We start from the raw sequence: 57671 nt of genomic DNA on the forward strand, positions 1-57671 counted from the left end.
TCCACGACGGCCGTCCGGTGGTGCGACACCATGCTGTAGGTGTATTTCGTGCAGGCCGTCGTCGTGCCCGGCGGGCAGACGTGGGCGAGCAGACCGTAGCCGTAGCCATAGGTCCACGCGGGCGCTCCCTGGGCGGGATCGGTGGCGACCGAGGTCACCACCCCGCTGGTCCAGGTGAAGTAGAGGCCGCGGCCGCTGAGCTTGTTCACGACCTTGGCGAGGGTGCCGTCGCCGTTGTAGGTGAGGAACTCGCCGTGCAGGTCGTCGTCGTAGATCGCGGTCAACCGGCCGTTGTTCGGGTCGAACACGTACGCGCCGCCGGACTTGTCGCGGAGGAACCACGCCAGATCGGTCTTGACCAGGCTCACCGACCGGCCCTCGGGCGGCGCGTACGTGCCGTCGGGGTTGCGGCCGAAGCGCGCCTGCCGCCCGTCGGGGTAGGTGACGACGACGTTGCCCGTCCAGTCCGCGTCGGTGACGATCCTCATGTCGTAGGCGGTGGTCCAGCCCACGCCGAACATCCCCGCGCGGGAGTTCAGGCTGCTGTACGAGCGGGTGATCGCCAGCGCGGGACCGGCGGTGGTGAGGCTGGCGTCCGTGGTGGTGGCCGCGTACTGGCCGGTCAGCGGGTCGACGCCCTTGACGGCGGCCGTGCCCGCGCTGTCGGAGACGTGTGAGGAGACCAGGGGCTGCGGCACGACCGTGCTGAACGTGCTCCACCCGGTCGCCGGGCTGGAGGTCTTGCCGTCGGTGACCAGGGCCTGCCACACGTACTGCTCGCCCCACTTGAGCTTGCCCTGCGGCACCGTCCAGTTCGCGCTCTGCTCACCGGTGTTGGAGTCGCCCTTGACCAGGCCGGTCGCGGGGCACGTGTTGGGGTCGGAGAGCAGGCAGACGTTGAAGATGAAGTTCAGCGAGCCGCCGGGCCACTCGTCCTCGTCATGGCCGGTGACCGTGAACTCCGGCGTCAGCGTGGACTCCACGTACCCGCTGCCCGGCCACATCGAGTCGATCTGGGGCGGCACGTTGACCACGGTCAGGCTGACGCACCAGACGGGTACGCCCCAGTCGGAGAAGAACTGCCCGTTCGTCACCATGTCCCAGCAGATCTGGTACGAGCCCGGGTTGAGCGAGTCGATCGTGGCGCTGACCTTCGCCGAGCCGTTGTTGGCGATCGTGGCGGGCAGGCTCGCGGCCGCGGTGGAGCTGCCCACGAAGGTGCCGCCGGTGGTGTACACCTTGTAGCCCAGCTTGACCGTACTGGGGGACCAGGAGTTCATCCCGTTGTTGATCACCGTGACGGGGAGCTTGCCGAAGCTGTTGGCCGTCACCGGCGGGTCGATCGTGGCATCGGAGCCGATCACGTACAGCGCCCGCCAAGGGCTGTAATCCACCTGCAGGTACGGCGGGTTGGCCGAGTTGGCGCTGGCGAACTCCTTGAAGCTGTCGGCGGTCAGCGCCAGGCCGTTGTTACCCGCGCCGTTGGCCCAGTCCGACAGGGCGGACAGGCCCGCGCTGTTGATCCCGATCCACGCCCAGCCGGCGCCGCCACAGGTGACGCCGCCGGTGAAGCTGGCCGAGCCCCAGGTGTCGCCGAGCGTCACGCCGGGATAGGAGGCGATCGTGCCGACGTTCCAGCTACTGGTGATCGCCTTCACCGTGACCGGGTTGGCCGAGCAGGAGTTCGACAGGGTGTTGTAGAGGAAGAGCGCGGCGCCGGTCACATAGGCGTGGGGGATCTGGGAGGCGAGGTTGAAGTTGATGTAGGTGTTGTTGCGCTTGGTGCCGTCCTGCGAGCCGACCAGGAGCTGGTCGCTGCCGGAGTGGTTGGCGCCGGAGTGGTTGTCGACGTAGGTGTCGGAGGCGGCGCCGCTGGTCGTGCGTACGTAGGAGGAAGGGTCGATGACCACGGGGAACACGCGCTTGTTGGCCCGCAGCCACTTCTGGTCGGCGCTGACCCGCAGGACGTTGCCGATGAGGGTGTAGCTGACCGCGTCGGAGCGGGCGCCCGCGGCGTCGCGCATGAACCCGGCGGGGACGGTGACGCGGACGGCGCCTCGCTCGTCGACGAACTCCACGCCCTGCGGCGAGCTTCGCGCCGTCAGACCCTTGGCCTGGAAGGGGAAGTCCCAGGGGCCCGTCGCGGCCTGGCCGGAGGTCAGGACGAGCGACTCCTTGATCCCGTTCCAGGTGGCCTCGACCTCGATGTCGGTCCCCGGCAGCACCTCACTGTATTTCGCGATATTTCCGGAAATACTGGCTTTGGTGCTTTTTGCCGCTTGGAGGGCGAAGGACAGGCTGTGGCCCTCGTCCAAGGTGAGCGATTGGAGCCTGGGGTCGGCGGCGTTGTCGGCCACCTCGACTCCGACGTCGTTGGCCGCCTGCCGCCAGCGGCCGGCCGCGCCGGTCAGGTTGAGGTCGATGTCCGCCCACTCACCGGTGGCCGTCTGGTAACGCACCGGCCTGGAGTACGTGCGCACGGTGTAGGTCTGATCGGGGTTCTGGAAGACCTTCGACGTCGCGTCGCCCAGCCTGGGCACCACCTGGCTCTGCTTGGCGTCGAACCCGTGGACCTCGCTGTTGCCCGGCTTGCCGGTCGCCGCGCTCACCTGCTGCGGTCTGTTCGACAGCCGGGAGACAGGTTTGGGCGTCTTCGGGGCCTCCTGGGGCACGGTCCCCTTGGGCGGCTTGGCGGCGGCCCGCTTGGTCGGCTCGGTCCGCGCCTGGGTCGCGTCCGCCGCCACCTGGTGGGCGCGGTTCGCCGCCGACCCGAGCCGTTGCTCGGGGAGCGTGGGCTCCTTGGGAGCCGCAGTGGCTCCGTGAGCTGCGACGCTGATGACAAGGGTGCTCACTGTCAGTGCAGCGCAAAGACGGGTAGCCCAACGGTTCCTCATGCAGACCTCCGGCGGCGACCGTAATCGCCACCTGTCCGTCCCACATCTGTACGGGGGACGTGGATCTAGGTCGTCCGAACCTTCCCGGTTAGGTATGAGATCCACTACAAGTCCGGTACTCTCGCCTCGTGCTGCACGGGCGCATCGCGGAGCAGGCCAGGATCATGCGACTTCTCGCTGGTGAGAGCGGCGCTCTGATGGTGCGCGGGGAAGCCGGGGCGGGCAAGAGCGCGTTGCTGGCCTTCGCGGCCGAGATCGCGAGTGATCAAATCGTACTCCGCGCCTCCGGTACGCCTGAGGAGTCCCACCTCCCGTACGGCGGCCTGCACATGCTGCTGGCGACCACCCGCCCGCGCTGGAAACACCTGCCCGCCCAGCAGCGCGACGTCCTCGACCACCTGGGCCAGGTGCCCGGCATTCACGCGGCCGGCGAACCGTACCTGCCTGCCTGGAACCTCCTGCGTCACCTGGCGGGGAGGGGGCCCGTGCTCTGCCTGATCGACGACGCGCACTGGCTGGACCGGGAGAGCCTGGCGGTCCTGTCCTTCTGCGTCCGCCGCCTCGCCGCCGCGCGCGTGGTGATCCTGTTGGCCGCCGAGGGCGAGCTGCCCGCGCTGCGCGGAATCGACGAGCTGGACCTGCCCGGTGTCGACCGGCAGGCGGCGCTGGACATCGTCGCCGAGCGCCGGCCGGGCATCGTCCCGCAGGTGCGTGAGCGGATCGTCGGTGATGCCCGCGGCAACCCGCTGGCCCTGTGCGAGCTGGCCGCGGGGATCAGCCCCGCGCAGGTCGAGGGCGGGCTGTCACCGCTGGGCCTCTACACCGGCTGGCCCGGACGTTCGCGGCGGGCCGATCAGTTGTACGGCGAGCGCTTACGCGCCCTGCCCGAGCGGACTCGTTTCCTCCTCCTGCTGGCCGCCACCGACCCGGCGGCCTCCCTGCCCGAGCTGCTCGCCGCTACCAGGGCGGTTCCGGCCGCTCACTCCGAGCTTTTCACCGCCGCCGGAGCGACCCCGGCTGATCTGGCGCCCGCCGAGACCGCCGAGCTGGTCGAGGTGCGGCAGGCCGGGCTCACCCCTCGCCACCTGCTGATCCTGGTCGCCGCCTACCAGTCCGCGCCGGTCTCGGCCCGCATCGCCGCGCACCAAGCCCTGGCCGAGGTGTCGCCCGAGCGGCGGGTCTGGCATCTCGCCGCCGCCGTACTGGGGCCGGACGAGGAGATCGCGCGCGAGCTGGCGGCCATCGGGACGTCGTCGGCGCTGGAGCGCGCAGCCGAGCTGACCACCGACCCCCGGCCACGCGCCCGGCGCTATGCCGCCGCCGCGGTCGCCGCGTGCGACGCCGGCCAGCAACGCCGCGCGGCGGACCTGGCGACCCGCGCGACCGAGCTGAGCGCCGAACCATCGACGCTGGCCTCGGCCGCCCGCGTGCTGGCCACCGTGGAGTGCGAGATCGGCTCGCCGACCAAGGCCGCGCGGATGCTGCTCGACTCGGCGGCCAGGATCGGCGACGACGACCACGCCATGGCCATCGTGATGATCGCCGACGCGATCCGGCTGTTCGGCTACAGCGGCGACGAGGGGCTCGCCGCCCAGATCGCCGCCGCCGTCTGGGCGGCGCCGGCGGCTTCGCGAGCCCCTTCGCGGGTCGCGCGGTCAGGCGCCCAGCCCACCTGGTCCACTCCGCTGGCCCGGTCGCTGCCCACGCTGGCGAAGATCATGGCCGGTGACCCGTTCAGCGGCTTCGCCGCCATCGGCGAGCTGGTCGAGCACACGCCCGCCCTGGCCACCCAGCAAGCCATCACCGCCACCTCTTTGGGGCTGATGGCCGCCGACGCCGGCTCGGCGCTGCGGCTGACCAACACGCTGGTGACCGACTGCCGCCACCAGGACCTGATGGGGCTTTTGCCGTACGCCCTGCAACTCCAGGCCCAGGCCCTCCTGCTGAGCGGCCGCAAGGCCGAAGCGCTCAGACAGGCCACCGAGGGGCTGAAGCTCGCCCGTGACCTCGGCCAGACCCACCGAGTCGGGCACCTGAGCGGCCTGGTCGCGCTGATCGCCGCGTTGAGCGGCGATGAGAAGCGCTGCCGGGCCTACGCCGAGTCGAGCCTGGCCTACTGTGCCGACCACGACGCGCCGGCCAGCGCGGCGCTGGCCACCTGGGCGCTCGGCCTGATGGAGCTGGGACGGGGCCGGGCGGGCGCCGCCGTGGAGCACCTGGCGCGCGTGGTCGCCGGCCCCGCGCACCACCCGGTGGTCGCGGTTCACTGCGCGGCCGACCTGGTCGACGCGGCCGTCCAGGCCGACCTGCCCGGCGCCGCCGCCGAGCCGCTGGCCCTGCTGGAGCGGTGGGCGGGCGACACGCGCCAGCGCTGGGTGGGCGCGGTGGCGCTGCGCTGCCGGGCGCTGGTCGCGCCGGACGGCGAGGCGGAGCCGCTCTTCACCGGCGCGCTCGACCTGCACGGCCCGTCCCCGGCCTCCTTCCAGCGGGCCAGGACCGAGCTCGCCTACGGGCAGTGGCTCCGCCGTATCAGGCGCAGGTCCGAAGCCCGTTCTCATCTGCGGGCCGCGTGTGCCGCGTTCGAGTCGCTGGGCAGCACCCCCTGGGCCGAGCGCGCCGCGGCCGAGCTGAGCGCGACAGGGGAGGCGAGCCCGGCCGAGCCGCTGCCGGAAGCACTGCGCGGGCTGACGCCGCAGGAGCGGCACGTCGTGTCCCTCGCCGCACAGGGGTCGTCCAACCGGGACATCGCCGCCCAGCTCTTCCTCAGCCCGCGGACCGTCGGCTATCACCTCTACCGTGCCTTCCCCAAGCTGGGCATCACCTCCCGGACCGAGCTGGCGGACTTGCTACGGCAAGCCGGCACCGGTTTCGGGACGATCACACCGGCCGCCGATATGACCGGCCACCCCCGTCCGGGATGACGAAGCGTTTCGTCATCTCTTGCCCTCCGTGAGAAAGGCGGTCTCGTGACGCAGCTTGTCGTCGAAGGCCATGGCGTATCTGTGACCCTCGATCCGGGGCGTTCCTACCGGTTGGGCCGCGATCCGGGGTCGGATGTCGTCGTCGACGCCGATCACGTCTCGCGTACGCATGCCGTGCTGCGGTTCGAGGGCGGTCAGTGGATCCTGGAGGACTCGGGCAGCAGCAACGGTACGTACGTGAGTGGCCACCGCGTCCAGCGGGTCGTCGTCGGTCCGGGAACCAGGATCGGCCTCGGCCACCCGGCGGATGGCGGACTCATCGGCTTCCGCGCCGCCCCCGCACCCGAAGGCGGCGCCCCCGAGATCCAGCCGACGCCCACGGTCCGCTTCCCGCGCACCGGACAGTGGCGTGCGCCGGCCGCCGTCAGGAACCTCGGCGGCGCGCAGGTCGTGCGCATCGGCCGGACGCCGGACAACGACATGGTCGTCACCGATCTGCGGGTGTCCCGGCGACATGCCGAACTCCGGATCACCGGCGATGGCCACGAGATCGTCGACGTGGGCAGCCGCATGGGCACGTACGTCAACGGCCGGCGCGTGCAGCGGGCCCGCATCTCCCCGGACGATCTCATCGGCATCGGGCCGTCGACGTTCCAGCTCGTGGGCGACACGCTCATGGAGTACGCCGACACGGGCGAGGTCTGCCTCCAGGCGCACGACCTCACCGTCACCGTGGGGGGCGGCAAGGTGCTCCTGGACCATGTGTCGTTTCCGGTCGGCGAGAAGTGCCTGCTGGCGATCGTCGGCCCCAGCGGTTCGGGCAAGTCCACCCTGCTGCGCGCACTCACCGGGTTGCGCCCCGCCGACCAGGGCGTCGTCACGTACGACGGACGCGATCTCTACCGCGACTACGCCGAACTACGCTCGCGGGTCGGCCTCGTGCCGCAGGACGACATCCTGCACAGCCAGCTCACCGTGCGCCGCGCCCTCATCTACGCCGCGGAGCTGCGCTTCCCCGACGACACCCGGCAGCACGAGCGGAAGGCGCGGGTCGACGAGGTGCTCCAGCAGCTCGGGCTGGAGAACCGCAGGGGCAACCGCATCTCCTCGCTGTCCGGCGGCCAGCGCAAGCGCGTCAGTGTCGCCCTGGAGTTGCTGACCAAGCCGTCTCTGCTGTTCCTCGACGAGCCGACCTCCGGCCTGGACCCGGGGCTGGACAAGTCGGTGATGCAGATGCTGCGGGGGCTGGCCGACGACGGCCGTACCGTCGCCGTCGTCACGCACAGCGTCGCCAATCTGGACATCTGTGACCGGCTCCTGGTGATGGCGCCGGGCGGGAAGATCGCCTACTTCGGCCCGCCTGACGAGGCGCTGCCGTTCCTCGGGTTCACCGACTGGGCGGACGTGTTCCTGGCGTTCGACGACCCGGCCAGGGACTGGGCCGGCGAGTACGCGCGATCTCCGCTGCACCAGAAGTACATCGCGGCCGACCTGATCGCGCCGGTCTCGACGAGGCGCCCCGTACAGCGGGAGATCCCGCCGAAACAGCAGAGCTGGCCCGAGCAGCTCAGTACGCTGGTGCGCCGCTACTGCCGGGGCATCGTGGCGGACCGGTTGTTCCTCGGCATCACCATCGCCCTGCCGATCGTGATGGGCCTGCTGGCTCGGGTCGTCCCGACCGGCGACTTGATGGGACGCCCGAACAGTAACGGCAACGCGGCGAACCTGCTGCTGATCCTGTGCATCGGCGGCTGCCTGACCGGTGCCGCGAACTCGGTGCGCGAACTGGTCAAGGAACGCGCCATCTATCAGCGAGAACGGGCGGTCGGGCTGTCCAGATCGGCCTATCTCTGCTCCAAGCTGCTCGTGCTCGGCCTGATCACCGTGGCGCAGGGCGTCGTGCTGACCTACGTGGCGATGCTGAATGTCAAAACGTACGACAAGGGGGTGTTCACCGCGCCGATGACCGAGCTCTCGCTCGCCGTCGCGCTGCTGTCGTTCACCGCGATGACCGTGGGCCTGCTCATCTCCGCGCTGGCCAAGACCAGCGAGACGACCATGCCGCTGCTCGTGCTCGTCACACTGATCCAGCTCGTCTTCTGCGGGGCGCTGGTGCACCTGGACGGCAAGCCGGTGATGGAGCAGATCTCCTGGCTCGTACCGGCTCGCTGGGCGCTGGCCGCGTTGGCCGGCACGCTCGACGTGGGCCAGCTCATCCCGCACATCCAGGATCCGCCGGACCCCTTGTGGAGCCAGGACTTCGGCACCTGGTTCCTGGACATGAGCGTCCTGGCCGTCCTCGCGGTGGTCTGCGCTTTCCTGGTGGCCCGCATGCTGCGCCGCCATGAGCCGGCGGTGATGCGCGGCAAGTGACCGAGACGGGTTTCTGGACAACCGTGCTCACCGATGGTTGACGTGACGGTTGAGATCGACTAAACCTTCCGCGAAGGAGGGTGTCATGATCCGTAGAGCATGGTTACCAGTGGCGGTGGCGGCGAGCTGCGTGGTGGCGTTCGCGCCACCCGCGTCCGCGGAGCCGGACGAGCCCACGACGGCCGCGGCCCCCACCACGGACGGGGCCCGGCCGCCGAAGGTGACCAAGGGCCCGTGCCAGTACACCGAGACGCCCGACGACCCGGCCGTGCGCGAGGTGCCACTGCCGCCTGACCCGCGCCGCACCCCTGCCCGGCCCGTCTCCGCCGTGCTGAAGACGAACCACGGAGAAATCGGGCTCACCCTCGACCCGGCCAAGGCGCCGTGCACGGTGCAGAGCTTCGTCCACCTGATCCGGCACCGGTTCTACGACGTGACCTCGTGCCATCGGCTGACCGCCTATGACCGGTTGAAGGTGCTGCAGTGCGGCGACCCCAGCTTCACCGGCGAGGGCGGGCCGGGATATCGGTACAAGGACGAGCTGCCTGTCGACCTGCCGCCGTGGCCGGGGGATACGACCGGGCTGCGGAAGACATACGCGCGAGGCGTGCTGGCCATGGCCAACGCGGGGCCGAACACGAACGGGAGCCAGTTCTTCCTCGTGTATGGGGATTCGGGGCTGCGGCCGGACTACACCATCTTCGGCACCGTGGACGCCGCCGGGCTGGCCGTGCTGGACCGGATCGCGGCGGGAGGAATCCAGCCGACGCCCGGGGATCCGGCGCCGCCGGTGGACGGCAAACCGGTGCTGCCGGTGAACATCGAGCGGGCCCGCGTCTGCCGATAGGCCCCGCTTGGGCGGCCGGTCGCCAACGCGGCGCATGGCCCACCCCGCCGAGATCCTGCGCACTCCGGTGAATCAGGGCAGAGCCTCCCAGTCCCCGAACGGACTGTCGGCTCCCGGCGCCGATTGCTTGCGGGCATGAACGACGCCATCGGTCCCGATGGCGAACATCACGGCAGCCCCACTCGAATCAAGAGTGGCCGCCGGATAATCGACAATGGTTCCACCGAGGTCGGCCCACGCGCCATAACCGCTGCCGTTCGCGATCAACTGCTTGGTCATGCTGACCCCGGTCCCGGCGTTGCGCTCGAACATCAGGATCCGCGCGTCCGGACCAGCCGGTGTGGTGACGAGAGCGGGCTCACCGACCCCCGCGTGTCCCCCGATCACAGCAGGCGTAGTGCTCCAGGCGCCACCGGCGACGAGCTGGTAGCTGACGACCATGTCAGCGGTGCCGGCGCGGCGGTAGGCCACGTGGAGACGCCCGTCCTGGGACAGGGCGATCGAGGGCGGGCTGGCCGGGGTCATCGACGGGACGGTGGTAGAGAGAGTGAAACTGCCATTGGGCGTGGACTGATACCAGCGCAGCAGTCGAGTCCTGGAACTGGCGAACACCTCAATGAGACCCAGCGGCGTGGTAACGGCGGTAAGGCCGTCCTGTACGTCCGTGCCGCCCCGGTTCTGCCACCCGCCCCAGCCGCCGTTGGCCGCGGTCTGGACGCGGCTGCTGACCCCGCCATTGCCGTTCTTGACGAACATCTGCATCCGGCCGTTGGCGTTGGAGGCGACCACGGGCAGGCCGATCTGTTCTTGGATTTCCCAGTCCGTGTGGGGATTGCCAAGGTCGGTCCAGCTCCCTGTCCAGCCGCCATTGGCCGCGGTCTGGGACATGGTGACGATGTGGTGGTCGGTCATTCGCCTGGCGAAGATCGCCAACCGGCCGTCGGCCTGCTTGCCCACGCTGATCGCGGGCGCCAAGGCGCCGCCCGCGCCGGCCAGCACGTGCGGGCCGTCCCACGCTCCCAGCAGGGTCTGCCCGTAGGTGTTCACCACACCGTTGCGCACTACGAAGATCTGGGGTCGGCCATCAGCGTTCCGGCCTGCCCAATGGGTTCCCCTGGCCCAGCGGTAGTACATCCGGGTAGGCCACACGTTCGGGTCGAACGCGTGGTCGTATTGGATGTAGTGATCGATGATCGCGCTCTTGCGGGCGCTGATCGCGGTCGTCAGGTTCATCGGCGCGTCGGCGATGTTGTAGTCGCGGTAGTTCACCAGCAGAATCGGCAAGCCTGACGCCTCGGCCGCGTCCCCGGCCAACCGTCCCGCGGCCACGTGGTCGCCGTGGCCCGGGTCGTAGCGGTTGTCGACGATGGGGTCTTGGGCGCGCAGCACGTTGGGCTCGTAGTGGTTCATCAACCCCGCCAGGACGGCGATCACGTCAGCGCGCTCGTACGTGTACGACTCGCTCACCAGGCCGCCCTCGGGGATGATCGTGTGATCGACGAAGTCGTCCACCCAGTTGAACCAGCCGATCTCGTTGTCCCGCATGTTCATGAACACGAGCTGGATCTGCGGATGGGCCGTGAGCGTGTACCGCTCGACCTGCCGATCCGCGATCGTCCAGGCCACCCCGGTCCACTCCTCCTGGGCGGCCGGATCCACATCCGGCACCCCCGTCATCCTGGCGTAGGCGTCCAGCATGCCGCGCTGCCGATTACGGGCCCGCTGCTCGTCGGTATCACCGTCTCCGGTGACCTGCCCCGCGGTGATGAAGACCGTGACGTTCGCCGCCCCCGACTGGATCGAGTCGTCGATATCGGGGTTCATGAACAAGATGTCGTCGTCCTCGTGCGCCACGATCTGCATGAACGCACCGGGTGCAATGGTGGGCGTGGCGACGGCCACTCCACCCATCGGCACCAACACGACAAGCGCTGCGAGCGCGGCTAACAGCCGCACCCATAACGACGTAGTCCTGCCTCCGCGCATGTGCTTCCCCCCACGCAGGCCGTACCGAACAAAAGATTTTCAAGGGCCCAAGGTCGAATAGTGAATAGTCTTCAACCCGAGATCAAGGGGAAGCGTGATAACAACTGCGTAACACGCTTGAAAAGGAAGATCATTCTTCTGGGGGGATGGCTCTGACGTGGGAAGATGTGCTGGCGTTGTCACGGCTCTGTCGCTCCGGCCGTCTTCAACGTGAACGAACGGGTGTGCCTTGCGCATGACGGCGGGCTCGCTTTTGTGATGGGATGAATGGCGAGGATAAAATAACAATAAATTCCATGGGGAAATCGATTTCTCGAAGAATTTGCCCGCCATCGCGCTCGTCGCCTGCTTGGCCCGGTGATTCCGTTCCGCTGTTGATTTGAATTTGACTGCCGGTCAGGAATTCGACGACATCTCAGAGGGCCGATGCTCTGCCGGGTCCGATGGGGGAGTCGGACCGGTGTCCGGTCCATCCGATTGCCGGCGGGAGAACTCCTCCTCGGGGCTCAGGGGTGCCCGCCGATGACGACCACGATCCAGCCGAGCCGCAGGCCGGGGTCGATGCCGTCAGTGTCGCCGCGTCACGTCATTTTCGACCGCAGCAAGGCAGTTGGGGTTGCTCGACGCCAGAATCTGGAAATCCCGCGGAGAACTTGTTCGTAGCCGTGCAAAAGGTTGTACGTCTTCTTCGCGGTGGAGGCCGGCACCCGGTTCGTGCACGTGCTTGGCGTGACCGCCCGCCCTGATGGCGTCGGGGTTGCCCAGCGAACCCGTAACCCTCTCGCCGATCTGAAGGGCCAGGGTCGGCGCGTTCCGGTTGCTTATTCGGGGGCACGTGCGAGCGGGACGGCGACGGGACGCCCTGTCATTCGCCGCCCAGATCGAGCAGGACCTTCGACGCCACGGCACGATCGCCGGCCAGGTCGAAGGCTTCGACCGCCTGGGCCAGCGGGAGAGTGTGGCTGATGACCGGCTGGACGTCCAAGCCCGAGGCCAGCAGCGACAGCGCGTCGTCGAATTCGTGGTCGAAGCGGAAGGCGCCCCGCATGGTGATCTCCCGGGTGACCACCACGTTGCCGGGGAACCCGGTCTCGCCGGGTGGGAGCAGGCCGAGGAGGACGACCGTGCCGCCGCGGCGTACCCGCTGGAGGCAGGTGCCGAGGCCCGCCCCGGAGCCGGACGCTTCGATGGCGACGTCGACGTCGTCCGGCCACGCCGGGTCGTCGGGGCGGTCGGCCCGGACGGTGGCCGTGGCGCCGACTCTCCTGGCGATGTCCAGGGGAGCGTCCAGCAGATCGCTGACGATCACCTCGGCGGCTCCCGCGTGCCGCAACGCGGCGACCACCAGGGCACCGATGGGACCGGCGCCCGTGACCAGCACCCGCTTCCCGGCCACCTCCCCGGCGCGGCGGACCGCGTGCAGAGCGACGGACAGCGGCTCGGCCAGTACGGCCCCGCGCGGGTCGAGCCCGGCCGGCAGCGCTCGTACCTGATCGGCGGGGACGACCAGCCGCTGGGCGAAACCACCCTGAACGTGGGGCATCCGTGCGGCGCTGCCGAGATAGCGGGCCTGACCGCACACGTTCCGCCGGCCGCCCGCGCACTCCGGGCACGCGCCGCACGGGGTGGCCGGGTGGATCGCCACCGGTGCGCCGGCGGCAGGGCCGTCCGTACCGGGGCCGAGCGCGTGGACCCGGCCGACGACCTCGTGGCCGAGCACCAGGGGCTCGCGGACCTGGAAGTCACCGACCGAGCCGCGATGGTAGTAGTGCAGGTCCGAGCCGCAGATGCCGCCGAGGGTCACGGCCACGAGCACCTCCCCGGCGCGAGGAAGGCCGGGATCCCACTCCTCGACCCGGAGATCGCCCGCCTTGTGGACAACGCAGGCACGCATATGTGCTCCCTCAGAGAACGGACAGCATTCCGCCGTCGACGTACAACACTTGCCCGCTGACGAAGTCGGACGCGGGTGACGCCAGGAAGATCAAGGCGCCGATCAGGTCGGAGACCCGGCCCCACCGGCCGGCCGGGGTGCGCCCCCGCACCCACGCGCTGAACTCTTCGTCCGCGACGAGCGCCTCGGTGAGCTCGGTCGCGAAATATCCCGGTCCCAGGCCGTTGACCTGGATGCCTGATGGGCCGAGGTCCGCGCACATGCCCTTGGTCAGCAGCTTCAGCCCGCCCTTGGTGGCCGCGTAGGGGGCGATGCCGGGCCGTACCGTCTCGCTCTGCACCGAGCAGATGTTGATGATCTTGCCGCGGTGGCGCGGGACCATCCGGCGAGCGACTTCCCGGCCCACGAAAAAGGCGCTGGTGAGGTTGGTGCCGACCAGCCGGTGCCAGTCCTCGTCGGTGAAGTCCACCAGCGGCGCGCGGTGTTGCGTCCCGGTGTTGTTGACCAGGATGTCGATCGGTCCTACCTCGTCCTCGATCGCGGCGACATGGGCGGCCACGGCCGCGGAGTCGGTCACGTCGAAGGCTCGGGCGAAGACCTTGCCGTCAGCCGCCGGGCCGAGTCCGGCCAGTTCGGCGCGGGTCCGCGCGAGGACCGCCTCGTCACGGCCGTTGAGCACCACCGTGCAACCGGCTTCCAGCAGCCCTCGGGCCAGCGCACGGCCGATGCCCCGGCTGGATCCGGTGATCAGCGCGATGCTCCCTTCGATGTCGAACAGGGGGCTGCTAGCCATGCTGGTACCGCTTTCGTATTCCCCTGATGCCTCTTGGTTCTGGCGGCGAACGCTAGTCAGAGCTCAGGGGGTTTGACCAATACCAAGTGTGTGTGACGTCATCGGCCACCCGAATTCTTGCCGAATTCGAGGATCAGCTCGTGAAAGAGATCGTGCACCGCGAGGGCGGGCTCCGACAGCGGTTGGTGGTGGGACGTGCACAGCGAGAGCTTGACCTCGATCGTGGGGTTGACGATCCGCCGCACCACCAGATTCCGTACGTCGAGGATGGCCTGCGCCGCCGACCAGGGCAGCACCGTGGCACCGAGACCGGCGCTGATGGCACTGACCAGGGTCAGGACCGACTCGATCTCGCCGACGACCTTCGGCTCGAGTGAGGCATGGCGGAAGGCGGCGTCCACGACCTGGCGGATGGTGTGAATGCGGCTCGGCAGCAGCAGGCCCACGTCGGCCAGCTCCGCGATGGAGACCTCGTCTCCCTCTGATGCCAGCCCGGTTCCCGGGGCGGCGACCAGGTAGAGGTCCTCGGTGCGCATCGGCTCGAACTGGACGCCGCGAATGGGGCCGGCGTCGTAGATGAACGCCATGTCCATGCGGCCCGTCATGATCGCTTCGCTGATGACGCCGCCGAAGTTCTCGTTGATGTGCAGCAGGATGTCGGGGTAGCGCTCGCGCACCGCCCGCAGCAGCGGCAGGGCCAGTGCCGCGCCCGTACTGTACGGCGCCAGGCCGACCGAGACGCCTCCGGCGGGCGCCCGGCCGGAGACGTCGATCGCCGCCTGCGCGTGCTCGAGCTGGCGCAGGATGAGCTGGGCGTGCCGGTAGAGGGCGCGCCCGGCCTCGGTCGGCGCCACCCCGCGCTTGCTCCTGATCAGCAGTTGCTGCTTGAACTGGCTCTCCAGCATGGAGATCTGCTGGCTCAGCGCGGGCTGCGCGATATGCAGGATGTCGGCGGCGCGCGTGATGCTCCCGGCGTCGACGACCTTGACGAACGAGTAGAGACGCCTGGTGTCCATCGGCTACCTCCAGCCTTGCCAGGGGCTCATCGTACGGGCCGGACATGGGGCCGGAGCAGGTACGCGGTCATAGCGGGGACCTATCACGTCACACGCAATGTGTATTTGATGTGCCCATCTCCCCGCATTACGGTCACCAAAACGGCAATTCGGGCCTGACCGGCAACCCCCGGCGGGATCGTAACAGCCCAGCTCAATTGCGCGCTTCGCGCTTCTTCTGACCTCTTGAGCGGAGGACGACATGGCACACACGGTCGATCTGGTGGCCGATCTCGGTGAGGGGTTCGGCGCCTACACCATGGGTGACGACGAGGCGCTGCTGGATGTCCTCACCTCGGCCAACGTCGCGTGCGGCTTCCACGCGGGCGACCCGCGGATCATGGACGCCACCGTACGCCACTGCGTCGAGCGCGGGGTCGCCGTCGGCGCGCACCCCAGCTTCCCCGACCTGGTCGGGTTCGGCCGCCGCGCGATGGATCTGGCACCGGACGAGGTCCGTACCGATGTGCTCTACCAGGTGGGAGCCCTGCAGGCGTTCGCCACCGCGCATGGCACCCGGGTACGCCACGTGGCACCGCACGGCCGGCTCGGCAACCTGGTCGCGATCAGGCCGGACTACGCGGCCGCCGTGGCCGACGCGGTCGCCTCCCTCGACCGGTCGATGATCGTCCTGGCGCAGGACGGGGAACTCGCCGAGGCCGCCCGCGCCCGTGGCCTGCGGGTCGGCATCGTCGGGATCGCCGACCGGGCCTACCGCGACGACGGCAGCCTGGTGCCGCGGAGCGAACCCGGCGCGGTCATCCATGACGAGCGAGAGATCAGTGAGCGGACGGTCCGGCTGGTGACCGAAGGGGTGATCCGCAGCGTCGGCGGCCGGGACATCCCGGTCGAGTGCGACACCGTCCTGCTGCACAGCGACACCCCCGGCGCCATCGCGCTCGCCCACCTCCTGCGCAAGGAACTCATCGCGGCGGGCGTGACGATCGCCCCGCTGGCCGACGTGCTCGACGCCAGGTACGGCGGCTGAGATGGACCACGGCATCCACATCGCGGACTGCGGCGACTCGGCCGTCGTGGTCAAGGCCACCGGCGGCGGCGACCGTGCCTGGCAGATGGTGCACGCTCTGGCCGACGCGATCGAGGCGATCCGGCTCGACGGGGTGCACGGCATCGTCCCCACCTACGACTCGTTGCTCGTCGAGTTCGACTGCTCCGCCACGGATCACGACACGATTCACCGCGCCCTGCGGGGCGCGGCCGGACGGCTCGCCGCGAACCCGGCCCCGGCGCCCGCGCCCAGGCGGTTCACGGTCCCGGTGGTGTACGGCGGTGAGTACGGCCCCGACCTGCCCGTGGTGGCGGAGCAACTGGGGCTGGCCGAGCAGGAGGTCGTCGACCTGCACACCGCCCGGGATCTGATGGTGCGCTGCCTCGGCGCACCGGTGGGAGCCCCGATGATGGACGGCCCCGCGTTCCCGAAACCGGTCCCGAGGCTGGCCTCTCCGCGGACCAGCGTCCCGCCCGGGTCGATCGCCGTGGCGGGCAGGCAGGCCGTGATCTGCCCCATGCGTTCACCGGGCGGGTGGCCGCTTCTGGGACGGACCCCGCTGCGCGTCCTCGACCTCGACTCCGAGCCGCTGACTCCGTACCGGCCGGGTGACACCTTCCGGTTCGTCCCGATCACTCCCGAAGAGTGGCCCGACCACGACGGCGCGATGCTCACGGCTGAGGCGGTGGCCCGTGGCTGACACTCTCACCGTCCACCGCGCCGGTCTCTCGGTGGTGCAGGACCTCGGGCGGCTCGGCCGCTCCCGCTACGGCCTACCGGTCAACGGCGCTCTCGACCAGTATTCCGCCCGCGTCGCCAACGTCCTGACCGGCAACGACGAAGGCGCGCCCCTGCTGGAGATCACGGCATTGGGCTTCGCCTGCACACCCTCGGCCGATGTGCTCATCGCCGTGACCGGCGCCCCCGCCGACCTCACCGTCGATGACGTTCCGCGCCCCCGGTGGGAACCGGTCGTGGTCCGGGCGGGCGAGACGATCCGCGTCACGCGCATCAAGCACGGTCTCCGCGTCTACCTCGCCCTGCACGGCTCGGTGGAGTCGCCGTTCCTGCTGGGGAGCTGCGCTCCCGACACGATCCTCGGGTTCGGGCGCACGCTGCGTGACGGCGATCAGCTCGCCATCCGTACCCCCTTTCCGCCGGTCGGGCATCCGTTCTCCGACATTCCGCTGTTCCGGTTGAACGCTTCCGTACCGCGCTTCGCCGAATCGTGGACGATCGACGTCACCGACGGCCCGGATCTGGCGGAGTTCGGTGACTCGGCGGAGCGGCTGTTCCGGTCGGAGTTCACCGTCACCCCCCAGAGCAACCACATCGGCCTGCGGATGCGCGGCGACGTGCCGCGCCGGACGGCGACCGGCGAGGTGCTCTCCCGTGGCGTGCCCGTCGGCGCGGTCGAGGTGCCGGCCGGGGACGAACTGCTCGTCCTGCACCGTGGCCGTGGCGTCACCGCCGGCTATCCCGTCCTCGCGGTCGTCACGTCGACCGGCCTGTCCGCGCTGGGGCAGACCCGCCCCGGCCAGTCCGTCCGGTTCCGGCGCCGGACGGTGGCCGAGGCCGTGGCCGCGTACCGGTCACAACGTGCCGACATAGACTCCCTGCGCACTCGCGTACGCACGGTGTTCGACGCACTCCGCGTCCTCCCGCAGCTCCCCTCCACCCCCCACCTCGTAAGCGAGTGAAGGAGACAGCCATGGCCACTGTGGCCGCACAACCGACACCCAACACCGTCGATCCGCGAACCGCCCGTAAGATCACCCTGGCCGGGTGCGTCGGGATCTTCGCCGAGCTCTACGACAACGGCATCTTCGGCTTCATGGCCGGCACTCTGGGCACCGTCTTCTTCCCGGACTCGGCCAACGCCATTCAGCTCGTCTTCCTCGGCTATGCCGTCTCCTTCTTCTTCCGGCCCCTCGGCGGCATCATCTGCGGTCACCTCGGCGACCGCATCGGCCGGCAGCGGATGCTCGTCTTCGTCATCCTGCTGATCAGCGTCGCGACGGCGGCCATCGGTCTGCTGCCGACCTACGCCGCCGTCGGCATCGCGGCACCCGCCCTGCTCATCCTGATGCGCGTCATGCAGGGCTTCTCGGTCGGTGGCGAGGCGTCCGGCGCGATGAGCTTCCTCGCCGAGCACGCACCCGAGGGCAAGCGCGGCCTCTACACCAGCTACGCCCAGATCGCCTCCTTCCTCTCCCTGCTCACCGGCACGCTGATCGCCGCCGCCCTGACCAGCGGCCTCGGCCCGGACCGCATGGAGGCGTACGGCTGGCGGATCCCGTTCCTGCTGGCCATCCCGCTCGGTCTCACCGGCATCTACATCCGCAAGCGCATCAGCGACACGCCGAACTTCACCCGCCTGCAGGAAAGCGGCGGCCTGGCGAAGAACCCGCTCAAGGAGGCCTTCTCCTCCGCCGAGCACCGGCGCGCGATGCTGCTCGCGCTGTTCATCCCGCTGATGAACGGCTCCGGCTATTACGTGCTGTTCACCTACATGCCGACGTTCATGAACGCCGAGCTCCACTTCAGCAAGGTGCAGGCCCTGCTCGTCACCGCGACCAGCCTGGTGGCCATCTGCGTCGCCATCCCCTACATGGGCCGGCTGTCCGACCGGGTCGGGCGCAAGCGGGTCCTCGCGGGCGCCGCCATCGCCATGGCGATCGCCGGGATCCCCTGCTATCTGCTCATCGGCACCGGCAGCCTTCCGCTCGCCATCCTGGGCGCGTGCGTCATGGCGATCATCTTCGCGGGCCACACCGGCGTCATCCACATCCTGCTCGTCGAACTCTTCCCGACCCGGGTGCGCTACTCCGCCTACGGGCTGGGGTACAACGTGTCCGCCGCGCTCTTCGGTGGCACCGCGCCGCTGCTGATGACGTTCCTCATCGCCAAGACCGGCAATACCGGCATGCCCGCCTTCTACGCGGTCCTCACCGCACTCGGCACGCTCATCGCCGTGTCCCGGGTGAAGGACAGGGCACACCAGCCGCTGCGCGACGCGTAGCACCCCACCGCACCACTCATCCTCACGCGGAGAGATTCACATGCCCTTCTCGGACTACAAGACCGCTCTGGTGACCGGCGCCTCGACCGGAATCGGGGCGGTGGTCGTCGAGCGCCTGGCGAAGCGCGGGCTCGACGTCCACGCCGTGGCCCGCGACGCCGAGCGGCTCGGCGACCTGGCCCGGCGTACGGGATGCACGCCGCACGCCGTCGACATCACCGACACCGCCGCACTGGCCGAAACTCTGCGGGGGATCGACGTCGACGTCCTCGTCAACAACGCGGGCGTCTCCCGCCCGGGGAACATCCTGACGGCCGATGAGTTCGCCATCGACGAGCAGGTAGCGGTCAACATCCAGGCGGTGCTGCATCTCGTACGCCTGATCATGCCGGGAATGGTGGAACGCGACCTCGGGCACATCGTCAACATCAGCTCGATCGCCGCCGTCTACAACTTCGGCGGCAACACCATCTACCACGCCACGAAGGCGGCCGTGCACACCCTGTCCCGTCAGCTCCGCGTCGACGGGTACGGCCACCGGATCCGGGTCACCGAGATCTGCCCCGGCCGGGTGGAGACGGAGATCTTCGGCCGGCTGCTCGGCGACATGGAAGAGGCCCAGCGCCGGTACTACGACGGGTACGAGTCGCTCAAGCCGGAGGACATCGCCGACGCGATCGACTACGCCATCGGCTCGCCGCGCCATGTGAACATCGGACACCTGGAGATCATGCCGACCTTCCAGGTGCCCGGCGGCCTCAACTTCGAAAGGCGGGCCGACTGACATGGCACTGGCGCAGCGGGTGAACCGCATCAAACCATCGCCCAGCACGGCCGCCGCCCAGCGCGTACGCGAGCTCAAGGCGCAGGGCCACGAGATCCTCGACCTCACGGTGGGCGAGCCCGACTTCGACACCCCCGACCACGTCAAGGCCGCCGCGATCGAGGCGATCGGGCGAGGCGAGACCAAGTACACGCCCGTCAACGGAACCCCGCAGCTCAGGGCGGCCATCGCCGACAAGCTCACCCGGCGGCACGGACTGAGCTACCCGGCCGACCGGATCACCGTGGGCGGCGGGGCGAAGCAGATCATCTTCCTCGCGCTGGCGGCCACGTTGAACGCGGGCGACGAGGTCATCGTCCCGGCACCGTACTGGGTCTCCTACCCGGACATGGTGCTGGCCAACGACGGCACACCCGTCGTGGTCCCGTGCCCGGAGGCCGACGGCTTCAAGCTGACGCCGCAGCGGCTGGAATCCGCGATCACCGACTCGACCCGCTGGGTCATCCTCAACGCCCCCAACAACCCCACGGGCGCCGCCTACACCCCGGACGAACTCCGCGCACTCGCCGACGTGTTGCTCGCCCACCCCCACGTCATGGTGCTGACCGACGAGATCTACGACGAGATCTGGTACGGGCCGGAGCCGCCCCGCACCATACTCGCCGTCGAACCGCGTCTGGCGGACCAGGTGTTCCTCACGAACGGCGTCTCCAAGACGTATGCCATGACCGGCTGGCGGATCGGCTACGGCGTGGGACCGGCGGAGCTGGTCGGGGCCGTCAACAAGCTGCAGTCGCAGATCTCCTCGTGCCCCTCGTCGATCAGCCAGGCGGCCGCTACCGCCGCGCTCACCGGCGACCAGAGCTTCATCGGCGACTGCGTCGCCGTCTATCGGGCCCGGCGGGACGAGACGATCAAGATGCTGACCGGTGTCCCCGGCTTGACCTGCACCGCGCCGAGCGGCGGCTTCTACGTGCTCGTCGGATGCGCCTCGCTGCTCGGCCGCCGGACCCCGGCCGGCGACGAGATCCATACGGACGAGGAGTTCGCCCGCCACCTGCTGGAGTCGCGGCAGGTGGCCGTGATCCACGGATCCGCCTACGGAGCGCCCGGCTACTTCCGCCTCTCCTTCGCGACGTCGAGCTCCGTCCTGACCGAGGGCTGCGAGCGCATCGCCCGCGCCTGCGCCGACCTTTCCTGATCTTGGAGTGAGACTCATGCTGCGTGTCAACACCAAGTTCGACCGCCCCGATCCGGCGCTGGTCGAGCGGCTGAGCGCGTACTCGTCCGCCACCATTCACGAAGCACAGGGCCGGCTCGGCGCCCTGAGCTCCACGATCAAGCCGGTCGACGACAGCATGTCGCTGTGCGGACCCGCCTTCACCGTGTGCTGCGCCCCCCGGGACAACATCATGCTCCAGGTCGCCATCGCGCACGCTCAGCCCGGGGATGTCGTCGTGGTGTCCGCCGGCGAATACGCGGAGGCCGGTTCCTTCGGCGACGTCCTGGCCAACGCCTGCGTGGCCAAGGGCCTGGGCGGGCTGATCACCGACACCGGCGTCCGCGACACCCGCGAACTGCGCGAACTCGGCTTCCCGGTGTTCTCCTTCAGCGTCTCCATCAAGGGCACCGTCAAGGAGACCGTCGGTCCCATGGCGGAGCCCGTACTGATCGGCGGCGAGATCGTCCGTCCGGGCGACGTGGTGCGGGGTGACGCCGACGGAGTCGTGGTCGTCCGGCGCGAAGACGTGGGCGACGTGGTCCGGAAGTCGCAGGAACGCGTCGACGCCGAGGCCGGGTACATCGCCGCCTATCGTGCCGGGAAGAGCGTCATCGAGGTCAGCGATCTCGCCGCCGTGCTCGAAGCGAAGGGCCTGATCATCGACGATTGATTGATCTACTCGCGCCACCGAGCACTCGCGGGCTGCTTCTATGATCTTTTCATATGATATTTGCCCGATTGTCGGAAAGGCGGCCATGACCCACCCCCTCAGCCGGCGGTCCGCCCTGCTGGGCGCCGCGGTTGTGACCGGCCTCGCCCTGTGGGACAGACCGGCCGAGGCGGTCGGCACCGCCGCGTTCGACGCCGCGCGTGAACGGTGGGTGAGCCTGCTGGCCGGCGGGTCGTACGACGCCGCCTACACCGACAAGACGCGGGCGATCGAGGGCTCGGCCAACGCGGTGCTGCGCAAGTTGAAGCCCGCGCCCGGCCGCCCGAGCCTGTGGCCCGACCTGCCGCTCGACGACCCCCGGACGGGCAACTTCAACCGCGCCTACAACCGCATGCGCACCCTGGCGCTGGGCTGGGCCACGCCGGGCACCGCCATGCACCGGGACGGGCAGGTCGCCGAGACCGCGGTCATGGCGCTGGACTTCCTGTACGAGCACGCCTACCACGAGGGGCTCGACCGGCGGGGCAGCAACTGGTACTGGTGGGAGATCGGCGTCCCCCGCTCGCTGACCGACACCTGCGCCCTGCTGTACGACGGCCTGCCCCAGGACCACCTCGAGCGCTGGCTGCGCCCCTTGCACCGCTGGTGCCCCAACCCGGAGCGCCGCGTCAGCCACCCCGGCGTCGTCGAGACCGGCGCCAACCGGGCGGGCAAGGCCATGGTGGTGGCGATGCGCGGATTGCTCACCCACGACGCACGCCTGATCAAGCGGGCCAGGCACGCGGTCTCCGACCTGTTACGGCCGACCAGGGGCCCGGGCGACGGCTTGTACCGTGACGGGTCGTTCATCCAGCATGACGTGTACGCCTACACCGGCAGCTACGGCGTGGACTACCTGGAGAGCGTGGCCAAGCTGATCGCCATGCTCGCGCGGTCACCGTGGGAGATCACCGGAACGGGGAACGTCTACGACATCGTGGATCGCTCGTTCGTGCCGTTCATCTTCGACGGGCTGATGATGGACTGCGTACGCGGCCGGCAGATCTCGGTGCAGGGCCACCGTGACCACCACTCGGGGCAGAAGGCGGTCGAGGCCATCCTCACCTTGCTGGAGGCGGCGCCCGAGCGCCATGCCCGGCGCTGGCGGCCGCTGGTGAAGGGCTGGCTCGCCCGCAACCAGGCCGTCCCCGCCGGCACGCTCACACCGCTGGCGAGCATCGCGGGGGCCAAGGCCCTGCTGGAGGACCCGTCGGTGCCGGTCGGCCCGCGCCAGACGGGCACGTACGTCTTCGCCGACATGGACCGGGTCGTGCACCGCCGTCCCACCTGGGCCTACGCGATCGCGATGAGCTCGGAGCGCATCGGCGCGGCCGAGGCCATGAACCGGGAGAACCTGCACGGCTGGTACACCGGCGACGGCATGACCTACCTCTACACCGGAGACCTCACCCACTGGAACGATGACCTGTGGCCCACGATCGACCCGTACCGGCTGCCCGGCACGACGGTCGACACGCGCGGACGCGCCGATCTCCCGTACGGCAAACGTCGCCTGCCGCCCACCCCGTGGGCGGGCGGCGTGGCACTCGACGGCGAGTACGGCGTGGCGGCCATGAAGCTGATCGCCGACGGCTCCTCGCTCCGGGCCAAGAAGGCGTGGTTCCTTCTCGATGACGCGGTGATCGCCCTCGGCACCGGCATCGCAGCCTCCGACGGCCGCCGCATCGAGACCATCGTGGAGAACCGCAACACCCACGACACGCATCCGCCGCTGACCCGGGGCGACGGCTGGGTCCACCTGTCCGGTGTGGCCGGCTACGCGCTGCTCGACGGCGCCGACGCGAGGGTGATCCGCAAGCAGCGCACCGGCCGCTGGCGGGACATCGACAAGGGCGCCACCACCGGAGGCGACGAGACCCCCGTCACCAGGCACTACACGACGATCCTCATCGACCACGGCGTCGATCCGCGCAAGGCGCGCTACGCCTATGCCGTGCTGCCGGACGCCTCCATCGCGCAGACCGCGGCTTACGGCGGGCGGATCGAGATCCTCGCCAACTCCCGAGCGGTGCAGGCCATTGCCCGCGACGATCTGCTCGCCGCCGTCTTCTGGCGCGCGGGGACCGTCGAGACCGCGGATGGACCGCTCTCCGCCGACGGCCCCTGCACGCTGCTGGTCCGCCGCGACCACAAGGGCGTACGGCTCGCGGTCTCCGACCCGTCCAGGACGGCCGACGAGGTGAAGATCACGCTGCCCTGGCGGGTGAAATCGGTCAAGGAACGCGACCGCAGCGTGCGCAAGTCCAAGCGCGCGGTCAAGGTGGAAGTCGGCGGCAGCCACGGCCACGCCCACACCGCGGTGGTCCGCGTCTGAACCTCCGAGGGCGCTTCAGCGCTTGGACGGTGCCAGATGGGCGCGCTCCACGGCCGGGGCGCGGTGGAGCCGTGGTCGACGATCAGCAGGAGACCGCCGGGGCGCAGGGCCCGTGCGGCGGTTGCGACCGCGTCACACCCTCGACCGCTTCCGCCGATGGCTGCGGACGTTCTGATCCGGTCGACGCACGCCGAGGATAATGATCTACATGTCTGGTGGTGATTGTCCATTTTCATGACAAGTGTGGTAAATCTCCTTCGTCTCACTTGTCACGGAGGTCCCATGCGTACCTTGCCTATCGTCGGCTTGACCATCTTGATGCTCGGGTTGGGTGCCCCTGCCGCCATCGCCGAGCCGCCAGACGCGAAGCCGGCGGACGGGCCGCTCGCGCACAATGTCCCGACGACGTTGGCAGCCGGCAGCGACTACTGGACCCCGGAGCGGATGCGCGCCGCCCAGCCGCTTGCCGCCCCCGCCGACACGGCGAGCGGCGCGACCAGGAACGCGACACCGTACGTCGCGCAGGAGCAGGTGGACGTCGCGCCCACCCCTTCGGCCGGCACGATGCGCTGGGTCACGCCGTACGCCACCTCGGTGGCCAAGCAGCGGACGTGGAAGTCCGGCGGCCTCATCGCCAAGACGGCGGGCAAGGTGTTCGGCACCGGCGGCAACGGCGGGGACTTCGTGGCCTCCGGCAATGTCGTGAGCAGCGCGGACGGGGACGTCGTCGTCACTGTCGGGCACGCGTTGATCGATGGCGAGGGTCGATGGAGCACCAATCTGGTCTTCGTCCCGGCGTACAAGAACGGCGCGGCACCCTATGGCAAGTTCGTGGCGCGGACCATGTTCATCTGGTCCGGGTACTACAAGGACGGCGCTCACCAGCCGCCGTTCGATTTCGGCATGCTGGTCGTCAAGCCGGTGAAGGGCAAGACGGCCGTGCAGACCGTGGGCGGTCAGGGCATCAGGTTCAACTCCACCGCCGTCGGCTCGGCCAACCTGTTGCTCGGCTACCCGAGCAACGGCAACGGCGGACAGACGCTGCAGTATTGCAGCGGCGCTTCGGCGACTCCGGCGTACGGCATGAAGTACGCGCTGACGTGCGACATGGGCGGAGGCTCCAGCGGCGGCCCGTGGTTCCAGAGCCTCAACAAGATCACCGGTACTGGCTATCAGATCTCCACCCACGCGCTGCGCAACAGCACGACCAGCTACGGCTCCTACTTCGGCCCCGAGGCGCTCAAGACCTTCCGCGCCGCAGAGGCCTCCTGAGTCCCGGCAACTGAACTCGTCCGATCCGCTGTATCCGGGCTGGTGACCGGGGAGCAGCTTGACTGTGTTGTCCGGGTCCAGCCCCACGTCATAGCGCACATCGACCATGGGCAGGATCTCGCCGTCCTCGTTCGCGGCCGACCCCTGGCTGTCGAACCGGGCGGCGAACTCCCAGGCCGTACGGCTCGACGTGGACTGGTTCTCCCGAGACCCGGAGACGCACCGCGCGGACCTGGCGGCGACATCGAAGATCCAGGCGCTCCGCCAGCCCTCACGGCACCCAGCATCACTGACCTCGGGGGACCACACCAGGACGACGATCAGCGTCGGCAGCGCGGTGTCCGGGTTGCCGAGGAACCCCTGCGGCTGCCGCAGACCGCCCAGGCCCAGTGAGCCGAGCAGCAGGTTGATCGCGCCGTCGGGCGCCAGCACATAACGCCAGGCGTAGTAGACGGCGATGCCGCTGGTCACGTACGGCAGGAAATAGAAATTTACACGTAACGGATGCGGTGTCAAGGGTTCGCCCCCGCAGCCCCCGCAGGCTTCAGGCGGATCGGCGGCGTACGAGGCGCGCCGGGACGACCAGCTCGGTCGACGGCTCGTCGACGGTGCCGCGCAGCCGTTCGAGCAGCCGCACGGCCGTGGCCTGGCCGATCTCCCGCGCCGGGTTGGCCATGGTGGTCAGGCCGGGCGAGACCATGCCGGCGGCGTCGATGTCGTCGAAGCCCATCACGGCCAGGTCCTCGGGGACGCGCAGGCCCCGCTGCGCCGCCACGTCCAGGGCCCCGATCGCCATGACGTCGTTCGCGCACAGGACGGCGTCGGGCGGCTCGGCGAGCTCCAGCAGCCGGGCCACGCCCTTCGCGCCGCCCGCGCGGCTGAAGTGGGTGTGCGCCACGAGGGCCTGGTCAGGTGCCACGCCGGCGTCGGTGAGCGCCGCGCGGTAGCCGGCCTCGCGCTCGGCGGCCGGCCCCTCGGCGGCCGGGCCGCACACGAAGGCGATCCTGCGGTAGCCGCAGCCGAGCAGGTAGCGGGTGGCCTCGGCCGCGCCGCCCTCGTCGTCGCTGTGCACCAGGTCCACGCCGCGCTGGACCAGCCTGCCGCCCAGGCGGACCACCGGGATGCCGGCCTCGATGGCCGGCAGCAGGTCCTCGGCGTGGGTGTGGAACACGGCGAAGGCCAGGCCGTCGACCTGGCGGGCGATCATGTGCTCGATCGCGGCCTGCTCGGTGCGCCGGACGCCGTCGGTGTTGCTGATGATCTGGTCGTAGCCCGCCGGGCCGAGCACGTCCTGCAGACCGCGGGCCAGCGCCGGGTAGAACGGGTTGGTGATGTCGGGGATGATCAGCCCGATCGTCTGGCTGCGGCTGGTGCGCAGGCCGCGGGCCAGGACGTTGGGCCGGTAACCGAGCTCCTCGATGGCCCGCAGCACGCGCCGCCGCGTCTCCTCGGCCACGGGACGGCGGCCGTTGAGCGTGTGGGACACGGTCGTCGCGCTCACCCCCGCGAGGTCGGCGACCCGTCTGATGCTCGGCCGCTCGCCGCGGTGCGCGCGCGGTTGTTCCCCGGGGATCGGCGGAGCGTGGTGCGGCGCCGGAGCCTGGGGGTGCAGGAAGCCCTCGAACGCGCCGCCCAGCACGGCGTACGCCTCCTCCAGCGCGCGCGCACCCCGCGCGACGGCCTCCCCTGGGGGCACCCGCTCGGCGGCCTCCAGCAGGATCGACTCCCACACCAGCCGCAGGGGCCCGAGCGCGGAGGCCGCCAGGATCCTCGGTCTGAGACCGGACGTCTCCTCCGCGAGCACCTCGGCCAGCGCGCGCTCGCGCGCCGCGAACAGCTCGCGGCCGTAGGCGCGCAGGGTCTCGCTCCCGCGATAGATCCGGCCGAAGAGCGCCAGGTCGCCGACCGGAACGGCACGCAGGAGCCGGCCCAGCGCGACCGGTGCCCGCCCGCCCGGCGTGCGCGGCCGCATGATCTCGGCCGGGTCGCCCGCCAGCAGTGGCTCGTGCTCGAAGAAGAGCTGCTCCTTGACGGGGAAGTGGTTGAACACGGTCTTGGCCGACACGTCCGCCGCCTCGGCGACCTCGTTGACCGTCACCGCGTCGAACCCGCGCAGGGTGAACAGCCGCAGGGCCGCGTCAGCGATGGCGCGCCGGGTCTCGGCCTTCTTGCGTTCGCGCCTGGCAGGGGGCTGCTGGGTCGGCATGCGGAGATATTACATCGGCATGATCATTTCAGTCGCTGAATCTTCATGGTGCCGCCAACCCTCGGTCGGACCTGCGCTATGAAGCAGAATTACGCAAGTCAGTTGAGAACTTGCGGATTTTCGTCGTGAGTCACCGTTCATCCACTGAACGTTGACTTTCTTGACAGCCGCATTATGTCGGGATAAGTCTTCACAAAACGTCAAGCGCAATGTGAGCAGGCGCCTCCAACCTCCCTGACGTCCCCCGGTCAGGAAAGGAACCCTCCATGTCTGCGTGGTCCAAGCTCCTCGTCGCGGCGTCGCTGGTGCTCACCAGCGCGGCGGCGCTGGACATCCCACCCGGCGACTATCAGCAGGTCCAGCTGGCCCTCGGGCCGGCCGAGCTGGGTGGCGAGCCCATGTCGCTCGCGGTCCTGCCCGACAGATCGGTGCTCCACACCGCCCGAGACGGCACGGTCCGCCTCACCGACGCCTCCGGCGCGACCAAGGTGGCGGGCAAGCTCGATGTCTACAGCCATGACGAGGAGGGGCTGCAGGGGATCGCCGTCGACCCCGGCTTCGCCACCAACCGCTTCGTCTACCTGTACTACTCGCCCAAACTGAGCACCCCGGACGGGGACGCCCCCGTGACCGGCACCGAGGCCGACTTCGCGCCCTGGAAGGGCCACCTGAACCTGTCGCGCTTCACGCTGAAGGCCGACAACACCCTCGACCTGGCCGGCGAGAAGGTCGTGCTGGAGGTGCCCAACGACCGCGGCCAGTGCTGTCACGTGGGCGGCGACATCGACTTCGACGCCGCAGGAAACCTCTATCTCACCACCGGCGACGACACCAACCCGTTCGAGTCCGACTCGTACGCCCCTCTCGACGAGCGCACCGACCGCAACCCGCAGTTCGACGCGCAGCGCTCGTCGGGCAACACCAACGACCTGCGCGGCAAGCTGCTGCGCATCAAGCCGCAGGCGGACGGGACCTACACCATCCCGGCGGGCAACCTCTTCCCGCCCGGCACGGCCAGGACCCGGCCGGAGATCTACGGCATGGGCTTCCGCAACCCCTTCCGCATGTCGGTCGACAAGCCGACGGGCACGATCTACCTGGGCGACTACGGCCCGGACGCGGGTGCCGCCGACCCCAACCGGGGCCCGGGCGGCCAGGTGGAGTTCGACCGGATCACCGCGCCGGGCAACTACGGCTGGCCGTACTGCACCGGCACCAACACCACCGCCGAGACCTACAACGAGTACACCTTCCCGAGCGGTCCCTCCGGAGCCAAGTACAACTGCGCGGGCGGGCCGGCGAACGACTCCTTCCGCAACACCGGGCTCGCCACGCTGCCGGCTGCCAAGCCCAGTTGGATCAAGTACGGCGACGCCGGCTCGCCGCCCGAGTTCGGCAGCGGCTCCGAGTCGCCCATGGGCGGCGACGTCTACCGCTACGACGCGAGCTCGACGTCGTCGGTCAAGTTCCCGCAGGCGCTCGACGGCCGCTATTTCGCCATGGAGTTCGGCCGCCAGTGGATCAAGGCGATCGAGGTCAAGGGCGACGGCACCCCCGGCGTGATCGAGGACTTCCCGTGGGACGGCACGCAGATCATCGACTCGGAGTTCGGCCTCGACGGCGCCCTGTACGTGCTGGACTACGGCACGGGCGGCGGCAACCAGGCGCTCTACCGGATCGAGTACCTCGGCGGCGCCAACCGCAACCCCATCGCCAAGGCCGCGGCCGACAGGACCTCCGGCCAGGCGCCGCTGACCGTGGCCTTCTCCTCGGCCGGCAGCTCCGACCCCGAGGGCGGCGCGCTCACCTACTCGTGGGACTTCGGCGACGGCGCCACCTCCACGCAGGCGAACCCGGCGCACACCTACAGCGCCAACGGCACCTTCCGGCCGACTCTGACCGTACGTGACCCGCAGGGCCTGACCGGGACCGCCAGCCTGGTGATCACGGTCGGCAACACCGCGCCCACCGTGACGCTGACCACCCCGGCCGACGGCCAGCTCTTCTCCTACGGTCAGGCCGTGCCCTTCAAGGTCACCGTCACCGATCCCGAGGACGGCACGGTGGACTGCGCCGGCGTCAAGGTGACGTACCTGCTGGGACACGACAACCACACCCACGCGATCACCTCCAAGAACGGCTGCGAGGGATCGATCACCATCCCGGCCGACGGCGAGCACGACGCGGCGGCCAACCTCTACGCCGTCTTCGACGCCGAGTACACCGACAAGGGCGGGCTGACCGGCCACAGCGTGCGCACGCTGCAGCCGGCGCACCGCCAGGCCGAGCACTTCGGCGCCCAGCAGGGCATCCAGGTGGCCAATCACGGCGGGGCCGAGGGCGCAGCGACGGTCGGCTTCACCGACAACGGCGACTGGATCTCCTTCGAGCCCTACGTGCTGGCCGGAGCCACCAGGCTGACCGCCCGGGTCTCCTCCGGCGGCCCCGGCGGCACGATCGAGGTGCGATCCGGCTCATCGACCGGCACTCTGCTCGGCACGCTCACCGTCTCCAACACCGGAGGCTGGGACACCTTCACCGACGTCTCCGCCGCGCTGAGCAACGCCCCCGGCGGCACGACGAAGCTGTTCCTGGTCTTCAAGGGCGTGTCGGGACAGGGCAACCTGTTCGACGTGGACGCCTTCACCTTCACCACCGGATCGGCGCCGAGCACCACCGTCGAGGGCGAGTCCTACACCTCCGGCTCGGGGGTGCAGGTCGCGACCCACACGCCGGCCAGCGGCGGCCAGACGCTCGGCTTCATCGAGAACGGCGACTGGGCGGGCTACTCGAACGTCGACACGGCAGGCGCCAAGACCTTCTCCGCCCGCGTGTCGTCGGCCGGGGCGGGCGGCACGATCCAGGTGCGTTCGGGCTCGGCCACCGGCACCCTGCTCGGCTCGGTCTCCGTACCGTCCACCGGCGGGTGGGAGACCTTCCAGAACGTCTCGACCACGCTGACCGGCTCCGCCGGCGGACCGCTCTTCCTGGTCTTCACCGGCGGCGGCGGTTACCTCTTCGACATCGACACCTTGACGATCACCAGGTAGGGGAAGGCGATGCTCCACAAACTCCTGAGCCTCGTGCTCGTGGCGGCGAGCCTGACCGCCGCCCCCGCGGACCCGGCCTACCAGGTGCTGGTCTTCTCCAAGACCGCCGGGTTCCGGCACGACTCGATCCCGGCCGGCATCCAGGCCATCCGCGAGCTCGGCGCGGCGAACAACTTCACCGTGACCGCCACCGAGGACGGCGGCGCCTTCACCGGCGCCAACCTGGCCGGCTACAAGGCCGTCGTCTTCCTCAACACCACGGGCGACGTGCTCAACGACACCCAGCAGGCGGCCTTCCAGTCCTACGTCGACTCGGGCGGCGGTTACCTGGGCGTCCACGCCGCCGCCGACACCGAATACGACTGGCCGTACTACGAGAAGCTGGCCGGCGCCTGGTTCAAGGGCCACCCCGCCATCCAGCAGGCCACCGTGCGCACCGAGAACCGCGCGCACCCCGCGACCGCCCACCTCGGCCCGACCTGGACGCGGACCGACGAGTGGTACAACTACCGCACCAACCCCCGCCCTTCGGTACGCGTGCTGCAGAGCCTCGACGAAAGCAGCTACACCGGCGGCGACATGGGCGACCACCCCATCACGTGGTGCCACCCGCAAGGCCAGGGGCGCGCGTTCTACACCGGCCTCGGCCACACCATCGAGTCGTACGCCGATCCCGCCTTCCGTAACGAGCTCCTCGGCGGCATCAGGTACGCGGCCGGGGTCGCCAAGGCGGACTGCCGGCCGGAGACCGGCTACACCACGCTGTACAACGGCTCCATGAGCGGCTGGTCACAGGCGGGCCCGGGCAGCTTCGCCAACGCCGACGCCACCCTGAGCTCGCAGGGCGGGATGGGCCTGCTGTGGTACAGCGCCAAGGAGCTTGGCTCCTACTCGCTGAAGCTGGACTGGAAGCTGACCGGCGACAGCAACTCCGGGGTCTTCGTCGGCTTCCCGGCCTCCTCCGATCCGCAGTCAGCCGTCGACAACGGGTATGAGGTGCAGATCGACGCCACCGACACCCAGGACCGCACGACCGGGGCGATCTACGGCTTCAAGGCCGCCGACCAGGCCGCCCGCGACGCGGCGCTGAACCCGCCCGGCGAGTGGAACACCTACGAGCTGCTGGTGGAGGGCGAGCGCTTGCAGGTCTTCCTGAACGGCGTGAAGATCAACGACTTCACCAACACCGACCCGCGGCGCTCGCTGCGCCAGGGCTACGTCGGCATCCAGAACCACAGCGCCGCAGACCAGGCCGCCTTCCGCAACATCCGGATCAAGGAGTTGACCGGCGCCGTCACCGTCGAGGGCGAGTCCTACACCTCCGGCTCGGGTGTGCAGGTCGCGGCCCACACGCCGGCCAGCGGCGGCCAGACGCTCGGCTACGTCGAGAACGGAGATTGGGCGGGCTACGCCCAGGTCAGCACCGCGGGCGCCAACCGGTTCAGCGCCCGCATCTCCTCCGGGGGGTCGGGCGGTACGATCCAGGTCCGTTCGGGCTCGGCCACCGGCACCCTGCTCGGCTCGGTGTCCGTACCGTCCACCGGCGGCTGGGAGAACTTCCAGGACGTCACCACCACGCTGACCGGCGCCGCCGGCGGACCGCTCTTCCTGGTCTTCACCGGCGGCGGCGGTTACCTGTTCGACATCGACACCCTCACCGTGGAGAGCTCAACCGCCGGCCCGGCGCCGTCGGACAAGGTGCACGTCTTCTACTACCCCTGGTACGGCTCGCCACAGGTCAACGGCGGCTGGCGGCACTGGCCGCAGGGCGGGCACACCCCGCCCGACGACATCGGCGCGGACTTCTACCCCGCACTGGGCGCGTACGACTCCGGCGACTTCGCCGGCACGGTGGCCCAGCACATGAAGTGGATCAAACAGGCGGGCGCCGGGGTGCTGGTGCTGAGTTGGTGGGGTCGCGGCAGCTACGAGGACAACCTCGCCAGAGGGGTCATGGACGCGGCGGCGAAGGAAGGGCTCAAGGTGGCCTGGCACCTGGAGCCGTACTCCGGCCGGACCGCCGCCTCCACCGTGGACGACATCCGCTACATCAACCAGACCTACGGGTCGCATCCGGCCTTCCGCAACGCCTTCTACGTCTTCGAGAGCCTGCGCATCACCGACTGGTCCGCCCTGAGCCAGGTCAACCAGAGCAACGTCATCCTGGCCCAGACCACCGACACCACGAAGATCGCGAACTTCAACGGCATGTACACCTACGACGCGATCGCCGGCGCCACCGCGCCCGGCTGGCAGCAGGCCGCCGACTACGCACGCCAGCACGGGCTCGTATGGGCCCCGTCCGTGGGCCCCGGCTACCTCGACGATCGCGCGGTGCCGGGCAACACCACGCCCACCCTCTCCCGGGACAACGGCGCCGCCTACGACAAGGAGTGGTCCAACGCCCTGCAGACCAAGCCCACATGGGTGTCCATCACGTCCTTCAACGAATGGCACGAGGGCAGCGTGATCGAGCCGGCGGTCGTGCGGACGGGCTACCAGAGCTACGAGGGAGCCTATGGACGCACCGGCGCCTCGGCGCAGACCGCCTATCTGGACCGCACCGCGTACTGGGCCGGCCAGTTCGCGGCATCCGGCTGACCTCGGACACCGACCGGCCCCGAGTCAGGAGAGCGCTCTCTATCGGATGACAATTGGGTTTCGCGGATATCAACAGAGACCTTGACAGCAGTGAAAGGCGCGCGCACGCTCATCTGAGAGAGCGCTCTCTGAATCACTTCCTCCACTTTTGACGGAGACTTCGTGAGCCCACCCCTCAGCGCAAGTCTGCGACGCCTCGGGACACTCGTCGCCCTCATGATCACGCTGTCGCTGACGGCGGTCCTGCCCGCGACCGCAGCCGCGGACCCGCTCCTGTCCCAGGGCAAGACCACCACCGCATCCTCCACCGAGAACGTGGCCTTCCCCGCCTCGGCGGCCGTCGACGGCGACTCCGGCACCCGCTGGTCCAGCGCCTTCTCCGACCCCCAGTGGATCCAGGTCGACCTCGGCGCCACCGCGTCCATCAGCCAGGTGCAGCTGAGCTGGGAGGCCGCGTACGCCACCGCCTTCCAGGTGCAGGTGTCGGCCGACGGCACGTCCTGGACCACCGTCCACTCCACGACCACCGGCACCGGCGGCGACCAGACGCTGAACGTGTCGGGCAGCGGCCGGTACGTCCGCGTCTACGGCACCCAGCGCGCCACCCAGTACGGTTACAGCCTCTGGGAGTTCAAGGTCTACGGGACCGGAGGCGGCTCGGGCGGCGGCGAGAGGCTGCTGTCGTACAACAAGCCCGGCGTGGCCTCCAGCTACCAGAGCGACGGCAACTGCTGGGAGTGCACCCCCGCCAGGGCGTTCGACCTCGACCCCGCCAGCAGGTGGGCCACCAGCTCCACCACCGGCTGGGTCGACCCCGGCTGGATCTACGTGGACTTGGGAGCGACGGCGCAGCTCAGCAGGGTCGTCCTGCAGTGGGACCCGGCCTACGCCACGTCGTACCAGATCCAGGTGTCGCCCGACGCGAACACCTGGACGACCATTTACAGCACCACCACCGCCACCGGCTTCAAGCAGACGCTGAACGTCAGCGGTTCGGGCCGGTACGTCCGGATGTACGGCACGAAGCGGGCCGGCGCCTACGGCTACAGCCTGTGGGAGTTCCAGGTGTACGGCACTGGCGGCAACCCCGTCGATCCGCCCGCCCCGCCGAAGGATCCGGCCAACCCGCCGGCCCTGGTGTGGAGCGACGAGTTCAACGGCTCGGCCGGCAGCAAGCCCGACGCCGCCAAGTGGCGCGCGGACCCGGGCACCGGGCCGAACAACGAGCTGGAGTACTACACCAACCACGACAACGCCTCCATGGACGGCCAGGGACACCTGGTCATGGAGGCGCGCAAGCAGGCCACGCCGGGCACGACCTGCCCGACGGACCCGCTGACCGGCAGCGGCACCTGCCAGTACACCTCGGCCAGGATGAACACCGGCACGAAGTTCCACTTCACGTACGGCCGGGTCGAGGCCAGGATCAAGGTGCCCAAGGGCAACGGGTTCTGGCCGGCGTTCTGGATGATGGGGGCCGACTTCCTGACCGGGCGGCCGTGGCCGTACAACGGCGAGGTCGACATCATGGAGATCCTCGGCAAGGACGTCAAGACGTCCTACTCGACCGTGCACGCGCCCGCTTACAACGGCGGCGGAGGCATCGGCTCGCCGTACACCCTGCCGAACGGCGCGGACTTCTCCGACGACTTCCACGTCTGGGTCGCGAACTGGGACAGCAAGGGCATCGTGTACACGCTCGACGGCAGGACGGTGTTCACGCTGAGCAAGGACCAGGTGGAGCAGACGCGCGGCCCGTGGATCTTCGACCACCCGTTCTACCTCATCCTCAACCTGGCGATCGGCGGTGACTGGCCGGGACCGCCCGACGCCGCCACCCCGTTCCCCTCCCGCATGCTCGTCGACTACGTGAGGGTCTACCAATGACAAACAGGAAAACGACACTGCTCGCGCTGTTATCCCTGCTGATCGGCATGGTTGTCATCGCGCCCCGCCCAGCGGACGCCAGGGTCATCCGGGTGGCGGAGTTCCTCGCGGACTGCCCGTTCAGCCACCGGCTGCCGGACGACCCGATCGTCTTCCCGGGGCTGCCCGGCGCCTCGCACATGCACAGCTTCTTCGGCAGTCGCGTCACGAACGCCTACACACAGCTGTCCGACCTGCAGAACGGCGCCACGAACTGCAACCCGGCCGTCGACAAGTCCTCGTACTGGGTGCCGACCCTCTACCGGGACGGCGCTGCGGTCGAGCCGGCCATCGTCACCTTCTACTACCTGGGCGAAGGGGTGCGTGACGACATCATCGCCACGACCCAGGCGACGCCGCTGGGGCTGCGGATCGTGGCGGGCAACGCCAAGGCGACCGGCCCGGACGGCTCGTCGATCGCCCGGTGGTCGTGCCTGCACGCCGGGGAGGTGCCTCCGTCCAAGGACTTCGTGAACTGCCCGTCGGGGACGATGCTGGAGTCGTACCTGGACTTCCCGCAGTGCTGGAACGGGCGTGACCTGGACTCGGCCGACCACAAGAGCCACATGGCCTATCCGGTGGCCGGAGCCTGTCCCAGCACGCATCCCGTGCCCGTGCCGAAGCTGCGGCAGGTGATCCGCTACCCGGTGAGCGGCGACCCGTCGCACTTCCGGCTGGCGTCGGGAGGCGGGTTCACGATGCACGGCGACTTCTTCAACGCCTGGCCGACCGCGGAGATGGAGCGCCGGGTGCGTGACTGCATCCGTCCGATCGTCAAGTGCGGCGCCGACGGGCGCCCGTCGTAGGTGAGGCATCCGCTGCCCGGGCGGGCCTTCCGGTCCGCCCGGGCCCGATCAGGGGGGACGCCGGTGGTACGGGTCTTCGTGTTCCTGCTGCTGTCCGTCCTGCTGCTCGGCTGCTCCCCGGCTCCGGAGCAGCCCAAGAAGGAGTTCAACGCCACCGACGTGGCCTGGCTGCAACTCGCCGACGCCTTGCACACCCGCGCGCTGCCGCTGCTCGGGCTCGTTCGCGGGCGCTCCGGCAGCCGCACGCTCGCAGACCTGGCCGCCCGGCTCGGCAGAAAGCACGAGAACGAACGTGCCCGGCTGCGCGCCCTGCTCGCCCGGGCGCGCGTCACCGGCGAGAACCCGCACGTCCAGCACGACATGCCGGGCATGCCCACGGCCGACGACCTCCGTACGCTTACCGGCCTGCGGGACGACGCCTTCGACCGGCGGTTCGTCGCGTTGTTCCGGGCGTATCTGGACCAGCTCGTGCTGGTGGCCAAGGGCGAGCAGAGCTCGGGTAGCGCGCCCGAGGTACGCGAACTGGCGGCCGCGTTGGAGCGCGACCACACTGCCGACCTCGCCGGGCTGGAAAGGGCCGGCGGCTGATCCTCTCGACCCACCGTTCCGGAGGACCGGGGACGTTGGTCAGGCGGAGGCGCGCAGGATCAGGGCAGGCTCGAAGATGACGGAGGTTGCCGCGCGCCCCGGCTCTTCGATGTGTTCAAGCAGGAGACGCCCCATTTCGGCGGCCATGTCCTCGACCGGGTGCCGGATCGTCGTGAGCAGCGGGCGGCAGGCGGTGGCGGCGCTGCTGTCGTCGAAGCCGATCACGGCCACGTCGTCGGGCACGCGGCGGTCGTGGTGGCGCAGTGTGTGCAGCGCGCCCTGAGCCATCAGGTCGTTGGCGACGAACACGCCGTCCAGATCGGGCTGTACGGCGAGCAGGCGCTCCATGGCCTGCTCGCCACTGTCATAGGTGAAGCCACCCTCGGCGTAGGGGACGAAGGCGTGCCCGTGGCGAGCCATCGCATCCTGGAACCCGGCCAGGCGTGCCCGAGCGGCGGGCACGTCGAGGGGGCCGCAGACGGTGGCGATGCGGCGGCGGCCCAGAGCGACGAGGCGGTCGGCGGCCAGCGCGGCGCCCGCCCGGTGGTCGACGTCCACGTAGCTGATCGGGAGCGGGCGGGCCGGGCGGGCGAACAGCACCGTCGGCACACCCGTCTCAACCAGTTGTGCCGGCAGGGGGTCGGCGGAGTGCGTGGAGACCAGCAACGCCCCGTCGGCGTCACCTTGGCGCAGGTAGGAAAGGACCTGCGCTTGGCTGTCGGCGGTCTCGGCGAACATCAGCACCGGGTGGATGCCGCGCGGACGCAGGAAACTGACGATGCCGCTGACAACGCGGCCGAAGAACGGATCGGTGAGGATCGGGCTGGGCGAGGAGTCGTCGCCCACGCCGGACAACACCAGGGCAACCGTGTCGGTGCGCCTGGTGACCAGCGATCGGGCGGCGCGGTTGGGCACGTAGCCCGTGGTGGCGATGGCCTGGCGCACCGTCGCCTGGATGGCGGGATCGACGTTGCGAATGCCGTTGATCACCCGGGAGACGGTGGCACGGGAGACCCCGGCCACTCGCGCCACGTCCTCCAGAGTCGGAGATCCCGCTTGTTTCACCAGCTTTTTATAACACGCGCAACGGAGAGCGCTCTCCTACCTGTATAAGACTGTTACGACGGCGGCCGGCGGCCTTCGGAGATCATCAAGGCAGCTCGTAGTCCTCGGTCAAGGCCGCGCCCCGGTGCGGCTTGTAGAGGTCGTAACCGCGCGCGTTGCACTGCAGCCCGCCGTTGATGCAGTGGGTGACCAGCGCGTCGAGGATGCGCGGGTCGTCCCAGGCGTTGAAGAAGTCGTAGTGCCAGGAATAACCACGACCACTGGCCAGGCGCGCCTGCGACAGGTCCCCGCTCGCCGGAAAGGCGATTTTGAACTCCAGCATCGGCACCGCGACCGGGTGGCTCGAGGGACAGTAGCCGCCGACCGGGTAGGCCATGTGGCTCTTGTGGTTGGGACTGTCGAGGTTGACCCCGTCCCAGCAGCTCGGCGCCTGGAAGCGCACGTTGACCTGGCTGCCGGGCGCGCAGTAGGCGGGGATGTCCCAGCTCTTGGACAGGTCTCCGCACTCGAAGCCCTCGACGGCGCCCGGGTGGTTGCGGAACTCCTCCTGAGTGGAGGCCGGGCTGCCGACGACGAAGCGCAGCCCTTGCGGGAAGGGCTGCACCCGCCAGTACTCCAGGATGCCGGACTTGTAGTAGATCACCTGGTTGCCGGTGGGTTCGATGAGCTGGTTGCCCACGTAGAAGCTGGGGAACCAGTACGCGGACTTGTCGTGGTGGTTGGTGCACGAGGTGCCGCCGGCCAGCAGCGACGAGGAGGTGCTGTGGGCGTTGGTGGTGGTGTTGCCGACAAAGGTGTGCATATGGGACGCGCCGGGCAGCCCGGGGTAGACGATCGGGTCGTCGGGCCGGTCGGCGGTGAGCGAGCAGTTGGCCTGGAACTCGTGGTGGGTGACCTCGTCGGTGAAGGTGGGCTTGGGTCGGGGTGTGGACTCGCTGCCGCCGGCGCCGTACACCTGGAACTCCCAGAGGGAGTAGCCGTAGCCGTTGCCGCGGGCGGTGCCGTACATCCGGACGTAGCGGGCGGTGCCGTTGACGGTGTGGGTGTCGATGCCGCCGTCGCCGCCGGTGATCGTCTTCAGATCGGTCCAGGTGCTGCCGTCGAGGGAGCCCTGGAGCTTGTAGTCGCGACCGTAGGCGCTCTCCCACGACAGCACGACCTTGGTCAACACCGCTGGAGCGCCCAGGTCGACCTGAATCCACTGGGGGTCGGCCCAGGCGCTCGACCACCTGGTGCCGGGGTCTCCATCGAAGGCGGCTCCAGCCACGTTGGCGCCGCCCTCCGATGAGGACGCCGAGGCGGGCCTGCCCAGGGACAGCACGGTCTCGGCCGCGGCGGGCAGGACCACGGCCAGGCCGGTGGCCACCACCGCGCAGACGATGGCGGCGACTAACGCGAGTCTTCTTCGGAACGCGGGCATGGTGTCTCTCCTCGGGCGGATGACCAGAAGGGAGAGCGCTCTCTCCGAGAGTGGACGCCTATTCGACGGTTTGTCAAGGCGGTGTGAAACCGCACGCTCTCATTACACCTCTATGACCTGGACATTTCAGTCCTGCAAAAATTTGGGCCTTGACGAAGCCTCGATCAGGAGGGAGTCTCCGGCTCGGAGAGCGCTCTCCTACGTTGGCACCCCCCACCCTTGAGGAGAGAGCGAACGTGCTACCCGCCCGATTCCGGCTCGGCCTGATCGTCGTCCTGATGGCGGCTCTGGCCGGGCTCGGCCCGGTCTCGGCCACCGCCGCCGCGGTGGCCGAGACCCTGCTGTCGCAGGGCAAGACCGCCACAGCCTCCTCCATCGAGGGCGCCGGCACCACCGCGGCGATGGCGGTGGACGGCAAAGCCGACACCCGCTGGTCCAGCGTCTGGGCCGACCCCCAGTGGATTCAAGTCGACCTGGGCGCTCCGGCAACGCTGAGCCGGATCGTGCTCACCTGGGAGAGCGCCTACGGACGCGACTACAAGCTCCAGGGCTCCCTCGACGGCAGCACCTGGACCGACCTGAAGACGATCACCGGCAGCGACGGCGGCATCGACACCCACACCGTCAACGGCACCGCCCGCTACGTCCGGATGTACGGCACCGCCCGCGGCTACTCCCTCTGGGAGTTCCAGGTGTACGGCGCCGCGGACGCCCAGGAGCCCGGCGACTGGAGCGAGGTGTGGCGCGAGGACTTCACCGGTCCGGCCGGCGCCTCGCCCGCCACCGCCAACTGGATCAAGCGCACCGGCACCTCCTACCCCGGCGGCGCCGCCAACTGGGGCACCGGCGAGGTCGAGACGATGAGCGACTCCACCGCCAACCTCAGCCTCGACGGCGACGGCCACCTGACCATCAAGGCCCTCAGGGACGGCGCCGGCAACTGGACTTCCGGCCGCATCGAGACCCAGCGCACCGACTTCGAGGCCCGGCCCGGCGAGATGGTCCGCCTCAGCGCCCGGCTGAAGCTGCCCGACGTCGCCAACGGCCTGGGCTACTGGCCCGGCTTCCGCGCCACCGGCGCGGCCTACCGCGGCAACTACACCAACTGGCCGGGTGTCGGCGAGACGGACATCATGGCCGGCGTCAACGGCGCCGACGAGTTCTCCAGCACCCTGCACTGCGGCACCGCTCCCGAGGGCGTGTGCAACGAGTACAACGGCCGCACCAGCGGCCTGGCCACCTGCGGCGGCTGCGCGTCCGGCTATCACGAGTTCTCGCAGGTGATCGACCGCACCAAGACCGATGAGGAGATCCGCTTCTCCCTCGACGGCAAGCAGACCTGGGTGGTACGGCAGAGCCAGGTCGGCGTCGCCGCCTGGCAGGCGGCCGTGCACCACGGCTTCTACCTGCGGCTGGACCTGGCCATCGGTGGCTCGCTGCCGAACGCCATCGCCGGCTTCACCACGCCGACAGCCGAGACGGCCTCGGGCGGCGTGCTGAGCGCCGACTGGGTGTCCGTCTCTCGTCAGTCCGGTGCCACCCCCGCCCCGATGACCGACCCGCCGGTTCCGGCCGGGCCGAGCGTCGTCAAGGTGACCGGCGGCAACGGGAACTGGCAACTGGCGGTCAACGGCCAGCCGTACCAGATCAAGGGTCTGACCTACGGCCCGCCGCAGGCCGCCGCCGACGGCTACCTGCGCGATCTGAAGGCCATGGGCGTCAACACCATCCGCATCTGGGGCGTGGACGACACCAACACCCCCGGGCTGCTGGATGCCGCCGCTCGAAACGGCATCAAGGTGATCATCGGCCATTGGCTCAACCAGGGCGCCGACTACGCCAACGACACCGCCTACAAGAGCGCGGTGAAGAACGAGATCGTCGCCCGCGTCAACGCGCTGAAGAATCACCAGGGAACGCTGATGTGGGACGTCGGCAATGAGGTCATCCTCACCATGCAGGACCACGGCCTGCCCGCCGACGTCGTGGAGCAACGTCGCGTGGCCTATGCGCGGTTCGTCGACGAGCTCGCGGTAGCCATCCACGCCGCCGACCCCAACCACCCGGTCACCTCGACCGATGCCTACACCCACGCCTGGAGCTACTACAAGGCCTACTCGCCCGCGCTCGACCTGCTCGCGGTCAACTCCTACGGCGCCGTCGACACCGTCAAGGACGACTGGATCAAGGGCGGGTACGGCAAGCCGTACATCGTCACCGAGGCGGGACCGGACGGCGAGTGGGAGGTCCCCAACGACGTCAACGGTGTCCCTGACGAGCCGACCGACCTGCGGAAAGGCCAGATGTACACGGCCAGTTGGAACGCCATCAGCGGGCACACCGGGGTGGCGCTCGGCGCGACCATGTTCCATTACGGTGTGGAGAACGACTTCGGCGGCGTCTGGCTGAACGTCACCCCGGGCGGCTGGCGGCGGCAAGGCTTCCACGCTCTCAAGCAGGCCTACACCGGGCAACCCACCGGCAATACCCCGCCGCGCATCACGTCGATGACGGTCAACTCGCAGACCGCGGTCCCGGCCGGGGGCACCTTCACCCTCGACACCCAGACCAATGACCCCGACGGCGACCTGATCCGCTACCACGTGATGCTCAGCGACAAGCACGTCACCGGTAACCGCGCCTTGCGGCACGCCCGCTTCACCCAGAGCGCGCTTGACCGGCTCACCGTCACCGCGCCCGAACAGCTCGGCGTCTGGAAGGTCTACGTCTACGCCTACGACGGCCACGGCAACGTCGGCATCGAGCAGCGCTCCTTCCGTGTCGTCCCGCCGCCCGTGGCCGGCGTCAACGTCGCCCAGGGCAAGCCCACCACCGCCTCCAGCTACCAGCCCACCGGCGACGGCGGCCCGTTCGCCCCCGACCGGGCCACCGACGGCAGCTTCACCACCCGCTGGGCCAGCGAGTGGTCCGACGCCCAGTGGATCCAGGTGGACCTGGGCGCGATCACCCCGATCAAGCACGTGCAGCTCGGCTGGGAGGCCGCCTACGCCCGCGCTTACCGGCTGCAGGGCTCCGTCGATGGCAGTACGTGGACCGACCTGAAGACCGTCACCAACGGTGACGGCGGGTTCGACAGCTTCGACCTCACCGCTTCGGCCCGTTATGTCCGGCTCGCCCTCACACAGCGCGGCCTGCCGTTCGGCTACTCGCTGTGGGAGTTCGGCGTCTACCGCTGATTGGATGATGATGCGATCGAGATCGGCCGCCCTGGCGGCTCTGTTAAGCCTGCTCACCGTCCCACTCATGGCCGCCGCGCCCGCCCGCGCCGCCGCATGCTCGGCCGCCGACGCCGCGCTCGGCCGTCCGGCCGTCGCCTCATCGGCCGAACGCGGCGACCTGGCCGCGGCCAAGGCGGTCGACGGTGACCCCGGAACCCGCTGGTCGAGCCTCTCCAGCGACCCGCAGTGGATCCAGGTGGACCTCGGCTCCACCAAGAACATCTGCAAGGTCGACCTGTCCTGGGAGACCGCCTACGGCAAGGACTTCACCATCCAGGCCTCACCCGACGGCTCGGCGTGGACCACGCTGAAGACCGTCACCGGCGCCGTCGGCGGCACCTCCGCCTACGACGTCAGCGGCGAGGGCCGCTACCTGCGTGTGTACGGCACGGCCAGGGGCACCGGCTACGGTTACTCGCTCTGGGAGCTCGGCGTGCACACCCAGGACGGCGGCTCCTCCTTGCCCGGCGGTGGCGACCTCGGCCCGAACGTCAAGGTCTTCGACCCGTCGATGCCCGCCGCCACCATCCAGGCGCAGATCGACCAGATCTTCGCGCAGCAGGAGGCCGCCCAGTTCGGGCTGGGCCGTTACGCGCTGATGTTCAAGCCAGGCAGCTATGACATCAACGTCAACACCGGCTTCTACACCTCCGTGCACGGCTTGGGCCGCAACCCCGACGACGTCACCGTCAAGGGCGTCAGCGTCGATGCGGGCTGGCTCAACGGTAACGCCACCCAGAACTTCTGGCGCTCGGCGGAGAACCTGTCGGTCACACCGTACGACGGCACCAACCGGTGGGCGGTCGCTCAGGCCGCGCCGTTCCGCCGCATGCACATCCGCGGCGCGCTCAACCTGGCCCCCAGCGGGTACGGCTGGGCCTCCGGTGGCTACATCGCCGACAGCAAGATCGACGGCCAGGTCGGCTCCTACTCCCAGCAGCAGTGGTACACCCGTGACAGCTCCATCGGCGGCTGGTCCAACAGCGTGTGGAACATGACCTTCTCCGGCGTGCAGGGCGCTCCTGCGACCAGCTTCCCCGAGCCGCGTTACACCACGCTCGACACCACCGCCGTCAGTCGTGAAAAGCCCTACCTGTACCTCGACGGCCAGGACTACGCGGTGTACGTGCCAAGCAAGCGGATGAATGCCCGCGGCGTCTCCTGGGCCGGCGGGCCCACACCGGGCACGTCCATCCCGCTCAGCCGCTTCTATGTCGCCAAGCCCGGCGTCAGCGCCGCCACCCTCAACCAGGCGCTCGCCCAGGGCCTGCACCTGCTGTTCACCCCGGGCATCTACCAGCTCGACCAGACCATCGAGGTCAACCGGCCCGACACCATCGTGCTCGGCCTCGGCGTGGCCACCCTGGTCCCGCGCAACGGCGTCGTCGCCATGAAGGTCGCCGACGTGGATGGGATACGGCTGGCCGGCCTCCTCATCGACGCCGGACCGGTCAACTCACCCGTCCTCCTCGAGGTCGGGCAGGTCGGCGCGCACACCGACCACGCCGCCGACCCCATCACCGTCCAGGACGTATTCGTCCGCATCGGCGGCCAGTTCGCCGGCAAGGCCACCGTCAGCGTCGCCGTGCATGCCGACGACACCGTCATCGACCACACCTGGATCTGGCGCGCCGACCACGGCGAGGGTGTCGGCTGGGACGCCAACCCCGCCGACTACGGCCTGCGTGTCTACGGCGACGACGTGCTGGCCACCGGTCTGTTCGTCGAGCATTACCAGAAGTACAACGTGGAGTGGTTCGGCGAGCGTGGCCGCACCATCTTCTTCCAGAACGAACTGCCCTACGATCCGCCCAACCAGGGCGCCTACATGAACGGCTCGGTCAAGGGTTGGGCCGCCTACAAAGTGGCCGACTCGGTGAACCAGCACGAGGGCTGGGGGATGGGCAGCTACTGCGTGTTCACCAGTGACCCCACCATCGAGGTGGACCACGGCTTCGAGGCACCCGTCAAGGCGGGGGTGCACTTCCACAGCCTGCTGGTGGTGTCGCTCGGCGGGAAGGGACGCTACAACCACGTCATCAACAACACCGGCGGGCCGGCGCAGGGTGCGGAGACGGTCCCGGCCACCGTGACGACCTTTCCCTGACGAGTCTGGCGTGCGGGCGTCATCAGCCCGCACGCATACTTGCTCCACGCCGTGGTTCACCGACCTGGCGTCAGTTGCCGCGCGGGCCTCCGGCATTCTGGCCGGTGACTTCCTTCACGTGGACACCGTGTTCCTCAAACGCCTGTATGTGTGGTTCGTCATGGAGATCGAACGCGACGCGTGCCCCGGCGGGGTGGCCGTGGGCCGTCCCGGAAGTGGAATCGTTCGCTTTCGAAAATGAACGTCAGCGGTACGATGACGAATGAAACACACTGACGGGAAGGAGCCTCCACGTGCTGGCTGAGGAACGACACGGGGCGATCTTGCGAGAGCTGAGCCGTAAGGGCTCGGTCAAGGTGGCGGATTTGGCCGCCGGCCTTGGCGTCTCGGCCGTCACCATCCGGCACGACGTGCGGGAGCTGGCCGGGCGCGGGCTGCTGGTCCGGGTGCACGGCGGCGCCGTGTCGGTCTCGGACGCGCCACCGCGGGAGCGCGCGCGGGAGGGGGAGGAGCCGGCCGCCGGCGAGCAGGACAGGGAGCGCGCACGGCCCGAGCCGTACGTGCTCGGCATGCTCGTGCCGCAGACCGCGTACTACTTCCCGGCGGTGATCAGGGGCGCGCAGGAGGCCGCACGTGAGCTCGGCGTGCGCATCACCCTCGCGGTCTCCCGGTACGACCTGGAGGAGGACCGCCGCCAGGTGGCGCAGCTGCGGGCCTCCGGCGTGGACGGGCTGCTACTGACGCCGAGCGACAACCCCACGCTCTCGCCGGCCACGGAGCAGTGGGTGAACCAGCTCGACCTGCCCGTGGTCCTGGTCGAACGGCAGGCGGGCTGGTCGATCCCGAAGGCGGAGCAGGTGGTCACCGACCACGCGTACGGCGCTTATCTGGCCACGTGCCATCTCGCCGGGCTGGGACACCAGCAGGTGGCGCTGTTCGCCTGCGAGAGCAGGACCACCCCGTGGATACGCCAAGGGCACGAGGTCGCCCAGCGCTCACTCGGCCTGCGGGAGGGGCCGGTGCGGATGTTCCCGCGCGCCGCCCCGGGCGAGCAGACGGCGATGGACGAGCACGTCGACGATCTCCTGGGCGTCATCAGGGACGAGGGCGTGCGTGCCGCTCTCGTGCACAATGACATGGACGCTCTCTCCCTGGTCAGGCAGCTACGCAGCCGGGGGGTCTCGATACCGGAGGATCTGGCGATCGTGACCTACGACGACGAGGTCGCCGCCCTCGCCGACATCCCCCTGACCGCGGTGTCGCCGCCCAAGGAGGAGGTGGGGGCCGCGGCCGTGCGGATGCTCGTCGATCGCCTGAACGATCCGGACCGGCCGCTGCGGGCGCAGCTGCTGCGGCCGAGGCTCCGGATCCGGGCCTCGTGCGGTGCGTCTCTCGGCTGATCCATCCTTTCGTTTTCTTTTGTTTTCCATCGCTGTAACGCAACTGTAACTGATCAATGCTCGGAAGCGCATTGACAGGCTTCATTCGAAATCAAATGATTGCAGCCATCTTCACTCCCTCCCTGGATGGTGCACATGAAGCCTGGACGCCTGCGGATTTCGGCCCTCCTCGCGAGTGCTGTCGTGTCGCTGCCGGCACTCGCCGCATGCGGGGGCACGGATTCGGGTGCCGCCGGTGCGAAGCCGGGGCCGGACGTCATCACGTTCCGCTCCTTCGTCAAGGCCTCTGACGTCGTCACCGCCGCTTTCAACAAGACCCACAAGGACTTCCAGGTCAAGTGGGAGAACGTGCCGAGCGGCGGGGACTACTACACCAAGCTGGCCAGCTCGGTGAAGGCCGGCAACGTTCCCGACGTGGCCATCGTCGAGTACAACCAGCTGCCCGATGTGGTCAGCCAGGGTGAGCTGGAGGACCTCACCGAGACGGCGGGTCCGGTGGTCGCCAAGGACTTCCCCCCTCAGGTCCAGCAGCTGGTGAACCTCGGCGGCAAGACGTGGGGCATCCCGCGCGACGTGGCCCCACTGGTGTTCTTCTACCGGAAGGACTTCTTCGACAAGCACAAGCTCGAGCCGGCGAAGACCTGGGACGACTACACGAACCTCCTTGAGGAGGTGAAGAAGGCCGATCCGAAGGCCCGCGGCGGGATCTTCGCGACCGCCGACCCCGGCGTGGTGGCCGCGCTCTCCTGGCAGGGCGGCGGACGGTGGTACGGCACCGAGGGCCAGTCGTGGAAGGTGACCATCGACGACGAGCCGTCCAAGAAGGTAGCCGCGTACTGGAACGACCTGGTCCTGAAGAGCCTGGTCGGCACGTACAACTCGACGAGCGACGACGCGTTCTTCCAGGCGGTGCAGAAGGGTGAGGTCGTCTCCTACCTCTGCGCCAACTGGTGCGCGGGCGGCCTCCAGTCCACCGTTCCCGACCAGAAGGGCAAGTGGGCCATCGCACCGATGCCGAGCTTGGACGGCCGGCCTGCCTCGGCGATGCTCGGCGGCTCGGCCTTCACCGTCCCCAAGGGCGCCAAGCACCCCGAGCAGGCCCTCGAGTTCATCAAGTGGATCACTACGGATCCCGAGGGCATGAAGGCCTGGCTGTCCAGCGGCACCAGCAGCATGATGCCCGCCGCGCCGGCCCTGCTGCCTGCCACCGGTGCCTTCAAAACCGACTTTTTCGCAGGCCAGGACATCTTCTCCGTCGTCTCCAAGGCGTACGAGTCGGTGCCGGCCGGCTGGACGTGGGGGCCGAGCGCCGGTGTGACGGGGACGACGATCTCCGACTCGCTCGGCAAGGTCGCCAGCGGCGAGGCGAAGCTGGCCGACGTGCTCACGAGTGCCCAGCAGGCCACCGTGGCCGACTTCAAGAGCCGCGGCCTGAGCGTCGCCCAGTAGTGCCATCCAGGACGGGTGTCCGCCCAGGAAGGCGGACACCGCCTTCGACCAGTGAAGGAGATGCCGTGGCGACCCGCCCGCTCCGGCGGCAAGGGCGCACCGCCGCCCTGCTCATCGGCCCGTTCCTCCTGCTCTTCCTCACCTTCTCCATCGCGCCGCTGGTGTACGCGGCGTGGCTGAGCCTGTTCACCGAGCGCAGCTCCGGCCTCGGTTTCGGCGGCGTCGAGACCTTCTTCACCGGCCTCGGCAACTACGGCCGGGCGCTCGGCGACGCGGCGTTCCGCGACAGTTTCCTGGTCATCGCGGCGTACGTGCTGCTGTACATCCCGGTGATGATCGGGGGTGCGCTCGTGCTGGCGCTGCTGCTGGACTCGGCCATGGCACGGGCGAAGCGCTTCTTCCAGCTCGGCCTCTTCCTGCCGCACGCCGTACCGGGACTCATCGCCGCGATCATCTGGGTGTACCTGTACACGCCTGGGCTCAGCCCGGTGATCGACCTGCTCGAGTCGGCCGGCGTGAAATGGAGCTTCCTGTCGGCCGGCCACGCCCTGTTCTCGGTGGTCAACATCTCCACCTGGGAGTGGATCGGCTACAACATGGTCATCCTCTATGCCGCCCTGCAGGCCATCCCGAGGGACGTCCTGGAGGCGGGGACGGTCGACGGGGCGAGCGGGCTGCGGATCGCCCTGCGGATCAAGATGCCGCTCATCCGCCCGGCGATCGCGCTCAACGTGCTCTTCACCGTCATCGGCGCGCTGCAGCTCTTCACCGAGCCGAAAGTCATCTACCGGGCGTCGACCGAGATCGGCAGCTCCTGGAGCCCGAGCATGTACGCGATGCGGGCCGCCTTCGACAACCACGACTACGGCCTGGCCGCGTCCGCCTCGATCCTGCTCGCCCTGCTCGGCGCCGTCCTGTCCTTCATCGTGACCCGATTCTCCGCCCGGAGGACGCAGCCATGACCCTCACCGCCACGTCCGCACCGGCGGTCCGCGCTTCCACACCGCACAGGAAGCCCGGTGCCCGCCTCATGCCGCGCCTGCTCTCACGTACGGCGGTCAACGGCGTGCTCGCCCTCGCCATGCTCTACACGGTGATGCCGTTGCTGTGGCTGCTCATGGCGGCCACCAAGAACATGCGCGACCTGTTCGGCACCAACGGTTTCACCTTCGGCCGGACCTTCGACCTCGGGCCCAACCTGGCGCACCTGTTCGCCGCGGACGACGGCATCTACCTGCGGTGGCTCGGCAACACCGCCCTCTACGCCGTGGGAGGTGCCTTCATCGCGACCACGCTGTGTGTCGCGGCGGGATACGCCTTCGACAAGTTGTCGTTCCCGCTCAAGGAGAAGATCTTCGGGCTGATCCTCCTCGGCGTACTCGTTCCGGCCAGCGCGATGGCCCTGCCGATCTACCTGCTGGCGTCGAAGGCCGGCATCGTCAACACCTTCTGGGGCGTCTTCCTCCCGAGCCTGGTCTTCCCCTTCGGGGTCTACCTGGCCAGGGTGTTCAGCGCCGCCTACGTGCCGGCCGAGGTGATCGAGGCGACCCGCGTCGACGGCGCCGGTGACCTGCGGACCTTCGTCAGCATCGGCTTGCCGATGCTCCGCACGGCCTTCGTCACCATCTTCCTGTTCCAGTTCACCGGCATCTGGAACAGCTTCTTCCTGCCGCTCGTGATGCTGACCGATCAACATCTCTATCCGCTCAACCTGGGTCTGTACACCTGGCAGACCACGTCGCTGAACCAGGGCCACCCAGAGGACTACCTGCTCGCCATCACCGGTTCGCTGGTGGCCGTCGTGCCGCTGGTCATCGCCTTCGTGGTGCTGCAGCGTTACTGGAAGGCGGGCATGACCACGGGAGCCGTCAAGTGACCCTTCCCCGCGCGTTGCTCGCCATGGAGCCACGATTCATGGACGGCCTGTTCGGGCCGGACGGACTCGACCGGCTCACCCGCCTGGTGGACGTCGACCCCGGTCTGGTCGTCGATGACTTCACGGACGTGCCGGAGCTGGCCTCGGCCGAGATCCTGGTCACCTGCTGGGGTTGCCCGCCCATCGACGCGGCCGTCTTGCGACGGGCACCCGATCTGCGCGCCGTCGTCCACGTGGCGGGCACGGTCAAGAGCTTGATCACGGACGCCTGCTGGGAACGCGGCATCGCGGTCTCGTCGGGGGCCGCCACCAACGCGCTCCCTGTGGCCGAGTACACCGTCGCCGCGATACTGTTCGCCGGCAAGCGGGTACTCGGCATCAGGGACCTCTACCGCGCCGAGCGCCGCGCCCTCGACTGGGCCGCGCACTTCCCTTCACTGGGCAACTACCGCAAAACCGTCGGGATCATCGGGGCCTCTCACACCGGCCGCCGCGTGCTCGACCTGCTCCGCCCTTTCGACCTCGACCTGCTGATCAACGATCCCTACCTCGACGAGGCCGGAGCCGCCGCGCTCGGTGCTCCGCTGGTGGGCCTCGACGAGCTGCTGGCCGCCTCCGACGTGATCTCCGTGCACGCCCCGGCGCTGCCCGAGACCCGCCACATACTGGACGCCCGGCGCCTGGGGCTGCTCTCCGACGGCGCCACGCTCATCAACACCGCACGCGGCTCGCTGGTGGACATGACGGCGCTCACCAAGGAGCTGGTCTCGGGCCGGATCGACGCCGTGCTCGACGTCACCGAGCCCGAGATCCTCCCGCCGGACTCGCCACTGTACGACCTGCCGAACGTCCTCCTCACCCCGCACATCGCCGGCTCGGCAGGCGGCGAGCTGCGCCGCCTGGCCCATTCGGCCCTCGACGAGCTGGACAGGTACGTCCGTGGCGTCCCGTTCGCACACCCCGTTCTCCCCGAGACGATCGGCCGCTCGGCATGATACGGACAAGCCCATGACGAATCGGAGCGGTTCACGTGCCGTCGATCAGCCGGATGGCGATTGCGGGGCTGAACTGCCCGGCCGGCACGGTGGGGGCGATCCCGCACGGCCCTCGACCGCTGCCCCGATCACAGACCCCAGGCGAATCGCCGACCTGGACATACGCCGACGAGACCGGCTCGGTGGCGTACTCCACGAGTACTCACATGCCGCTTGAACTGCATGGATGGAATTTTCGGCAGGCGCAGGGTCGCGCCCCGTCGGCGTACCGGCGCACTTTCCGCGCCTCGGGCGAAAGCATGAGTCCCCCGGCTCGCGCGAGCCGGGGGACCGGACCTCCTGGTTACTGACCGGCTACTGGGCGCGCTGGTCGTACAGGCCGTCCGCCATTCGCGGCAGTGGCGCGGGGTACGTGCCCTGGCCATCGTCGCTGAACTCTCCGCCGTACGACGCCTGCCACTGGCCGGTCGAGGTGTTCCTGATGGAGGTGTGGGTCAGCGTGCCACCCTCCGTGTTGTAGCTGTACAGGCCCCAATGGTGAGCGGTGCGGTCGTTGGTCCCCGACTTGGCGCTGACGGTGTCGTCGGTCTCCGAGGCGAGGAAGGTGTAGTCCGTACCCATCTGGGACTGCGGCTGCTTGCCCAGCCAGCTCAGGAAGCCACTGCCCGGACGCATGTCGCTGCACTGCTCGTGGGTGACGGCGCACGCGGTCACCACCGCGCTGCCGATGCCCTGGTGCGGCGTGGCGAACGTGACCATGTCCTCGATGTACAGGAACGGGGGCCAGTCACTGGGCCACACGGTCGCCCCGATGTTGTTCTTGTCGACTGTCAGCCCGCTCAGGTCGGGCGGCGTCTTGCCCACGCCGTACCTGTTGACGCCTTCGATGGCCGCCTTCGCGACCAGGCCGCCCATGGAGTGCGTCACGACGTCGATGGCCACGTCATGGCTGGAGTACAGGTAGTAGACGGTCCACGCGAACTGGCGGCCGACCTCCTGGATGCGTGTGTCGGTGGTCCCCTGAAGCCTGAGGTCGCAGTTGGTGGCGTTGTTGTAGTAACCGAAGGTGACGACGTCGCCCCAGCCGTTGGCGTTCAGCAGCTTCTCGGCGCTGTTCCACGCGCCGGAGCAGCTGATGTCGGCCTCGCGGTCGAACCCGTGGACCATGACGGTGACCCGGTGCCCGTCGCTCCGCGCGGGCGCCGCCGACGCGGCCGGCGCGGTGGCGATCATGGCGGCCGTCACCATGGCTCCGACCATGGACATGACTAAACCGGATCTGGCTAATTTGCGCATCCACGCTCTCCGTTTCGGTGAAATCAGAGGCAGAGTAGTGCACGGACGATCAGCTGTGAATCGGTCGTTCAAGTGCCGCCGGCCGTCGATTCAGGACAGCAGAGCGGTCAGGACTTGTTCGCTGCGGACCGGGCCGATGGTGGGGCCCTTCTCCAGCTCGACCAGGCGGTGCTGCTGGATGGGAGAGAAGAACCAGCCGAAGACGCCCCAGACGCGCGTTCAGCCTGTCCGACTACGTCATGAGCTCGGTCGTCATGCACGTGAGCCTGCAGGAGCGCGATGAGCAAGCCCGCCGGCAGTAGACCGACCGGCCCCCCGACGGCCAGGACGATGTGCTGCCCAGGGTTGTGCGGTGCTGTCCAGGGCTGCGCGGGGTCAAAGCGTGAGGGCGGACGTCAGAGGGTGAGGTAGGCGTGGGCACGCAGGCGGGTCGGCGAGCCGGGGTCCGATACGACGCGTATCCGGGCGTTGGCGGCGGGGGGCGGTGGGGCAGGGAGGTGGTGGAGGAGTAGGTGGCCGAGGCCGGTGAGGAGGCCGTCCAAGGTCGCTTCCGCGATCACGTGGTTGACGTGGACCAGGTAGTCCTCGAGTGACAGCCCGGTGACGGGGACGTCGAGGCGGGCCATGGTGTTCCCGTTCCCCAGAGGGATCTCCTGGGTGAGGGGGGCGGTGAGGCCGCGGGGGCCGCGGAGCGGGCGCAGCAGACGGCGGAGTCCTTCGCGGGACGTCAGCGGGGCGGGCGCGTACCAGGCGATGGAGCCGTCGGGGGAGACGTGGTCGAAGGGGTGACGATCGGCCAGGTTGCGAGGGTCGCCGGCGAGGAAGATCGTGCGGGTGAAGGCGGCGTACCAGGGGCGGCTCTGCGAATCGGGGAGGGCGGTGGCGAAGTGGTACGCGGCGGCAGCGAACGTGGCGGGGTCGAACGCGCGCAGGACCGCGATCACGCCGATGTCCCGCGTCGTGTGCAGGCCGGTGGGCTGGGCATCGCGGACGCGGGCGAGTCTCGCTTCGAGGTGAGCGCGCAAGGTCTGCTGCTCGAGAGCGTCCGATGAAGCCGAGGGTGTCATGGGCCGGCCTTCTGGAGCGGGGGGCGGCTTCGGGCATATGGGCCGGTGAGGGGCATGGGGTGGTTCCGGGGTCATATGCCGGCGAGTTGGGCTACTTCGGCGGCGATGTCGTGGGGTGGGCGGTGGTCGGCGCGGACACGGTGTACGCGCACCGAGGTGAAGGTCTGGAGGGCATTGTCGTAGCCGTCCCAGATCAAGGGGAGCAGGTCGGCGCGTTCGTGGGGTTCCGGGCGGCGGTCGCGGGTTCTCAACCGGCGGGTGGCCTCGGCGACGTCGATGTCGAGCAGGATCGCCACGTCGGGCGGTGTCACCGCGAAACGGGTGGCGAACTCGGTCACCATGGCCTCAGGGGGCAGAGTGAGCAGGCCGATCAGCTCTTCGCCCAGGGTGTCGAGTCGCGGTGCCCGTCCTCCCCGACGGCGGGCGAGGGTCTGGCACCACGCGAGGGCCGCCTGGACGGAAAGGGCGGGCATGCGCGTGAGCTGTTGTCGCAGGACGGCAGGGCGGCCCGGTTCGATGACCGCGCCGATGGCTCGGCGGTAGAGCGGCAGGTAGGTGAGCGTGTCGATGAGTGGGTGCCGCTCGGTGATGATCGCTCCGGTCTGCTGGCCGGTGAAGAAGCGCTCCGCCACGCTGTACGTGCACATCTGCAGGTAGAGGATGGCGAGCTTCAGGTCGGGACTGCCGAGGCGGTCGGCCTCCGTGGACAGGATGTCGAGGTGCCGGGACAACTCCCTGAGGGGGCCGCCAGGATTTTCGTGGGGGCGCAGGCACGACAGGACGACATGGGGGCGGACCGCGGGGGAGCGCCGGGCGAGCAGGCGGGCACATGTGCTCTTACCGGACCCGTCGATGCCGAGCAGCGCCACCCGTACCGGTGCGGCGGGCGTCGCGTCCGGCGCCGGGCGGGCGGTGTTCGGGTCGGCCGGTGGCGCGGTTCGTACGGGGTCAGGCATCGGGGCACTCCATCGTGGCGTCCTCGATGGCGATCAGGCGCAGTGTCGTGGCCATGACACGGCCCAGGAACGGCAGCTCTCGTTGGGTGTGCACCATGACGTACACGAGCAGCCTCGTCACCGCGAAGTCCCACAGCGCCAGGCGGTAACCCTCGCGCCACTCCTCCGGCTTGCCCAGATGGCCCACGGCCTGCCGGTGCAGGTCGAGGAACTCCGTGACCCGCGACTCGCCGACGTCCGGCGGCAGCACGAAGGCCAGCAGCTCCGCCAGGTCCCGCTGCGGGACGTGCAACGTCGCCAGCTCCCAGTCGTAGGCGACCAGGCGAGGGGCGGATGAGTGCAGGGCCGCGTCCGGCTGTTCCCGGGCGAAGGGGGCTGATGTCGCGTCTGGCGGGGGGTACGGGCCCAAGTCGTCGGCGGGTGGGGCTGAGCTCGTGACCGGCGAGTGAGGGGCGGGCGAGTGAGGGGTGGGGGAGCGTAGGGCGATGTTGCGGGGGTTGAAGTCGTTGTGGACCAGGGTGCGGGGCATTGACTCCAGCCGCCCCCACCACCGCGGGATCTCCTCGACGATCCGGCGGAGCCGGCGGGCCGAGGCGGCGTCCACCAGCTCCGGGTACTCGGTCGCGGCGTGCTCCAGCAACGCGCCCCACAACTCCCGCATGGCCGTCATCCGCTCCGCGCTCTGCACCGGTCCCAGCCAGGCGCGCAGTTCGTCGTGGCGGCCGAGGAAGGCCGTGTGCACGCCCGCGATCCCGCGTACGGCCGCGGCCAGGTGCTCCGGGCGCCACTGTTCCGGGGTGTCGGCGCTGTCCAGGTGCAGTACGCCGGGCCCGAGGCGTTCCATGGCGATGACGTAAGCCTCCCGCCCCGCGTCCTCGTGCACCCCGTACGTACGCGGCAGCACCGCCCGCAACGCCGGCTCCGCGTGGCGGTACACGGCGAGCTCACGGGTGTGGAGGCCGGTGAAGCCCGTCCAGTCGCGCCAGCGCGGGTACAAGTCGGCCACCTGACCCCCGCACAGCGAGGCGAGCTTGGCGGCCTCGATGATCACTTCCTGGTCGAGGGGTTTGACCTTGAGCAGCAGGTCCGTCAACCCGTCACCGTCGTCCCGCCGCCAGGCCACGCGGACGGGGAAGATGCCCGTGGTCTTGCGGCGGTCGGCGCGGGCGGTGAGCTCGGTGATGAGGCTCGATCCCGGCGTGTGGTCGATCCAGGTGACACCGGTGACCTCCAAGCCGGGCGCGTCCATGGCCTGGGCCAGCATGGGCCGCAGCATGGGGGCGCCGAGGTCGTCGCGGCTGAGCCAGTTCACCCGCCGGCCGCGGCCGAGCCGTTCGTGCGCGTCGGCGAACTGGCCCCCGGCCACGGCCGCCATCGTGGACAGGTTGAGCGCGAGGGCGAACCCGCAGATGATCTCCGCGAAGCGGGCGGCGTGGCCTTCGCCCCGGCAGCCGAGCACGTCCAGGTAGTCGCTCTGACGCACCAGCCTGGTGCCGCCCCCGACCACCCCGGTGACAAGGCTCGGCAGGACGAGCGTGGCCCGTATGTCGCCCTCGGACACGTCCACGGAGAACAGGCCGGTGCCGGACTCGTACACGCTGGCGATGTCCTGCCCGGTCGCGACGAAGATGGCCGCGATGACGTTCGCCGCGTCGATGTCGTGTCCCGCCATGCCGGCCTGCTGGCCGGCGAGCACGCTGTGCCGGTAGAGCCGGTCGATCGCGTCCGGCGTGCTTTTGAGCACGCGGCGCACGGTCGTGCGGTCCAGTACGCATTCGGCCGCGACCCGGGTGCCGCGCCCGGAGATCATGTTCAGGTGGGTGAACTTCTTGTCGCCGCTCAGGTTCGCCTCGATCGCGAACCAGGTCGGCGCGAGCCCCGGCATGGTGGCCAGCCGGTCGTTGATCCACCGGCAGGCCCGCCAGGTGGCGGCGGTGGTCATGTTCTGGCCGCCCGCGTCGGCGGTCTCGTACACGAACCGCACGTGTACGGCCCTGCCGAGCTGTACCGGATCGACCGCCGTCAGCCGCGAGTGCGCCGACACCTCCGCCACCCGCCGGTCCAGCTCGTCCTTGCACGTCACGATCCAGCGGGCGAACTCGGCCGCCGCCCCCAGCCCCGCGAACTCGAAAAGGGGCGCCCGCGTCATCCGCTGCGCGATGACCTGGCTCGTCACCCCGCCCGCCAGCGTGATCGCCTTGGCGCCGCGCGCGACCGAGGCGACCAGGGCGCCCTCGGTGGTGGCCAGCGGCGCCGTCACCATGCCCTGCGCGTGGCGGCCGGTGAACAACATCGGCCCGGCCAGGCCGACGGGGATGTCCACGACGCCGACGAAGTTCTCCAGGTTGCCCGGCAGCGAGCGCGGGTCGATGGTCGACTGCTCCAGGGAGCGCAGTGAGGCGTTCGTGGTCGTCCGCAGCCAGGCGAGCAGGTCCTGCCGGGCCTGCTCGGTGTACTGGCCGCGGCCGGGCAGGCTGGGGTACGACGTCTCCCGCAGCGAGGGCTCGACGGTGTCGGTCAACGCTCTGTCTCCGTACCTGAGAGGACACGTGTCCACGCGCCCGGATCGTCCCTGAACACCCGGTCCTTGACCCTGGTGGGCCGCTCGCCGTCCTCCACCCGGCGCCGCCACTCCCGCCAGAACGCCTCCACCGGCACCGCGTGCACCAGCGGCTCGGCCAGGGTGCCCGGCCGGCGGGCAGCGGCGTACCCGGGCGCCTCACGGCACAGTTCCTCGTCGAGCGCGGCGGTGAAGGCCCGCGTTCGCGGCGGCGGGGTGGCGAAGGCGACGGCTGCCTCGTGGCGGGACGTATCGGTGCCGGCCCGGTACATCACCTGGCGGACGGCCAGGCCGGTCGCCTCGCCGGCCGCCGCCACCGCCCGCAGTACGTGCGACTCGCGGACCCGTTCGCCCGCCACGGAGACCAGGCCGTCGCGGCACGAGTACTCCACCACCGGCGTCGCCCCGACGAACCCCACCACCTTCACGATGTCGCGCACCGCGCACCGGTAAAGGCCGCCGACATGCGACACCACCACGTGGTACTCCTGGCCTTTCTGCAGCTCGTGCGGCTCCAGGGTGTCGCTCCACGGCTCGATCCGCTCGTCGGCCGGGATGAACTCGTACAGGCAGCCGGACACCATCAGCGCCCCGCCCGACGCGCGGCCGGACAGGGGAACGGCCAGCGGCCCCTCCGACGACCCGATCGGCGCGGGACGGATGTGCAGGTCGGCGCCGTACTCCTCGCGCAGGCCCGGCAGATACAACCTGGACACGTAGGTGTTCCAGGTCAGGAGGAGTTCCAGGCGCGGCCACACGTCGGCGGGGCGCAGCGTGCCGCGCCGGGCGGCGGCCCGCTCCAGGTCGGCCGCCCGGCCGGGGTCAGGTGGCCGGATCGCCAGGCCGCCCACCGTCCCGTCCCTGATCTCCCGCACCATGCGGGGCCACCAGTGGGCGAGCTGGTGCGGCAGCGCGGCCGCGATCGCCGGGTTGACCGCGATGATCCCCCGTACGTCGTGCTCGGCGGCCATCCGGAGCCGCAGGTAGCAGCGTTCCCACGGGCCGGCGTCGGCCAGCTCGTCCGGCAGGCGGCTCCAGGGCGCCCGGTTACCGAGTCCGACGGCGAGGTCCTCGCCCGCCTTGGCGAAGTCGAGCTGGCTGGGGCCGATGTGCGGCCGGCCGCCGAGCGTCGCGGCCGCCGGTGAATGAGGGTCCTGCCACAGGTTGAGCACGGCGTCATCGCGGGTGGGCAGATCGGGATGGTGCCGTACGAGCTGCGCGAAGCCCGCGAAGTAGAACGGCAGGAAGCAGCGGCGCAGGAACCCGGCCGTCACCGGGATGCTCTTCTCCCCGCCCGTCGTGCCGCTGCTGGCGAAGAACGCCGTGGGCTCCTCGCTCGTCAGCACCCCGCGCTCCCCGGCGTGCACCCGCTCCAGCCACGGCCGGAACTCCTCGTGCCCGCGGATCGGCGTCGCCCGCCGGTACCTGGCCGCGCCCCGCACCCCGGCAAGGCCGTGCTCCCGGCCGAAGGCGGTGTCCCCATTCGTGGCGAGGATCTCGGCCAGCACCGCGGCCTGGGCGGCGCGCGGGTCGTCCAGCGAGGCCAGGGCCTTGCCGCTCTCCAGCAACACCCGCCGCCGGTACGCCTCGGCACGTTCGGCGGCGGAGGCGAAGGTACGGTCGGTGGTCATGGCCCTCCCGGTCGTGGACTGTCGGTCATCGGTGGTCGGTGGTCGGTGAGCGTCACAGGTACACGTGGTCGAGCAGGGCGGCTGGCGCGCGCCGCGCGAACAGGCCGTCGGTCAGGCGGTACGGATCCACCCACCCGGCGGGTGTGGCGAACCCCCGCAGGTACGCGGGCAGATCGCCCGTATCACCGGCCTCACCCGCCTCGCCCAGCATCCGGCCGGCCCGCGACAGGGCTCGGCGCAGCAGGTCCGGGCGGAACGGCTCGGAGGCGGTGCGCTTGAGCATCGCGATGAAGTACAGGCGCATCCCGAGGCGGTAG

At 69.7% G+C, this 57671-nt stretch carries 40 protein-coding genes (2 of these 40 only partly in view); 25 read left to right on the plus strand and 15 right to left on the minus strand.

The genetic code is table 11. The features are described 5' to 3' along the window. Positions 1-2852: the start of a LamG-like jellyroll fold domain-containing protein gene (locus KLK06_RS37405; RefSeq protein ID WP_214640365.1), read on the minus strand. The gene continues 6766 nt to the left of window position 1, outside the view; the window shows 2852 of its 9618 coding nt (coding positions 1-2852); the start codon lies at positions 2850-2852; its stop codon lies off the left edge, out of view. Positions 2853-3022: 170 nt separating this feature from the next. Between KLK06_RS37405 and KLK06_RS37410 the strand changes: the two genes are divergently transcribed. The 3 genes from KLK06_RS37410 (at position 3023) to KLK06_RS37420 (ending at position 9035) form a co-directional block, all read left to right on the plus strand. Then, positions 3023-5815, plus strand: coding sequence for a helix-turn-helix transcriptional regulator (locus tag KLK06_RS37410; protein ID WP_214640366.1), 2793 nt, complete (start codon positions 3023-3025; stop codon positions 5813-5815). A 45-nt stretch (positions 5816-5860) separates the two neighbouring features. Then, positions 5861-8188, plus strand: coding sequence for an FHA domain-containing protein (locus tag KLK06_RS62610; RefSeq protein ID WP_214640367.1), 2328 nt, complete (start codon positions 5861-5863; stop codon positions 8186-8188). 85 nt (positions 8189-8273) lie between these two features. Beyond that, the gene (locus tag KLK06_RS37420; RefSeq protein ID WP_214640368.1) at positions 8274-9035 is read left to right on the plus strand and encodes a peptidylprolyl isomerase; all 762 of its coding nucleotides are present in this window, start codon (positions 8274-8276) and stop codon (positions 9033-9035) included. A gap of 72 nt (positions 9036-9107) precedes the next feature. On the opposite strand, the gene KLK06_RS37425 is transcribed toward KLK06_RS37420, so the two are convergent. From KLK06_RS37425 to nac, 4 genes are all read right to left on the minus strand, one after another. Next, positions 9108-10898: a PIG-L family deacetylase gene (locus KLK06_RS37425; protein WP_214640369.1), complete on the minus strand. Its 1791-nt coding sequence runs from the start codon at positions 10896-10898 to the stop codon at positions 9108-9110. A gap of 988 nt (positions 10899-11886) precedes the next feature. Then, positions 11887-12915: an L-idonate 5-dehydrogenase gene (locus KLK06_RS37430; RefSeq protein WP_214640370.1), complete on the minus strand. Its 1029-nt coding sequence runs from the start codon at positions 12913-12915 to the stop codon at positions 11887-11889. 10 nt (positions 12916-12925) lie between these two features. After that, positions 12926-13708 carry an SDR family oxidoreductase gene (locus KLK06_RS37435; RefSeq protein WP_214640371.1) on the minus strand — a complete coding sequence of 261 codons (783 nt, stop codon included), beginning with the start codon at positions 13706-13708 and terminating at the stop codon, positions 12926-12928. Between the two features lie 98 nt (positions 13709-13806). Next, a complete protein-coding gene (nac, locus tag KLK06_RS37440; RefSeq protein WP_214640372.1) occupies positions 13807-14724 on the minus strand; it encodes a nitrogen assimilation transcriptional regulator NAC in 918 nt (305 codons plus the stop codon). 241 nt (positions 14725-14965) lie between these two features. On the opposite strand from nac, the gene KLK06_RS37445 reads away from it, so the two are divergent. The 10 genes from KLK06_RS37445 (at position 14966) to KLK06_RS37490 (ending at position 25552) form a co-directional block, all read left to right on the plus strand. Further along, a complete protein-coding gene (locus KLK06_RS37445; protein ID WP_214640373.1) occupies positions 14966-15751 on the plus strand; it encodes a LamB/YcsF family protein in 786 nt (261 codons plus the stop codon). A 1-nt stretch (position 15752) separates the two neighbouring features. After that, positions 15753-16472 carry an allophanate hydrolase subunit 1 gene (locus tag KLK06_RS37450; protein WP_214640374.1) on the plus strand — a complete coding sequence of 240 codons (720 nt, stop codon included), beginning with the start codon at positions 15753-15755 and terminating at the stop codon, positions 16470-16472. Beyond that, positions 16465-17472 (plus strand): biotin-dependent carboxyltransferase family protein, encoded by a 1008-nt coding sequence (locus tag KLK06_RS37455; RefSeq protein WP_214640375.1) that lies wholly within the window; start codon positions 16465-16467, stop codon positions 17470-17472. The genes KLK06_RS37450 and KLK06_RS37455 overlap by 8 nt, the downstream gene beginning before the upstream one ends. An 11-nt stretch (positions 17473-17483) precedes the next feature. Then, positions 17484-18794 (plus strand): MFS transporter, encoded by a 1311-nt coding sequence (locus KLK06_RS37460; RefSeq protein ID WP_214640376.1) that lies wholly within the window; start codon positions 17484-17486, stop codon positions 18792-18794. A gap of 40 nt (positions 18795-18834) precedes the next feature. Then, on the plus strand, positions 18835-19578 hold the full coding sequence (locus KLK06_RS37465) for an SDR family oxidoreductase (protein WP_214640377.1): 744 nt from the start codon (positions 18835-18837) through the stop codon (positions 19576-19578). A gap of 1 nt (position 19579) precedes the next feature. After that, positions 19580-20779, plus strand: a complete 1200-nt coding sequence (locus KLK06_RS37470; RefSeq protein WP_214640378.1) for an aspartate transaminase — start codon at positions 19580-19582, stop codon at positions 20777-20779. A gap of 16 nt (positions 20780-20795) precedes the next feature. Next, positions 20796-21470, plus strand: coding sequence for a 4-carboxy-4-hydroxy-2-oxoadipate aldolase/oxaloacetate decarboxylase (locus KLK06_RS37475; RefSeq protein ID WP_214640379.1), 675 nt, complete (start codon positions 20796-20798; stop codon positions 21468-21470). Between the two features lie 85 nt (positions 21471-21555). Then, the gene (locus KLK06_RS37480) at positions 21556-23844 is read left to right on the plus strand and encodes a polysaccharide lyase 8 family protein (RefSeq protein ID WP_214640380.1); all 2289 of its coding nucleotides are present in this window, start codon (positions 21556-21558) and stop codon (positions 23842-23844) included. A 282-nt stretch (positions 23845-24126) separates the two neighbouring features. Next, positions 24127-25116 carry a serine protease gene (locus KLK06_RS37485; RefSeq protein ID WP_214640381.1) on the plus strand — a complete coding sequence of 330 codons (990 nt, stop codon included), beginning with the start codon at positions 24127-24129 and terminating at the stop codon, positions 25114-25116. Between the two features lie 106 nt (positions 25117-25222). Beyond that, positions 25223-25552, plus strand: coding sequence for a hypothetical protein (locus KLK06_RS37490; protein ID WP_214640382.1), 330 nt, complete (start codon positions 25223-25225; stop codon positions 25550-25552). Positions 25553-25660: 108 nt separating this feature from the next. Here KLK06_RS37490 and KLK06_RS37495 read toward each other — a convergent pair whose 3' ends face one another. Continuing rightward, complete coding sequence (locus KLK06_RS37495) at positions 25661-27322, minus strand: substrate-binding domain-containing protein (protein ID WP_214640383.1); 1662 nt, start codon at positions 27320-27322, stop codon at positions 25661-25663. A gap of 266 nt (positions 27323-27588) precedes the next feature. Between KLK06_RS37495 and KLK06_RS37500 the strand changes: the two genes are divergently transcribed. The 5 genes from KLK06_RS37500 (at position 27589) to KLK06_RS37520 (ending at position 36293) form a co-directional block, all read left to right on the plus strand. Beyond that, positions 27589-30372 carry a carbohydrate-binding protein gene (locus KLK06_RS37500; protein ID WP_214640384.1) on the plus strand — a complete coding sequence of 928 codons (2784 nt, stop codon included), beginning with the start codon at positions 27589-27591 and terminating at the stop codon, positions 30370-30372. Between the two features lie 9 nt (positions 30373-30381). Then, positions 30382-32973, plus strand: coding sequence for a ThuA domain-containing protein (locus tag KLK06_RS37505; RefSeq protein ID WP_214640385.1), 2592 nt, complete (start codon positions 30382-30384; stop codon positions 32971-32973). A gap of 162 nt (positions 32974-33135) precedes the next feature. Further along, the gene (locus KLK06_RS37510) at positions 33136-34860 is read left to right on the plus strand and encodes a discoidin domain-containing protein (protein WP_308168621.1); all 1725 of its coding nucleotides are present in this window, start codon (positions 33136-33138) and stop codon (positions 34858-34860) included. Next, the gene (locus tag KLK06_RS37515; RefSeq protein ID WP_214640386.1) at positions 34857-35705 is read left to right on the plus strand and encodes a DUF1996 domain-containing protein; all 849 of its coding nucleotides are present in this window, start codon (positions 34857-34859) and stop codon (positions 35703-35705) included. Before KLK06_RS37510 ends, KLK06_RS37515 begins: the two co-directional genes overlap by 4 nt. Before the next feature lie 63 nt (positions 35706-35768). After that, positions 35769-36293, plus strand: a complete 525-nt coding sequence (locus KLK06_RS37520; RefSeq protein ID WP_214640387.1) for a DUF305 domain-containing protein — start codon at positions 35769-35771, stop codon at positions 36291-36293. 39 nt (positions 36294-36332) lie between these two features. Here the strand turns inward: KLK06_RS37520 and KLK06_RS37525 are convergent, their stop codons facing one another. After that, entirely contained in the window at positions 36333-37358 is a 1026-nt protein-coding gene (locus tag KLK06_RS37525; protein ID WP_214640388.1) for a LacI family DNA-binding transcriptional regulator, read from the minus strand. 85 nt (positions 37359-37443) lie between these two features. After that, complete coding sequence (locus KLK06_RS37530) at positions 37444-38778, minus strand: DUF1996 domain-containing protein (RefSeq protein WP_214640389.1); 1335 nt, start codon at positions 38776-38778, stop codon at positions 37444-37446. Between the two features lie 236 nt (positions 38779-39014). Between KLK06_RS37530 and KLK06_RS37535 the strand changes: the two genes are divergently transcribed. The 7 genes from KLK06_RS37535 to KLK06_RS37565 all read left to right on the plus strand — a co-directional run bounded on the left by KLK06_RS37535 (position 39015) and on the right by KLK06_RS37565 (position 49844). Beyond that, entirely contained in the window at positions 39015-41975 is a 2961-nt protein-coding gene (locus tag KLK06_RS37535; protein WP_308168622.1) for a discoidin domain-containing protein, read from the plus strand. Between the two features lie 67 nt (positions 41976-42042). Next, complete coding sequence (locus KLK06_RS37540; protein WP_250906609.1) at positions 42043-44124, plus strand: discoidin domain-containing protein; 2082 nt, start codon at positions 42043-42045, stop codon at positions 44122-44124. Positions 44125-44417: 293 nt separating this feature from the next. Continuing rightward, a complete protein-coding gene (locus KLK06_RS37545; protein WP_214640391.1) occupies positions 44418-45524 on the plus strand; it encodes a substrate-binding domain-containing protein in 1107 nt (368 codons plus the stop codon). Positions 45525-45659: 135 nt separating this feature from the next. After that, positions 45660-46973: an ABC transporter substrate-binding protein gene (locus KLK06_RS37550; protein WP_214640392.1), complete on the plus strand. Its 1314-nt coding sequence runs from the start codon at positions 45660-45662 to the stop codon at positions 46971-46973. Between the two features lie 65 nt (positions 46974-47038). Continuing rightward, positions 47039-47935: a carbohydrate ABC transporter permease gene (locus tag KLK06_RS37555; protein WP_214640393.1), complete on the plus strand. Its 897-nt coding sequence runs from the start codon at positions 47039-47041 to the stop codon at positions 47933-47935. Next, positions 47932-48849: a carbohydrate ABC transporter permease gene (locus tag KLK06_RS37560; RefSeq protein ID WP_214640394.1), complete on the plus strand. Its 918-nt coding sequence runs from the start codon at positions 47932-47934 to the stop codon at positions 48847-48849. Before KLK06_RS37555 ends, KLK06_RS37560 begins: the two co-directional genes overlap by 4 nt. Further along, positions 48846-49844 carry a hydroxyacid dehydrogenase gene (locus KLK06_RS37565; RefSeq protein ID WP_214640395.1) on the plus strand — a complete coding sequence of 333 codons (999 nt, stop codon included), beginning with the start codon at positions 48846-48848 and terminating at the stop codon, positions 49842-49844. The genes KLK06_RS37560 and KLK06_RS37565 overlap by 4 nt, the downstream gene beginning before the upstream one ends. A 31-nt stretch (positions 49845-49875) precedes the next feature. On the opposite strand, the gene KLK06_RS37570 is transcribed toward KLK06_RS37565, so the two are convergent. From KLK06_RS37570 to KLK06_RS37600, 7 genes are all read right to left on the minus strand, one after another. After that, positions 49876-50040: a hypothetical protein gene (locus KLK06_RS37570; protein WP_214640396.1), complete on the minus strand. Its 165-nt coding sequence runs from the start codon at positions 50038-50040 to the stop codon at positions 49876-49878. A gap of 158 nt (positions 50041-50198) precedes the next feature. Continuing rightward, complete coding sequence (locus KLK06_RS37575) at positions 50199-51110, minus strand: hypothetical protein (RefSeq protein WP_214640397.1); 912 nt, start codon at positions 51108-51110, stop codon at positions 50199-50201. 425 nt (positions 51111-51535) lie between these two features. Then, the gene (locus KLK06_RS37580; RefSeq protein ID WP_214640398.1) at positions 51536-52165 is read right to left on the minus strand and encodes a DUF6182 family protein; all 630 of its coding nucleotides are present in this window, start codon (positions 52163-52165) and stop codon (positions 51536-51538) included. A gap of 113 nt (positions 52166-52278) precedes the next feature. Continuing rightward, positions 52279-53163, minus strand: coding sequence for a hypothetical protein (locus KLK06_RS37585; protein WP_214640399.1), 885 nt, complete (start codon positions 53161-53163; stop codon positions 52279-52281). Further along, positions 53156-55684 (minus strand): phosphotransferase, encoded by a 2529-nt coding sequence (locus KLK06_RS37590; protein ID WP_214640400.1) that lies wholly within the window; start codon positions 55682-55684, stop codon positions 53156-53158. The genes KLK06_RS37585 and KLK06_RS37590 overlap by 8 nt, the downstream gene beginning before the upstream one ends. Continuing rightward, complete coding sequence (locus tag KLK06_RS37595; RefSeq protein WP_214640401.1) at positions 55681-57354, minus strand: GH3 auxin-responsive promoter family protein; 1674 nt, start codon at positions 57352-57354, stop codon at positions 55681-55683. Before KLK06_RS37595 ends, KLK06_RS37590 begins: the two co-directional genes overlap by 4 nt. A 52-nt stretch (positions 57355-57406) precedes the next feature. After that, a protein-coding gene (locus KLK06_RS37600; protein ID WP_214640402.1) for a hypothetical protein crosses the window boundary here: on the minus strand, positions 57407-57671 show its 3' end. The gene runs 848 nt beyond the window's last position; only the last 265 of its 1113 coding nucleotides appear in the window; the start codon falls outside the window, past its right edge — the gene reads right to left on this strand; the stop codon is at positions 57407-57409.

Origin of the sequence: Nonomuraea sp. NEAU-A123, from assembly GCF_018603905.1 — a bacterium.
Taxonomy (GTDB): domain Bacteria; phylum Actinomycetota; class Actinomycetes; order Streptosporangiales; family Streptosporangiaceae; genus Nonomuraea.

Coding starts and splice junctions, on each gene's coding strand:
- KLK06_RS37420 (WP_214640368.1), top strand. CDS start 8,274: ATGATCCGTAGAGCATGGTTACCAGTGGCGGTGGCGGCGAGCTGCGTG.
- KLK06_RS37425 (WP_214640369.1), bottom strand. CDS start 10,898: ATGCAGATCGTGGCGCACGAGGACGACGACATCTTGTTCATGAACCCC.
- KLK06_RS37430 (WP_214640370.1), bottom strand. CDS start 12,915: ATGCGTGCCTGCGTTGTCCACAAGGCGGGCGATCTCCGGGTCGAGGAG.
- KLK06_RS37435 (WP_214640371.1), bottom strand. CDS start 13,708: ATGGCTAGCAGCCCCCTGTTCGACATCGAAGGGAGCATCGCGCTGATC.
- nac (WP_214640372.1), bottom strand. CDS start 14,724: ATGGACACCAGGCGTCTCTACTCGTTCGTCAAGGTCGTCGACGCCGGG.
- KLK06_RS37445 (WP_214640373.1), top strand. CDS start 14,966: ATGGCACACACGGTCGATCTGGTGGCCGATCTCGGTGAGGGGTTCGGC.
- KLK06_RS37450 (WP_214640374.1), top strand. CDS start 15,753: ATGGACCACGGCATCCACATCGCGGACTGCGGCGACTCGGCCGTCGTG.
- KLK06_RS37460 (WP_214640376.1), top strand. CDS start 17,484: ATGGCCACTGTGGCCGCACAACCGACACCCAACACCGTCGATCCGCGA.
- KLK06_RS37465 (WP_214640377.1), top strand. CDS start 18,835: ATGCCCTTCTCGGACTACAAGACCGCTCTGGTGACCGGCGCCTCGACC.
- KLK06_RS37470 (WP_214640378.1), top strand. CDS start 19,580: ATGGCACTGGCGCAGCGGGTGAACCGCATCAAACCATCGCCCAGCACG.
- KLK06_RS37475 (WP_214640379.1), top strand. CDS start 20,796: ATGCTGCGTGTCAACACCAAGTTCGACCGCCCCGATCCGGCGCTGGTC.
- KLK06_RS37480 (WP_214640380.1), top strand. CDS start 21,556: ATGACCCACCCCCTCAGCCGGCGGTCCGCCCTGCTGGGCGCCGCGGTT.
- KLK06_RS37485 (WP_214640381.1), top strand. CDS start 24,127: ATGCGTACCTTGCCTATCGTCGGCTTGACCATCTTGATGCTCGGGTTG.
- KLK06_RS37490 (WP_214640382.1), top strand. CDS start 25,223: ATGGGCAGGATCTCGCCGTCCTCGTTCGCGGCCGACCCCTGGCTGTCG.
- KLK06_RS37495 (WP_214640383.1), bottom strand. CDS start 27,322: ATGCCGACCCAGCAGCCCCCTGCCAGGCGCGAACGCAAGAAGGCCGAG.
- KLK06_RS37500 (WP_214640384.1), top strand. CDS start 27,589: ATGTCTGCGTGGTCCAAGCTCCTCGTCGCGGCGTCGCTGGTGCTCACC.
- KLK06_RS37505 (WP_214640385.1), top strand. CDS start 30,382: ATGCTCCACAAACTCCTGAGCCTCGTGCTCGTGGCGGCGAGCCTGACC.
- KLK06_RS37515 (WP_214640386.1), top strand. CDS start 34,857: ATGACAAACAGGAAAACGACACTGCTCGCGCTGTTATCCCTGCTGATC.
- KLK06_RS37530 (WP_214640389.1), bottom strand. CDS start 38,778: ATGCCCGCGTTCCGAAGAAGACTCGCGTTAGTCGCCGCCATCGTCTGC.
- KLK06_RS37540 (WP_250906609.1), top strand. CDS start 42,043: ATGGCCGCCGCGCCCGCCCGCGCCGCCGCATGCTCGGCCGCCGACGCC.
- KLK06_RS37550 (WP_214640392.1), top strand. CDS start 45,660: ATGAAGCCTGGACGCCTGCGGATTTCGGCCCTCCTCGCGAGTGCTGTC.
- KLK06_RS37560 (WP_214640394.1), top strand. CDS start 47,932: ATGACCCTCACCGCCACGTCCGCACCGGCGGTCCGCGCTTCCACACCG.
- KLK06_RS37575 (WP_214640397.1), bottom strand. CDS start 51,110: ATGTCCATGGTCGGAGCCATGGTGACGGCCGCCATGATCGCCACCGCG.
- KLK06_RS37585 (WP_214640399.1), bottom strand. CDS start 53,163: ATGCCTGACCCCGTACGAACCGCGCCACCGGCCGACCCGAACACCGCC.
- KLK06_RS37595 (WP_214640401.1), bottom strand. CDS start 57,354: ATGACCACCGACCGTACCTTCGCCTCCGCCGCCGAACGTGCCGAGGCG.